We start from the raw sequence: 54,617 nt of genomic DNA, 5'->3' as shown, positions 1-54,617 counted from the left end.
GCTCTTCAGCGTCGATGGTAGTTGGGGGTTTCCCCCTGTGAGAGTAGAACGTCGCTAGGCACTAAGAAGTCGTTACCGAATCATCGGTAGCGGCTTTTTTGTATTTGAAAATAAAATGCCGAAGGCAAACCGTAAGAGGAGTAGCGAGAAAGTAGAGGAACAAAGAGTTCGAGGAAGCAAAGAAGAGAGACTAGGAGCGTATAACATACGCGAGAATCGAACAACTGCGGCTGACGAAGAAATCTGCCGTTCATCTGCTTTCGCAGCCCGAACACGGAAGTTAAGCTTGCGCGTCGATGGTAGTTGGGGGTTTCCCCCTGTATGAGTAGAACGTCGCTAGGCACTAAGAAGTCGTTACCGAGCAATCGGTAGCGGCTTTTTTCGTGTATGATCCAGAAATAAGATGCCGAAATCAAACTGTAAAAAGAGTAGCGAGAAAGGAGAGGAACAAAGAGTTCGAGGAAGCAAAGAAGAGAGACTCGGAGCGTATGGCATACGCCAGAATCGATCGACTGCGGCTGACGAAGAAATCTGCCGTTCATCTGCTTTCGCAGCCCGAACACGGAAGTTAAGCTCCTGCGTCGATGGTAGTAGGGGGGGGCCCCCTGTGAGAGTAGAACGTTGCTAGGCACTAAGAAGTCGTTACCGAGTCATCGGTAGCGGCTTTTTTTGTGTTTGATCCAGAAAATAAAGTGCCGAAGGCAAACTGTAAGATGAGTGGCGAGAAAGTAGAGGAACAAAGAGTTCGAGGAAGCAAAGAAGAGAGACTCGGAGTGTATAACATACGCGAGAATCGATCGACTGCGGCTGACGAAGAAATCTGCCGTTCCTCTGCTTTCGAAGCCTGAACACGGAAGTTAAGCTCGCGCGTCGATGTTGGGGGTTTCCCCCTGTGAGAGTAGAACGTCGCTAGGCACTAAGAAGTCGTTACCGAGCAATCGGTAGTGTAAATGATAATTTAAGCATGTACAAAAATGATTGTTTAACGATGTACATTTTTGACACTTGGCATTATTACTACTTTACTTGGAGTGGCGGGCATGATAGCCTCGAATGGCTAACCAGCCCTTGATACGGCTGGTTTTTTGGCGGGATAATCATACCCGCAGAGGCTCCATGTCAAGTTGTAATAATTTATCACGTTATGCTGTTGAGAGTAAAAAAATCAATAATGTACATCCTTATGCGAGCAAAAATGTACATTTTTATATTCACATTTACACGGTAGCGGCTTTTTTCGTGTATGATCCAGAAATAAGATGCCGAAAGCAAACTGTAAAAAGAGTAGCGAGAAAGGAGAGGAACAAAGAGTTCGAGGAAGCAAAGAAGAGAGACTCGGAGCGTATGGCATACGCGAGAATCGAACGTTAGACGGGCAGATGGAAGTTGAGGGTTTCTCTGTGATAGTAAAATCTCCTTTCTATTGTTATTAATCTCACTCTTGCCTTATTTGATCTCTTTCAGCAATTATCAAGGAAGTACAGCTTTTTAAATTAATGTTACTACTCACTTATAGAAGGACTTTTACTTTCTGCTTTATTTTTCCATTTATTTCAAATGAAACTAATCATTTATGCTTTAGTGTAGCAATATAAATGACACAAATTATTGCCTAGGAAATTATTCAACTTGCCCTTTGAAGATAAAGAAAATTAACTCAAAATAAGCTAGAAAATCTAGTATTTATCACGCTAAAATTATGAAAAAGATGCAGAAATAGACTTGAAATTATAAAAAGAGATGCTATAATTATATTTGTACTTTAGTTAAATGTATTGTTCCGAAGTAGCTCAGTGGTAGAGCAATCGGCTGTTAACCGATTGGTCGTAGGTTCGAGTCCTACCTTCGGAGCCATTTTTTTGTCTGTGCTTCCATAGCTCAGCAGGTAGAGTGCTTCCATGGTAAGGAAGAGGTCACCGGTTCAAATCCGGTTGGAAGCTTAATAGAAAACGTTGATATAAAGCGGTTCTTTGCAGTTGCGAAGAATGGTTTTTTTATTTTATGTTGGTTTGAAGTGACCGATGTGTGACCAATTTAGAAAAAAACACTATTTTTCCTCATTATTTTGGTCTGAAAACAACTTATCAAAAGTATTACTTGCATCTTTATCATCATCCTCATTTATATGAGAATACATGTTTAACGTCGTCTTGATATCCTTATGGCCAAGTCGTTTTTGGATGACCTTCATATTAACACCTTCACTCAAAAGATAGGATGCAGATGAGTGTCGAAGTCCGTGAAAAGATACTTCCTTTAATTTTTCCCTTTTGATGAATCTGTCCCAAAATTGTGTGACACTATCAGGTCGATAAGGCTTGCCATATTCGTTAGAGAAAATTAAAAAGATTTCTTTCCCCTTGCCATCTTTAAACCCTTCCCAAAGATTACCCATTTCCTCTCTAAGAGCAAGTTTATCTTCATAGTGATGCTTTAATCGATTCATTAGTGACTTTGGGTACGTTACATAACGATCATCATCAGTCTTTGTTGATTTAATGCGCAACCCATACTGTTTTGAACTCTGTAATGAGCTTTTAATATGAATTTGGTTTGTATCCCAGTTGATTACTTCAGGAGTCAAAGCTAATACTTCGCCTCTTCTTAATCCTCCTAAAAGAGCAAGTGCTGCAATCAAGTATTGGTGTTCAAGAAGGTTGTCCATTACGCTAATAAGATGAGGTATCTCATTTTTGTCGAAGAACTGATTTGCTTCAACTTTCATTTTTTTATGTTTTGGCTTCTGGACACCATACATCGGATTGTTTCTTTCATCAACGATTTTCCAAAGGACCGCATGCTTAAAAATTGACTTCAATAGATTATATTTTTTCTCTAGATTAGAATTTTGTACTTTTTCCTTCGTAAAGAATTGCACAATCTGAAACGTAGTAATATCCTTCAACCGCTTTTTGCCAAAATGCTTTTCTAAACTTTTCATAGCATAAGAATAATTTTCTTTCGTTGAAGCTTCCAGTTCATTTTCTGCATAGTTTTTAGTCCATCGTGAAGCGAAGTCTTTAAAAGTAGGGTTATCATCATCTAAGTGCAAACTTTCTTTAACTTCGTTTTCAAATACTCTTAATAGATCAGCAGCCTTCCGTTTACCTGAACACTCTACAATTTTTGTTTTACGAATCCTTGTTCCTGCCGCATCATAACCTAACTCAACATATAAACGATATTTTTTATTTGGTATTAATTCTTTAAATGATGACATATCATTCATCCTTTCTGTTTAAGCATAAGCAGTACTAAAGTATATTGAAAGATACTAAAAGATACATCGGTAGTTCTGTAAGTACTGATGTAACCTTTTTTTAGCAAAACGGTACTCCACTAGAAAGGTCTCTTGTATCATATAAATGGCTTTCGATTCATAATTATGTAGCCACAATATATTTAGTATATGACGAAGATAAATTCCATCTTTTCAAACATACGTTCTTATTATTGTAAAACAAAACCACCCCAAAAGAAAGGGTGGTTAATTAAAAAATTATTCTTTAAATGCTGGGTGTTCAAAATAGTTATTAGCTATTACAGCAAAGTTCTCTCCATTAAAGCTGTCCCATTTAATTTTATCTAGCTGTTCTCTTTCGAGATCAATTGTCATAACTTGACCATCTTTAGTATCACCATAAGCATCCGTTAATGGTAGTTGCCATTGTAAAACAATTTTTTTCGTACTTTCTAACTTAGAAATAGGCTCTAAAATTTCAATGGAATCTAACCAAATTGTTGTTTTTGTAAGGTTATTTGTAAAATTTTCGCTAGCGTTTAACTTAGCTATTACATAAGATCCGTCTTGTGCTTCTGATATATCTTCAATGCTAACGATTCTATCATTATCCATGTTAGTTTTTTTATCTATTTTATCAATAATGATGGATTCAATTTTCTGAACAGGAGTTTTTTTAGCTTCCTCTTCGGCTTTAACTTTTTCTTCAGCCTCTTTTTTTGCCTTTTCTTCAGCATCAGCCTTTTCTTTTGCTTTAGCTTCTTCCTCAGCTTTTTTTTCTTTATCTTCTTTTTTGACTTCACTAGAAGTTGCTATGCTTTTTTCTTTAGTAACTTCTTCTTCCTGAGGAGTTACTATAGCAATAATAAAAATAATAGCAATTAACCATACCCACCACTTCTTATAAAACGGTTTCTTAACTTTAATTTTCTCTGTCATGATAAATCCCTCCTACGTAATAATAGTTCAAATATACCACAAAAAATATTATTTCCCACTTATTTCAACCGCTTATTCTAACCATTCCATAAATCCTACTTTACCTCGAATAGCAAATATAGAATCTACTTTTCTATTAAATATTAACTCTAAACGATAATGTGCAAATTCTTCTGTTACTACAAAATAATCTGCAATATTGCTAATTAACACTGGTTGTTCTATCGCTGCGTTGTAAACATTCTGGATGAATTTATTAGGCATTAATATGTATGCTGACATTCGTTTCGCTTGATTTTCTAACTTATTAATAGAATGTATGTCTAACGATAGTTGAGATGAATGATGAGCATATATGTGACAAAATTCTTCGGCAAGCAAAAGCTTTCGTTCAATCGCATTAAGCCCAGGTTTTAAAAAAATCGTTCCTCTTCTGTCTACCTCACTCGGAAGAGCAAACGACTTTAAGAAATAAATATCTTCGCTGTCTAAGTAAGGTTCAGCGAAAGTGATATCCAAGGGTTTTATCTTAATCCCGTATTTCCAACAAATATCTTCAATATCGATTTCGTCTGGGTTGTTGTATTTGAAATTCGAGAGGACCTTTTCAGCTTTTTCTTCCCAGTAATCTGTAGTATCTAGTTGTTGTAGCATCTTTTCACTACCCATTCGTAATCAATATTTCCTCTTTGATTCTTTTATTTTTATTCTGATAAAGTTATAATAAGATGAAGTGGACTATTTAGTTTACCCATTGCACGCTGTTCAATTTCATTCCATTTAGTTAAATGATTTTCAATGCCTAATCCTTTAGTCATGCTTGCAGCAACACCTCCGATTGCGATTTCGCTTATTGGCGATTGGATGTTTGCAAAGGCGGTTTCTACAGCAGATAGAGAAGCGGTGTTCTCTGGGATAGACAAGCGCATATTCAATTTTGTTATCGCACAGGTTTTTTATCCTGTGCTTCTTTTTGTTTCCAAAAAGTTCAGCATATATCATCACCCTAATAACAGGGTGTCGGACGCTCGTGGGCAGTTTATTGGTAGCTCGTCCTCACTGCCTATGCGTTGCACCTTCCACATACCTTATACAGATAGCTTCCTGTGGCTTGGCTCATGATTGCCATATCTCTTCTTATACAAGACTTAGGGTTCCCATGAATTCATCCGATTTTCAGACACAAATTACTTTGTGTAGGGGCATAAGTTACCACTTCACTTATTCTTTAAGGCTTCCAAAACCATCACCAGGTTCCTCATCATCATCTTCTAAAAACATCTTCTTCATCGTATAGAGTTTAATCAGCTCTTTCACTTTCTTTTCTGGATTAGAAGCTAAATCATGAAAAAGATTTGGGTGTTTTCTTAGTTCCTTAAATACTTCTATTTCTTCAGAAGAAAGTTTAATTTCTTTTCCTGCTACATTAATATCATTCTTAGATTCTTCAATGTCCTCTAAATAGCCGGCTTCTCTCATTAATTCTTCATAATCATATTTATAAGCATTAGATATTAATCTTAGAGTTTCTGGAGTTGGTTTAACTTGTTTTCCAGATCTTTTATCAAAACCTTTTTCAATTGTATCAAGGTATGTATGACTTATACCTATTCGTTTGCTAGCTTCTCTTAGGGACTCTTTTCCTCTAAGTTTTCTAATTAACTGACTTAAGGCTTCCATTGTAATCACCCCGTAATACATACTTTACATGAATAAACTTTTAATATAAATAAATTTATTGTAAATCATTGTTGACACCAAAGTTATACATGTGTTACATTGTATTCAAGGAGGTGTTATACATGACTAACAATCTTCGCGAAGTAAGGATATCTATCGGTATGTCTCTAGCTGAACTTGCGAGGCGTTCAGGAGCGTCAAGACAAACAATTACTAACATCGAACTTCATGGACAAGAACCTGCTGTAGGTCTAGCTTTATCTATTGCATCAGCTCTAAGAACGGATCCATATCATATTTTTTTTGAAAACTATGTTATGCAAGGTTTACAAGATAAAAATAAAAGGGTTGTATAAAAAAATAGAACCTCGCACCCAGCAACAAGCTTTTAAACGAGCGGAGTACGCCATGACAGTCAAATGACTCGAGCGACGCCAATTGGTCAAGCCAAGACTTTAAAACCTTGCTGGTGGGTGTGAGAGAAGAAAAAGGTAGGTGAGAAGGATGGCAGGTTTAAAAGATTTGACAGTATCTATAGAAATTAAAAATTTAGATACCTTGGTAGATTTGCTCCAAAAGGCTACCGACCAAGTGGAGCAATTAGAAATAACTCTTAAAGAAATTGAAGAATGCGAACTTGTTGTAAACGGTATTTTAAAATTCTCAACAGCAGAAATAATCAATCAGGTAAAAAGTGAATTGGATAATTATTTCAATTCTTTATTAGATGTCTGATTAGATTCTTCTAAAACTCTTTTAACCAAAGTGTCTGTATATTTCATGGAAAAGGTCATAGAGAGTTTTACAGCATCAGCGATTATTGTACCTAATGCAGCCTTGTTATTCATATCAATGTCATTAAAAAGATCTGGTAGTTCTTCTTTCATTTTTAAAGAAATTTCACGTTTAACTTCTTTGGCTAATTCGTCAAAATTATGTTCGTTTATCAATAGTAACACCTCCTTCTCTTACACATTTCGACAGAGAAGGAAGAAACCCTACTAAAAGGAGGAAGAAAATTGAATCATTTACAACGTAGTATTTCAAGTTTAGAAATTGCCGAAATGGTAGGACGTCGACATGATCAAGTTTTACGAGATATTTCCACAGTCATTGAGCATTTGGGAGGTGACCACAAAATTGTGGGCACATATTTCATCAAAAGTGAGTATACAGATTCGCAAAACAAAAAGCGCCCTTGTTTCTCATTAACGAAAAAAGGTTGCGAATTATACGGAACTCGCATGACAGGGGAAAAAGGTACTCAATTTGCAGTCAAATATATCGAATGTTTTAACAAGATGGAGCAAGTATTACTTCAACCAAAAGTACTTTCTGAAAAAGAACAACTTAAAGCATCAATGAGATTGTCATTGGAAACTTCAGAAGAAGTAGAAGTTCTAAAAGGTGAAGTTATGGATCTAAAGGAAAAAGTAGAAAATCAAATCACGATTGATCATGGCGAACAACGTAGATTACAAAAAGCTGTTGCTATTAAAGTGTACGAACTGGAATGTGTTGCAGAATTACGTCCTAAGTTATTCCGCGAAATTTATAGAGAAATAAAAGACCGATTCGGTGTTGCTTCATACAAAGACGTTAAACGTAAAGATTTACAGCTTGCAGTTAGATATGTAGAAGCGTGGATACCTAGACGAGCTGCTTAATTGGAGAGGGCGTATTAAACGCCCTAATAGACAGGAGGGACATCATGAGAAAAGTGCGAGGAGCTAGAGCCTTATCGGATTATTTTAAATCAATCAATTGCGATATGTCGGAAACAACTATCTATCGTCTGCTAAAAACAAAAAGTATCCCTTGCAGACGTCCAAGCCCAGGTATTTTAATTTTTGACCTGGATTTGATTGATCGTTGGCTTTTGATGGAGGATGAGGAACAAAGTGTTTCTTTTTAACTTATCTTCATTCTATGAGATGTGACCGTATCAAAAAAGAACCATTCAGATACAAAAGGAGACATGGGGGAAATGACAATTAAAAATGCAGCAAATGTAGGACAAGCGGTTGCTAGATTAATGGATTCAGAGGAACTAAACGGAGATCAATTAGCTTTTGATTTAAATATTAGCCGGCAGTTAGGTAGTCATATGAAGAATGACAGAAGAAAGATGCAGCAAGACATTGCAAGGACATCCATGCAAACATATGACAATCCCGAATACATTACGGATGTTTTATATGAATTTAGCGAAGGTTATACCTCACCAGTATTCAGAGGGAAGCACATTGAACAACATCGATTATCTATCGAATCGTACACGATTCAAGAGTTACAAGAAGCTATAGCAAAGATGAAGGAAGTTAATCTTGCAAAACCGCCTGGAGTTATTTCTAAAGAAGAACGCATTGAAGTAAAGGCGCTTATGGAAGAGTTACTGGATGGAAAAGTGTTTATCGATAACATGCTAATCCAACTACAGAAGGATTATCGAATATCTATAAAAGATTGCATTAGAGGTTTAATGCCTCAATGGATGGCTAAGGGGTGGCTCGGATGAGACAGGAACTATTCAAAAAAGAAGATTATCGAAACGCATTAAGAGAACACGTAAGTATCTTAGATTGCTTAGAGGGAGCGAGAAATTGCTTACAAGAAGGAGAGTTTGAAAAAACATTACTTTTTATTAAAGACATTAACAAATCGTTAGATGTGTTGCTGAAATTAGCAGAAAAGCAAAAGCATGAAAAGGAAATGAAAGAGTTGTTAAATAGGTTAGTTCTTGCAGGAATAGACGTAATGGTGGTGAAGCGACATGTTCAATAGTCCAGAACAAGTAATGATTTATGTAGTTTCTATAGCGGTGGCAATGCTTGCAGGAAACATTTGGGGGAGTCTTAGCATAAAAAATAAAAAGGCTGACTAACTTGGCAGAGTTAATCAGCAGCTGAACTTATATGTAATTACATTATGACGGAGCTTTTGGCTCTCGTCAAGAAGTCCATAAGTATACCCTTTGCGCTTGTGGTCTTCTTGATGGGAATCAACCCTCAGAAAGCAGGTGAGAACATGTTAGAAAATCCGATGGTCTCGGGTTATGGATATGAAGAGCCTTTAAAAGTACCTAGAAAAGTTGGTCATTGCAAGTATAAACAATGTAGGGAAGAACTTTATGAAGGAGAAGGATATGAGTTTAATGGGAACTTATATTGTTCAACTGGGTGTATCGGAGATCATCTACTTGAAGAAAACGAAGTGATTGATTTAAGTGCATAAAAAAAGACCGCTATAGCAGTAGCGGACTTCAAGGATTCTCGAATCAAATCTATGAATCTATTATATCGAGAATCCTTGGAAATATCAAGAGGAGGAACAGACATGGTTGTTGATCTCGAAAAAAGGTATGAAAACACATGTAAATTTGTTCAACAAAGCAATATGAAGAAACTTGATATGGATGTTTTGAACCTTGCTTTTGCAATTGAAATACAAATATTAGTTTCATTTGGTGAACTTGAATTAATAAAAGAATTAACAAAGCAATATACGCAAATTGAAAATCAAATATTAGGCAGAAATGGAGTGAAAATAGCATGAGCGAATTATCAATGCAGTTCCAACAGAATCAACAAGGTGGTGTCCTTGGTCAAGCTACAGCTTCACGTGAAATGGAAGAAGTGAAGGGTGCTATCTTTCTAGCGAAACAATTCCCAAGAAATATTTTTCAAGCGGAGCAACGTATTTTGGATTCTTGCAAACGTTCATCACTTGCAGAAGTTGCTATGTATCAGTATCCACGAGGAGGAACAAAGGTAAGTGGTCCTTCAATACGGTTAGCTGAAGTGTTAGCTCAGAACTGGGGCAATCTTTCATTTGGTGTGAAAGAGCTTGAACAACGTGAAGGTGAATCAGTAGCTATGGCTTATGCGTGGGACCTTGAAACGAATGTAAGGCAAGAAAAAGTATTTACCGTTAAGCATAGCAGACAAGCAAAAGGTAATTTGCAGAAACTTACGGATCCTCGTGATATTTACGAATTGGTCGCAAGTAGTGGAGCTCGTCGAGTACGTGCTTGTGTGCTCGGCATCATTCCAGGTGACATTGTAGATAAAGCGGTAGCGGAGTGCGAGCAAACGCTAAAAGGAAACAATAAAGGTCCTTTAAAAGACCGTATCGCTAATGCTTTAAAAGCATTTAAAGAACAATATCGTGTTACTCAAGAAATGGTCGAGGCTAAGTTTGGTTATAATGCCGAATCATTTACAGAATACGATTACTTAGAACTTATTAAAATCTTTAATTCGGTTAAAGATGGCATGAGTAAAGTAGAGGATTGGTTCAATAAAGATGCTGGGAAAAATAAGTCTAGTGAACTAGGTGAAGCATTCACAAAGGATAGTAGTAAGGAGGCTACAGTAAATGGTGACGCAAATAAAGCAACAGAAACTCCTCCTGCTGAACAGCCAGAATTATCACTCGATTGAAGCAAATAAAGAGTATTTTTCCGTGTCACAGTTCAAAAATATGTTGGATTGTGAAGCTCGAACAATAGCAATCATTAATGGAGATCATCAAACGTCGTCTAGTACGGCTTTGATGGTTGGCAGTTACACTCATGCAGCATTTGAAAGTGAAGATGAATTTCAAAAGTTTCATGAAGAGAATCACGATTCAATTTTCAAAAGTCGTGGTGGAAAATACGCTGAATATCTTCAAGCAGATGCAATGATTGAAACCATAAAAAACGATCCTTTTGCAATGTTCGCTTTAGATGGTGAAAAGGAAATGATATTAACTGCCGAATTGTTTGGAGCCGAATGGAAAATCAAAGTGGATTCAATAAACTTCGCTCGTAAAACATTTAGCGATTTAAAGACTACACAGAGCCTTTCTAATCGTTATTGGTCGGATAAGTACCAAAAGTATGTATCTTTCGTTCAAGCCTATGATTATGTACTTCAAATGGCTATTTATCGCGAAGTTATTAAACAGAACATTGGAGAGTATTTCAATCCATACATTGTTGCGGTAACGAAAGAAAGTCCACCAGATAAGGCAGTTTTACATTTCGATAATACAAGATTCGACTTTGAAATAGAGTACACAAAATCCATGATGGACAGATTTATTCGTGTAAAAAACGGAATAGTAGAGCCTATACGTTGTGATAAATGTGCTTATTGCAGACAGACCAAGCAATTGAACAATACGTTCGAGATTGAATATTTACTAGATTAATAGAGGGGGTTTCCCCTCTACTACTTATAAGCAAAGGGAAGGAGGATAGGCAATGGCAGGTTGGATTAGTTTACACAGAAAAATAATGGACAACCCAATATACTCAAATGCCTTCATGCTGAAACTCTGGATCCATTGTCTAATGAAAGCATCACACAAAGAACACGAACAATTAGTCGGAAATCAAATGGTGAAATTAGAACCAGGACAATTTGTTACGGGAAGAAATGCACTTGCAGAAGAGTTTAATAAGGGTGCTAAAAAGGATGAAGTAATTTCAGCGATAACGCTATGGAGATGGTTGAAGAATTTCGAAGAATGGCAAATGTTGAACATCAAAACAACTACGAAATATAGCGTGGTTACAGTGATTAATTGGTCTGAACATCAACAACATGAACAGCAAGTGAACAACAAACGAACAGCAGATGAACAGCAAGTGAACACAAACAATAATGTTAATAATGTTAATAAAAAAGAAATTATTAATATTAATAGTCCTGAGCTTGCGAAAATCATTCAGTTCTACCAATCGAATATTGGACCACTTATTCCAAACATCGGTGAAGCAATTGTAAAAGACGTTGACACTTTTGGAGAAGAACTAGTACTCGAAGCGCTAACTAGAGCTACATTAGCGAACAAACGTAACTATGGATATGTGAATGGGATCTTAAGAAAATGGCGCGACACAAATATTAAGTCAGTTGATGATGTTAAAGCTGCAGACACAGAGTTTCAGCGGAACAGAACACCTAAACTCCAAATAGTGCCACCACCTGAAAAGAAAAAAGAAAAACCTGAATACAACTATGGATTCTAGGAGGTGCAGACTGTGAAAGGTATTCAAGAACTACTTACTAACTTTCCGACTCCAGTGATATTAAATACTTATCAATGTGAGGGTTGCTCGGAAGAAGTTAGTGTAACTGAAATGACAATAGCCGGTGGTCCTGATAAAGGAAAGATTGAACGCTTTTATCTTGGGTGTAAGTGTGAAGATATAGTACTTGCAGAAAAAGCACTGGAGAACGACAAGAAGGCTCGAATGAATCGCACAAAAGATATATTCGACCAAAATTCATTGGTTAATAAATCATTACTAAAAGCAACTCTTGAAAACTATTTACCTCCTAACCAGGAGCTACATGAAGCTAAACAAGAGTTATTGAATTTCGTGAATGAGTTTAATCCAAAAGAAGGGAAAAACCTGCTGTTAGTTGGTACATATGGAACAGGTAAAAGCCATCTATCCTATGCGGCAGCTAAGGAACTAATTGAAAAAGGATATTCTGCTTTATTCCTATCAGTTCCTAAACTATTAACGAAAATCAAAGACACATATAATCCCAACTCCAAGTTTTCAGAGAACGATTTACTGGAATTTGTAGCAATGGTTGATTTACTCGTATTGGATGACTTGGGAGCCGAATATACGAACGCGAAGAATGGTCCAGACAATTGGACGTGGACAAAACTCTTTGAAGTAATAGATAGCAGAGCCGGTAAGCATACGATCTACACCACAAACTTATCTAGCTCTGAATTGGAAAGTAAAGTGAATGCACGAAACTTTTCACGAATTATGGATGATACAGAGGTTGTTCCAATGAACGGTAAGGATTACAGAAAAAAATCATTTTAGGAGGAAACGAAATGACTGAAAAAGTGAAAGTACCACAAGAAGTAGCTCAAGCATTTAAAGATTTAGAAGTATCTTGGAATTTAACAGAAATTTTCAAGTCAGTTACAGCAGACTTCACAGTTGGAGATAATCGCATAAAAACTTTAGTTCAGTGGAATCAAGAAATAGATTTTGATGAAGGTGCAAGTCTTATGAAACTACTACTAGGACAATATGAAGTCGAACCGCAGTTCAAACCAGGTGAGAAGGTTATGGTTCGTTGGCTGAATAGAGATAAAGATGCACTTTACGAGATACTCAAAGTAAATATCGTTGAAGGTGTATCTTATGAAGTTGAAATTACAGGTAAAGACGGTTTCAATATTGCTCCAATAAGTATAATTCGTCATGCTACACCCGAAGAAATTAAAGTCGAAAAGGAACGTCAGTTGTGGAAGTCGATTGGTCGTGAGGTTGGGGAGTTTAGAGAAGGAGATACCGCAGTCACAAACGATGAATATCACTACACTGGTTTGGATTTAATTAAGAAACATTATGAAGAAGGCGAAATAAAAGGTTTCTATCCAGCAGAGTCATTCATAAACTTCGAAAGTGAGGTTGATTCCGAATGAAATGGATACCGGGGCAAGGATTTTATTACGTACAACCAAGTGGACCAATTGACCATGAAGAAAACAGAAAACGATTGATAGAAGTCGAATTAAAGCTTCAAGAAGCTGAGGTTAAGTTTGGGTTTATCAGAAGGGAGCAATCGGCATGAAACAAATCGTTGCTGTATGTGAAAACGAACAATGCGAGAAAACAATACACAAGGGTGACGAAGTTTGGCATAAGTGGCATGACTTATATTGCTCTAGCAAGTGTTTAATAGAGTCATTTGGAAGTCCTGTAAAACAACAGGTTGCTGAGGGTGTGAGATGAGCAGTATTCTTTTCGAAATACCAGGAGAACCAGTAGCTCAAGGTAGACCGAGGGCAGGTAAGACATGGACAGGTCAAACTGTCCTCTACGATCCTGCTAAGTCTCGAGACTTTAAACAATATGTGAAGTTGGTAGCTGGTCAACACGCACCAAAAGAACTCATAACAGGTCCAATAGACTTGAGTATTGATATTTACCGAGCAACTCCTAAGAAGTATCAGACGAAGCCAAAACAGGCTCTTATCGAAAAAGGTGAGCTAAGACCAACAACTAAGCCGGACGTGGACAATTACGTTAAGGGTGTAAAGGATGGACTTAACAAAGTGATATGGCAGGACGACAGCCAAGTGGTTACTTTGAATGTTCGTAAGTTTTATAGCATGCATCCTAGAGTTGTTGTGAGAGTTGCTTTTTGATAGGACGTACTAGACACAAATTGTGAAGGAGGAAATTAAAAGTGAAATATTATTATGAGTTTAATGAAAATGAGTATTATGCATTAGTTGTCGTGACGGTAGAAGGCATTGAGCCAGGTGTAAAACCGCCTTATAAACAAGCAACTGAAATTTACGTTGAAATTGTTGGGGGCGAAAGCGTTGAATCTGTATTAGAAGAAGCGCATCCAAACTTACGAACAAAAGAGTACGCTTTTACGAAAGTAATGCGTGATCCGACTATTGCCGAACAAACTTTGAAAGAAGCTATTAAAGAATTTGATTCAATCGACAATGGCGTTTTATTAATAGATGCATCATTGCTTTGATTCATAGTACGAACAAAATGTGAAGCACTGGACACAAAATGTGTCATAAGAAAGGATGATGGCAATGGAACTGAATAAAATCTATCAAGGACATTGCCTTGATGTCTTAAAAACACTCTCAGAACAGAGCGTAAATACAGTGATCACAAGTCCTCCTTATTGGGGGTTGAGAGATTACGGTGTAAAAGAACAAATAGGACTAGAAGAAACTCCTGAAAAGTATATCGAAAACATGGTCCAGGTATTTCGTGAAATCAAGAGGATACTTAAAGATGATGGAACAGTATGGCTCAATCTTGGCGATTGTTATTGGGCGAATCGAAGTAAAAATGGTTTAGAGTATATCGGCAATAAAGGAAAGAGCAAAGATTACATGTTAAGAGCTGGTGGTAGTTCTCATGAATATCTCAAACCAAAGGACTTAATCGGTTTACCTTGGAGAATTGCTTTCGCATTACAACAAGATGGATGGTATCTGAGACAAGACATTGTCTGGAGTAAACCAAATCCGATGCCTGAATCAGTAAAGGATCGGCCAACTAAATCACATGAATACATTTTTCTATTAAGTAAATCTCAAATCTATTATTACGATCATGAGAGTATCAAAGAACCTGCTATTTATGGAACACAGGATGTAAGGGGGTCTCGAGGGGCATTCGGTCAACCACAAAAGCAAAGAAGAGAAGATAAGGTTCGTGGTTCTTTCGATGGAAAGTATGGAAAAGAAGCATTCCGAGCTATTCGTGATAAAAGAAATAAACGATCAGTATGGACAGTTACGACTAAGCCATTAAGAGAAGCTCACTTTGCAACTTTTCCGGAAGATTTAATTGAGCCATGCGTATTAGCTGGTAGTCCAATTAATGGAGTTGTTTTGGATCCATTCTTTGGTTCAGGTACAACAGGATTAGTTTCCCTAAAACATGGCCGTAATTTTGTTGGTGTTGAACTTAATCCAGAGTATATAAAAATAGCTGAAAAACGATTAAGTGAAGTGCAGCTGGAGTTAATACATGAAATGTAAAACGACACAGTACGAACAAAATGCGACGTAAAGGATGGTTTACATGGCATCCACGAAAACGAGATTACGCAGCATCAGAAGAAAAGCAAATAAGCACATTAACAAGAAGAACAACACTATAACTGTATGTGCAGAAGACTTCTTTTGGGTGCTTACACAAATTCATATATCTAATAATCTTGAAATACTAGAAGAACAGAATCAGAAGTTAGTAGATGAAAATAATGCATTACGAAAGGCGTTGGAGGTAAATGAATGATTAACCGAGTCGTATTAGTCGGAAGGCTAACAAAGGATCCAGAGCTTCGGTACACTCCAAGTGGGGTTGCAATGGCCAGATTTACATTGGCAGTAAATAGAACGTTCAAGAGTGAAAATGGTGAGCAACAAGCCGACTTCATCAACTGTGTAGTTTGGAGAAAGCAAGCCGAAAATACGGCTAACTTCTTGAAAAAAGGAAGTTTAGCAGGTGTTGAAGGTAGAATCCAAACAGGTAGCTACGAAGGGCAAGACGGAAAGCGTGTATATACTACAGACGTTGTCGCAGATAGCGTTCAATTCTTAGAACCGAAGAATGGACAGGCTACAAAAAACAACAGTACTGGGAATCAACCTCAGCAGAATTACACAAGGGTAGATGAAGATCCTTTTGCGAATAGTGAAGGACCTGTTGGAGTGACAGATGATGATTTACCGTTTTAGCCAGTAAAAAAAGACAGGACTCCTCCTGTCTCGCACAACTCAATAATAACACATTGGAGGGGTCTTGGTGGATATGGAAAATTTAAAAATAGACATTAGAACAATGCAGCTAACTGTCGATTTAATGGATATAACTACCAGTTGTGTGATTGTGATCTGTGATGGAAAGGCAAAACTCAGAGAGCTTCCACCACATGGGGAATATAAGATTGTAACGCATCAAGGTAAGGTAAAGCGTATGCGGAAGGAAGAGGGTGAAGAGTTTTAAACCAAAAAAATGGTCTCAAAGTGCAATAGTTATGTATATTTAATGTTTTTTTGTGATACAATGACAGAAATATGGTTTCGGAGGAGAAACTTATGTTAATTGATTTCAAAATTGAAAATAACCTTTCTTTTAAAGAAAGTACAACATTTACGATGCAAACTGGTGCAAGGTTAGTAAAGTTTAATGATACCCATATATTAAAAAATGATAATGTGAACCTGTTAAAAAATGCTATGATTTTTGGAGCAAATGGAAGCGGAAAGACAAATTTATTTACTTCACTTGATCAATTTAAAAGATTATTGTTAACTTTGGGAGATGCAAAGCAGACCTCAAAAAACATTGTAACAAACCCGTTTAGAATGCAATATGAAAATAAAAACAAGCCTACTAAATTTGATATAACATTATTATTAAAAAAGAAAATCTATAATTACTGCATAGAGTTTAATGAAGAACAGATAATACTTGAAAAATTATTAGAAATTAAAAAGAATAAAGAAAGCATTTTATTTGAGCGTATATATCAACATGAAGATGAATACAAATATGAAATAAATTCAAATAGGATTGATAAAAAACTTCAAAATTTCACAAGGAAGAACAATTTATTCTTATCAGTTTTAGCAAGTTTTAATAATAAAATAGCATTAGAAATAATGGATTGGTTTCAAAATAAACTTGTATTAATACGTGATGATTCAATGGAATTTGAAAGGGATCCATTGGCGGCGAAACTATTGGATACTAAGTTTAAAGAAGAAGTTCTGAATATTTTGAAAATAGCAGACTTTAATATTGAAGATATAAAAGTGACAAAAAGAATCGTTAAAGCAGATCCACAATTTTTCAAATTAATGGAAGAGGTTAGTAAACAAATTGGAGGAAGTCTTCTAACAGAAGTTATAATACATGAAATAACACTAATTTATAACAATTATGATAACGAGGGAAGAGTAGTTGGAAGTTCAGAAATAGGACTGTTAGAGGATTCTAAGGGTACAATTAAAATGCTTTATATAGCGGCAATAATTGTTGATTCTTTTAATGAAGGAAGAACAATTTTACTAGATGAGTTTGATACTGCTTTTCACCTTGCGATATGTGAATTTTTAATTGCTTTATTTAACTCGAAAAGGAATATGAATAATCAGTTTATACTAATAACACATGAACTTGAACTTTTGGATTGCGAATTAAGAGTTGATCAGATCTGGTTTGCTCAAAAAAATTATAAGAACGAAACAGAATTATATTCATTGTTCGATTTTAATGATTTAAATAATCGCAAAAGAAGTGATGTTTCTTATGCCAAAAAGTATATCAAAGGTCAGTTTGGAGCAAAACCCGTAATTGATTTATTATCAGCAAAAAATTATTTTTTGAATACAGACTTGAATTTGAATCTTTTTGAAGGTAGTGAACTTAATGAGTAGATTTGGTCCAAGAACTTCTAAAGGTTTAAAGACAAGTAAAACTATCTATATTTTTTGTGAAGGTAAGACAGAAGAAGTCTACTTTTCAAAATTGAACCAAATGACAAAAAAAGCTAATGTAAAGGTTGTTCCTAAAGAAGTAAAAATGTCTGGATTAGAACTGGTTGAATTTGCAGTAAGAGCGGAGAAATCGAAACCTTCGGAAGTATATATAGTGTTTGATAAAGATTTAAATACCATTTCCAAAATACAAAAGGCATATGCATTAGCAAAAAAAAATGGATTCAAAGTGCACTTCACTAATATTTGTTTCGAATTATGGTTCCTTTTGCATTATGAAAGGGTTAATAACAATCCGATAACTGATAGTCAGCTATACAAAAAAATGAATAGACATATAAATATACAAGATTATAAGAATAGAAAAGCTGAACAAAAATTAGTACATCAGGTTGCAAAGAATTTTTCATTTGCGGTTGCAAACAATGATGAATTATTAAAAATAAATTCCTATTGGGGTAATAATCCTTATTCAGATATTTCTGTATTAGTTAAAGAGATATTTTTATAATAAGTTCTACTAGCCAACTAGAGGACAACATTTGATTACAGCAATCGCTGTGTCATTTGTTGTCCTCTTTTTTATTTCATCAAAGGGATAGATGGGAATGAGAACGATTCAAACAGAGCTTATCGAAAAAGGTTTAAAACAGCCTCTTATTCAAGAGATAGATGAAAAGAATACTAAGACAAGCAAACAAATAAAAGAACGTCTAACGCGTAGGGATATTGAAGATTTAATGGGGTGTAATCGTCAAACGTACCAACGTGTTGGTGGAGCGATTCGAAATAAAAGAGTTGGAGGGATTTAATATGAGAAATACAGAGTTTGATATAGCGCGTTTAGTTACAGATTACAGAATGATGAAGGCTGAAATAAAGAGATTGCAATCCATTATCTACGGCTTTTCAATTCCTATGACTAACTGGGGAGTAGCTCAATATGGTTTAGATGCTGCCATGCCGAAAGGGTCTTCAGGTAAAAGTGTAGCTGAAATGAAACAGATGGACATCCGAGAAAAGAAACAAAGAGAACGACTGGAACGAATGGAGTGTATAGTATTCGCTTTGGAAAGTGTATTTGATATTTTAGATGATGAAACTGCTAAGACTATATACGACTGTTTGTTAGATGGCATGACGCATAGAGATATTGCAGCACATTTAACAACCTCCAAGGATTTTGTACGTATTAAGAAGCAAGAGATTTTTCGCCAAATTAGCCAAAATAGCCAAATCCTAACCTATTTGCAAAAAGAAAAAATTGCGGTGTAAACTGGAAGGAGGGTCGGCTAGGTAGGTATCTCGCGCAGGAAAATATTAGCGTGTTTGCCATCTTCGACGGCAGTGTGAATATATTAGGTAATATGATGCAGGATTATTACCAACTATGGCGAATATTGTCTTGGGAGGTGAGACAAATGATGTTATCAGAAACTAGGGAATTTGATGGACAATTATTTGGTCTTGTAAAGTTTACGCAGTATATTGAAAGTCTTAAAGCTGGAAATTTGTACATGAATAATCTGAAATTTTACATTGATCAAGAGAAAGAATCAGGAATTAAGGGTGTTGGTGATAAATTAGAGGCTTCAAGAGTTTATTCAGATATGACGTTTAAAATGTTTGATTCTGAGACAGGAGAATTAGTTGCTGAAGGTTTAAGCGGAGGAATAAATTTTAGATTAAACCGCGACGAAAAACGACCTGTTTACTGCATGTATGCAGTTGATGCAGAAGTATTAGAAATAGTTCGTGAAGATGAAGACTTCTATTACACTAAATTCAATCTTCCTAAAGAGGAGGTAGATAATTTAGTTAACGATTTCGGAAATCAAATGTTATATATCAACCCAAAGCCGTTCCTTGAAAGAGTTGTCCCGGCTTTTGAGGAAAAATATTCTTTTAAAGCTGCAAAAGTTAATTATGATGATTATCGTATTAACAATTCGAAGAGAACGAATGTGTATACGGACCAAGAAAGTACAGAAATATACTTTTGGAAGGACGAGTTTTTCAAAAATCAGAATGAATATAGATTAGTTCTTACGGATGTTGAAAGTGATACTCCTCTAATCGAAAATATTGGTGATATTTCTGATATAAGTACAGAATTTAAAATTGATGAATTTTTTAGTGATAAATTTGAATTGCAAATAAGAAAGAAACAGGGCTAGCATCTCTTAGGAGGTGCTTTTTTCTATGTCATAAAAGCAAATAGCATAATGGGGTGATACGACCATGAATCTAATTAAAGGAGTGGTGGTGATATGAAATGCCACGTGCACGTGATCCAAATAGAGATAAGGCATTTGAGATTTGGAAAGAACATAAGAGTGACATAACTAATCGCAAGATAGCTGAGATGTTAGACGTACCAGAAAAGACAATCGGTAGTTGGAAATCAAAGGATAAATGGAGTCAAAAATTGAACGGAGTACTCCAAACAAATAAACGGAGTACTCCAAATAAAAAGAGTATTAAAACACCAAAAAAAGAAGTCGTTGAATCAGTGGAAGCCTTCGAATTAGAGGATGATGGTTTCACTGATAAACAACGGCTTTTTATTAGTTATTATGTGAAGTACTGGAATGCAACAAAGGCTTATCAGAAAGTTTATGGGTGTAGTAGAGAAGTTGCTTTAACTAATGGTCCACGGTTGCTCAGAGATGCTCGGATTCGCGAAGAAGTTGTTAGAGTACGTGACAGCTTAACAGAAGATGCACTTTTAGATGAGAGAACACTCATTCAAAAATGGATTGACATTGCCTTTGCAGACATTACTGATTATTTGAAGTTTGGTAGACAAGAAGAAATTGAATACCAAGAAGACGGACAACCAGCAATAGATATGCATGGAAATATCAAAACTTATGCTTTCAACTTTGTTCATTTGAATGAATCCACTGAAATTGATGGCACCCTTATTACTGAGGTGAAGCAAGGTAAAGATGGAATAACAGTTAAGTTGGCTGACAAGATGAAGGCACTTGAGTTTTTATCGAAGCATAAGGATCTACTTAACGAAAATGAATTGAAACGATTGCGTGAAGAGAAAACCAAAGCTGATATCGCAAAAACTCGTTCTGAAACAAAAGGAACTGGCAATGCAAATATAAGCGTAGTAGACTTCAGTAATTTAAGCACAGAGGAGTTGAGGGCAATTGCCAACTCTAAGCGATGAACAACTTGAAGCGTTATCGTACGAAGCTCATAAAGAGCTTGCTCGTCGTAACTATCGTGATTATGTGGAATATGTACACCACGGTCATTACACTCATTTTAGACATACAGAATTGATCTGTAGCGTATTGCAGAGGATTGCTGATGGTGAACAACTATCCGTATTAGTTGAATTGCCACCACGACATGGTAAGTCGATGACGGTAACTGAATCATTCCCAAGCTACTATCTTGGTCGCAATCCAGATAAGCGAGTTATAGCAGCTGCTTATAGTGATGGACTTGCTACTAAGTTCGGACGATTGAACCGTAATAAATTTAATGAGTTTTCCCATGAATTATTTAAGGTCCAGTTATCCGATTCAAACGCAGCTACTAAAGACTGGGGTGTACAGGATAGACGTGGGGGAATGATTGCAACTGGTATTGGCGGTTCAATCACTGGTCAAGGTGCTGACTTAATGATTATTGATGACCCTATTAAAAACATGAAGGAAGCCAGTTCACAAACTATCCGAGATAACATATGGGACGAATGGGAAGCGACACTTTCAACTCGTTTGCATGATGGTGCTTCAGTAATTGTCATCATGACACGATGGCATGAAGATGATTTAATTGGTCGGCTACTTGCTAGAAGTCCACGACAATGGGTTCGTTTACGCTTACCTGCTATTGCAGAAGATGAAGACGATCTATTAGAACGTGAAATCGGAGAACCATTATGTCCTGAACTCGGATTCGATGAACAGTGGGCAACAGATAAAAAAGCGGAAGTTGGATCGCGTACATGGGCATCTCTTTATCAACAAAGGCCGTCTCCTGCTGGAGGTTCTATCTTCAAGCGTGAATGGATTCGTTATTATGTACGTACTCGAGAGCAACATCGAGAATGGGGATTATCAGATGATGTGGTTATTTTACCTACCCATTTTGATAAGATGGCTCAATCGTGGGATTGTACTTTTAAGGGTAATGATACTAGCGACTTTGTAGCCGGTGGCGTGTGGGGTCGTAAAAAATCGCAATACTTCTTGTTTGATATTGACCACAGGAGAATGGGCTTTGCTGATACGATGAAAGCGATTCGTGCTATGTCCGATAAGTGGCCAAACGCACGAAGTAAATATATTGAGGATAAAGCAAACGGTTCAGCTATCATCGAAATGTTAAAAGATGAGATTAGTGGTATTGTTCCAGTTGATCCTGATGGAGGAAAGGAGGCACGCGCTAATGCGGTGTCTCCTCTTTTTGAAGCTGGAAATGTTTATTTGCCCCATCCGAATATGTGTCCTTGGGTAGAAGATTTGATTGAGGAATTAGTCAGTTTCCCGAATGCAGCACATGATGACTTGGTGGATATGACCACTCAAGCTTTGAATCAACTATTTACAAACAATTCAAATCCGCTTGAGCGTTATAAAAATCTATTAGGAAAGTAGGTGATGCCCATGAAGACAATTGAACAGGCAAAACAGTTTAAAGAAGATTTTATGCAAGGGAATGGCAAAGCAAATAATCGTGACAAACTTACCCGTCAGGTAGCTGGTATAAATCGTAAATTATCGCATGATGAAATTACTAATCTTTATTCTGATAGTCGTATTGTACAAAATATCATTGATATTCCTGCAGAGGATATGACGCGTAATTGGTTCACTTTACGAATGGAAGATGAACAATTAGCACGAGATATAATGTCAAAACTAGCTGATTTAAAAGCTAAAAAAGCCTTTAAAGACATGTTCACTTATGAGCGTTTACGTGGAGATGGCTTTATATCATTAGGGGTAACTCAGGCAACAAAATTTGATTTAAAAGATGAGCTAGATATGAATAAACTTTACTCAGTTGATTATTTGCATGCATTTAGTTCTTTGAAAGTAAATGAGTTCCTTATCAACGAAGATGTGTTTGATATTAAATACGGCCAACTTGAAGAATTACGTATCAATCGTGCTTCACGTCATGGGTTACAAACCAAAATTACGGAATCATCTGTACACATATCACGCTTACTTCACAGTCAAACAAGACGAATGGAGGGGGAAATTCAAGGACCTTCATTATTAGAGCCGTTATATGATATTCTCACGGTTTTTGATACGTCTGTATGGTCCGTTGGTCAAATACTTCATGATTTTACGTTTAAGGTGTACAAGTCGAAGGATATTGAAAATTTAGATACAAAGGACAAGCAACAGCTATCTATGATTATGGATTTCATGTTCCGAACAGAAGCATTAGCCATGATTGCAGCTGATGAAGATTTAACTAAGCAAAGCACATCTGTTTCAGGTATCAAGGATTTACTAGATTTCGTTTGGGATTTATTAGCCAGTGCTGCACGAATGCCAAAAACGGTTATTAAAGGGCAAGAATCCGGAACTATTACAGGTGCTCAATATGATGTGATGAACTATTACTCTCGTATTGTTGCGGAACAAGAAAACGAGATGAAACCACATTTAGAAAAGCTTATTAGGATGTTATTAATGTCTGAAAAAGAATTAGGTGGCCGTGTTGATCCTGAGTCGCTAGAGTGGGAGATTCAATTCAATCCATTATGGAATGTTGATGCTAAGACAGATGCTGAAATAAGAAAGATTGTCGCGGAAACAGACCAGATTTATTTGGTGAATGGCATTATAACAACAGATGAAATTCGTGAGGCTCGTTTTGGGCAGTTTGGTTTATCCAGTGAAGTAAAATTTAGTGGTGATGAAGCTGATTTTAAGCGTCTAGCAGAAGAAGTTTATCGTGGTTGGCGTGATTCCAATGGCTAAAAAAATACCTGTAACACGTTTTCCTGATGCTGCAGCTGTCACATATAGTCGTGCGTTGCAGAAAATGATTAGAGAGTTAGGTAAAGAGACCATTATTTTATTTGAAAAGTACTTGGAGCCAGATCTAGCAATGAGGAAAGACGGTCAAGAGTTTATAAACGATGATTTATTCGATAGTTTGAAGAAAATGTTCCAATCCTTAAAAAATACTGCGGCTAAAATATTTGCTTCGACTAAAAAGGAACGCGCAGTTAAAACTTTTATTAATAGTGTTAATCGTTTTAATAAACACAATATGGAACAACAACTGAAGGTGAATGGGATTGACCCTGTTGAAAATGAGTCTTGGTTAGAAGAGTTCATTAAATCGAAAATAGAAGATAATGTTAATTACATCGTAACAATTGAGGAAGATTACTTTAGAGATATTGAATTAATCATCAATGAAGGTGTGAAAAAAGGTTCGTCTATCAAAGAAATACGCCAACAATTAATAGGTCGTGTAGAAATTACAGAGAATCGTGCGAAATTTATTGCAATAGATCAAGCAGGATCAATACTAGGACAAATAACGGCACAAAGACATCAAAACATAGGAGTTAATCGTTTTAAATGGTTAACATCAGCAGATGAACGTGTGCGAGAATCACATAAAGAATTGAATAATAAAGTTTTTTTATATAGTGATCCACCTGAAGTAAATGGACGAGTTGTAATACCAGGTCAGGATTATCGCTGTAGATGTGTGGCTATTCCTGTATTTGATGATTAGAGGCGATATATTGAGTGTTTTGTTGAATTTAGCGATAGGTATGATTATTGGATTTATTAGTAGCATACTTATCACTATTTTATGGTATCGAATAGTTAAATACTAGTTTGAGAGGGGGTGAAATTAATTGAAACTACAGCGCTATGATACATCATATATAAAAGACTATGGAGAAACGTCAGAAGGTTATTTAACGGTCCAAGTACCAATAACCCGTCCTGGCGTTTTTCCGTATCAAAGACAAGATGGAACCGTCCAAATGGAAGCCAAGTTGCCGGATGAAATTTTTAATGATAGAACGATTCGTTCTGCACGTTCTAAGCCAGTCACAGACGAGCACCCGAATGAGCCAGTAACAGTAGATAATTACCAGAACTACGCAAAAGGTATGAGTCATACTGATGCGCGTGTTGAGGATTTGAAGCTTTACGTGTCCTTAACGATTACGGACAAGGACCTTATCCAAAAAGTTTATGACGGCAAACGTGAGATTTCCATTGGGTTTATGTCTGATGTTGTTGCAGAGAGTGGTACTTATCAGGGGCAACAATATGAATTTGTACAACGAAACATCGAAATTAATCATATTGCCATAGTAGATCAAGGACGTGCTGGTCCGGAAGTGGCCATTCGTTCTGATAGTGATGCATGGCAAATTAAAGAAGAAAAAAAGGGAGGGCATAAGATGCCAACATACAAAATTGATGGAAAAGAGTATGAAGTAGACTCAGCTGTTAAATCATTTTTAGAAGCACAAGCAGCTAAATTAGAAACTGCTGAAACAAAAGTGGCTGGATTAGATTCCTTACAAGGACGTTATGATGCTCTAGAAGTGAAACTGCAAAACACTGAAAAGGATTTAAAAGAAGCAAAAGAAAAGCAAATATCAGCTGATGAAATGGATAAAAAAGTCGAGGAACGCGTTGCATTAATCAGCACAGCTAAACCACTTTTAGGTGACTCTTTCGACTTCATTGGTAAAACAGAACGTGAAATCAAAGAAGCTGTTATTTCTACAACCAAAGAAGAATTTAAAGGTGATGGTAAGTCAGACGACTATATCAACGCCTTTTTTGATGCAACGGTTGAACAGGTGAAAAATGATGGTTTTTCTAGTACAGGAGCAAATAATGCTTTCACAGGTGATGCAGCAAGTACTGAAAAAGAACTTGAAGAAATGAAAAACAAGCGCCTCAATATGCGCGAAAAAGGAGGAAAATAAATGCCTATTACAAACTATCCAGATTATATGTCGGCGGCTGGTAAGCCAGGTCAATTATCCAATTTCCAAGATCACATGGCAGATACGTATGCTGTAGAGGCTATTGTTCCTTTTGGTGCTGCAGTACAACTTAATGCAACAGGAACGGCCATTAAACCAATTGCTACCGGGGGTGCAGTAATTGGTATTGCATTAGCACAAAATATCCATGACTGGGTGGAAAATAAAGATGATCAAAATTATCCAGTAGGTGAACCTGCAGCAATTGTTAAACGCGGTCGTATTTTCGTTGTAGCCGGAGGAGATGTTGTTAACGGTCAATCCGTTAAAGTAGATCCAGCATCTCAAAAGTTTGTGGCTTCAGGTGCAGCAGTTATAGACGTATTAAGTGCAGTATTTAAAAGCAATGCTTCAGCAGATCAATTAGTAGAAATCGAAATTAACTTACCTTAGGAGGAAAACACATGTCAACACAATCATACCGAGCGGACGCATTAATCCGTCCACAAGATTTAAATGCAATTGATAAGCGAGTATATGAGCCACATGCTTCCGAATTAAAAGCGCGCTCTATTTTCTCATTAAAAACGGATATTCCAGCAGGAGCAAAAACATACAGCTATGATGTATTAACTCGTTCAGGAGTTGCTAAAATTTTAGCTCCAGGAGCAACAGATGTGCCATTAGTAGATGCAGATTTAACGGAAGAAACAGTGAAGATCTACTCAATTGCTGCCGCTTTTAATATTTCTGTGCAAGAGGTACGTGAAGCGCAAATGGCAAATCGTCCAATCGAAGTAACAAAAGCTGATACTGTACGTAAAGCGATCGCTGAGAAAGAAAATCAAATTGCTTTCTCTGGAGATTCTACACACAAAATTAAAGGCCTAACAGATGCAGTAGGGATTCAAGTTTATGCTGTGCCACAAAATGAGGGTGGGACCTCGACTAAATGGAGTGATAAAACAGGGAAAGAAATCGTCGCTGACATTCGTAAAGCTAAAAACAAGATTAACAAACTAAATGGACATGAGGCAGATACTTTACTTCTTACCCCTGATTCTTCTGAGGAACTTGAAAAACCATTTAACGACTTTACTCAACAAACGGTACTGGAGTATATCCGTTCTCAGAATTGGTTTAAACGTATAGAGACAATCAATGACTTAAAGGGTAAAGGGGTAGCTGGTGCTAACTGTTTCGTAGTATTAGATTCTTCTCCTGATGTTGTAGAACTTGGGATTCCATTAGATATTACACGTCATCCTCAAGAGTACGCATTTCCAAACACGAAAGTACCATTTGAAGAACGCACAACAGGCTTAATTATTCGCTATCCGATGGCAATTTGCCGCGCTGATGGGATTTAAGGAGGAAATTACATGTTAGTACAAAATAAAGGTAATCACTCATATCAAGCAAACGGTCTTACGCTAGTCCCAGGTACAAATAATGTAGGAGACCAAGAATTTGAACAATTTCTTGCTCATCCTTTAATGGCTCATTTAGAAGAAACGGGTGAATTTGTTTACGAAAAAGAAAAAACGAAAACAAATGCTAAAGAAGCGATTGCCATGATTGAAGATGCTTTCGACATAGATATGTTGAATGCATTGAAAGTGGATGAGGACCGTAAAACAGTTCTGGATGCTATCGACAAGCGTATTGAAGAACTTTCTAATCCCGAAAATTAAGGGAGTGAACTAAATGTTAACTACATTAGAGCGTGTTCGTATGTTGAGTGATGAGTTTACGTCTGTTTCAGATGAACGACTAACAATGTACATTGAGGATGCTTCACTTGAAGTGTCCTCTTTAAATGTACCTGTGTTATACCAAGAGCGATTAGCTCGTTATTTAACAGCTCACTTAGCTACTTTAAGTATAACGACAGCACGTGCAGTTATTCGAGAGAAAGTAGATGTAATCGAACGTCAATACAGTGAACCAAATAAAAATATGGGCTTATTAGCATCGAAGTACGGACAAGAATATCAACGTATTTTAGAAGAACTTGAAGAACAGTTAAAGCCTAAAAAGACAATTAATTTGGTGGTGATTTGATGGCAGGAATCAATATACGAATTACTGACAGGAATAATATCCCAAAATTAATAACTACTTTAAGAGATTTGAAAAAGTATTCTGTAGAAGTTGGTGTGTTTGGGGATGATGATTCTTTTTACGCTATGATTGCAAGCGTTCATGAATTTGGGGTGACAATTCAAAAAGAAAGCGGATCTATTGTTATTCCCGAACGTTCTTTCATGAGAACAACTTTTGACGAAAAAGAAGTTGAGTGGATTCAATTTGCAGAAAAGCAACTTAAAAATGTTATTGACTTTAAAATAGCCCCCCGGACGCTATACGAACGGTTAGGTGCTCTTATGGTTGGCGATATTCAAGAAAAAATAACTGATTTAGATGCTCCTCCAAATGCAACATCTACCATTCAGAAAAAGGGTTCTAGTAATCCTCTAATTGATTCTGGAGGCTTGCGAAAGAGGATAACCTTTAGGGTGGTGGAGAAATAATGCCTGAAATCATTAGTTTTAAAGAAATGATTGAAGTAAATGGCGTTCCTTTCAACGCTTTAATTGCTATTGATGGGCAATATATTAACGGTAAATGGGTTCAAGGTGGACACGATAACGTTCAAATGAAAGGTGTCATCCTACCGTTAAGTAATGATGATCTTAAATATGTCGAAAGCGGTACTTATACAGTCAAAGAAAAGAAATTGCTTACGACAGAACCTATCGATATTGGAACGCAGATAGACTATAAAAACGATGTATATACCCTACAGGCTTTTAAGGACTACACAGAATATACCGATGTTCATATTTACCTGATGAGATGGCGCGAAGGAGTGGATGGTTCTTGATTAATTATGATGACATATGGATTCCTTTACAAAATGGATTATCTTCTTATACAGGCATCCATGTAATTCAAGCAGAAGGTACAGGAAAACAACCATCATACCCTTTTTTCTCAATTAAAAAAACTACTAATGGTGCAAGTGTAGGACAAATCACCGAATCGATCACAGACAACATTAAAACAATTGAGCAAGATACTGAAATGATATTTTCTATTACTTGCAATGCAGCAACAATAGAAGATGCTGATAATTATGCTAATAAAGCCCGAGCTTATTTTCTAGGTAAAGGTCATATTGATTTGTCAGATGAAAACATCACAGTAGTTGACGTGTTAAACGCAACGAATCGTGATGTTTTTTTAACGATTGACTATGAACGTCGATGTGGCTTTGATTTACGATTGCGCGTACGAGGTCGAGAGTCGTTCGAGATAGATGTTATAGAAAAAGTCACAATCAATCCATAAGGAGGAAATATAATGCCATTAAAAGATGTCAAAGTCATTATCAACATAAAAAAGCCGTCTGCTTTAACTGGACTTGGCACGCCGTTAATTTTAGCGGATAAAGCAGGTCCACAAACGTTTAAAATTTATGGTGATATTGAAGGTGTAGAAACTGATTTTGCCCAATCGACTGATGCATATAAAGCGGCAAAAATAGCATTTAAACAGGGAGATACAAGTACATCAAAAGTAGCTATTGCTACGTTTGATTCATCGGCATCGACAACAGCAGGCCAAACACTTGAAAAATATTATAACGAAGATTGGTACTTCGTATCATTGGCAACTGGTACTGTAGCAGACTTTATTGCTATTTCAGATGTTGTAGAAGGTGAGGGTTTCAAAATCGCAGCTCATACAGTTGATAGCATTCAAGATTTAACTACGTTATCAGCTAAAAAGTATGACCGTACCTTTGTAATGATGCACGACAAGTTAGAACAATACCCTCACTTAGCGTTAATAGGTGGCCACGGTTCTAAACTTGTCGGTTCTATCACTTACAAGTTTAAAAAGTTAATTGGGGTAGATCCTGCGCCATATGATGCTACTACATTACTAGAAATTCATGAATTAAATGGTTTTGCGTATGTAGCGAAAAACGGCAACTACCAAACATCAGAGGGTACGGTTCTTTCAGGTGAATACATTGACGTAATTCACGGAAAAGATTGGGTAAAAGTCAATATGGAGCAAGCTATCTCCACATTATTTGTAAATAATGACAAAGTCTCATTTGATGATGTTGGTATCCCGCAAATTGAAGGAGAAGCACGAACAATTCTCGAAATTGCTGGTCAACAAGGTATTATCGCGCTTGATGATGCAAAACAACCACTATACACAATTACAGCGAAAAATCGTGCTCAAACAAACGCAGCTGATCGTGTAGCGCGTCATTATAAAGGATTATCATTTAGCCTAGAACTTGCAGGTGCTATTCATGAAGCAACTGTTACAGGCGAAATGGTAGCTTAAAGGAGGGGTAATTAATGACAGGACATATTGGAACGTATGATGCTCGCAAAGTTGTAACGACGGTCGGGGGCATTTTTATTACAGGTTATGCTGATGGTACGATGGTAAAAGCATCTAAAGACAATGATAACTTTGAGGCATCTAGCTCAGCGCAAGGTGATGCAGTAGTGTCGATTAACGGCGACGGAATGGGAACGATTGAAATCACGTTGAATCAAACATCACCTTCTATTTCTGTGCTTGATGGTTTTGCTAATGCCCGTTCAATGGTGCCTATTTGGGTAAACTCTAATAATGAAGTAAAAGAGGTTGTTGGTGGGACTAAATCAATGATCACAAAACCCGCAGACAAAGAATTTGGTAAATCGGCTTCAAATCGTGTGTATACAATTAAAGTATTTGACTACGCAGTTAAATAAAACGAAAGGAGAGTGGGCAATGTGCTCACTCTTTTTAATTTGCCATGAAAAAAAGACATATAACCAATCACTTAAAACGAAAAGAATGGGAGAGAAAGCAAATGGCTAAAAAAGGTGAACAACAAACATTTGAAACTAAAAACAAGGAAAAATACACTTTCCAACATCCGGGGTTACGTGAAGCTATTCGTATGCGCGACCAGTCAAAGAATGAGCATGGCGTTCAACAGGGTGAAAAACTTTATGAATCAATGATGGAACACGTGATCTTTAAAGAAGATGGAAGTAAAGTAACGTTCGAGCATTTTGAGGAAGTAGGAGGATTTTCAGAAGTAATGTCCGCGGCTGTTAAATTTACCTTTCAAGAGAGCTAAACCTATCCATGTTCATCGGCAAACAGTTGATGAAAACTGGGTTTTTTGGCGTCCGATTATGGAAGGGAAACTTAGCTTTGAACGTGCTGAAACGATGACATTAGATGAATTATTAGAATTCAATGCAGCTATAGATAGCTATGCCGATCGATTAAAAGAAGCGAGGGGAGGTTGATTGAATGTCCTTACGTGACGTAGTCGTAGAGATTGGCATGGACATAGCTGATGGCCCCCTTACTGCGCTCGATAGAAAAATAGATGATGTAATAAATAGTTTAAGAAGAATAGATCCATCTCTCATCGTTGATGTCATAGATGAAACTAGTGACTTAGCTAATGAATTCAATGACCTCGAAAATGTTGTTAATAATACTGCAGATGAAGTCGAAAGATTAGATGATACTGATTTAAATAAACTTGATAAAGAAGTCAAAAAAGCTGATAAGGGCATGGGTGGTTTGAAAAAGGCTGTATTAGGAATAGGTTCAGCTTTGCTGGCACTCGGTATAGGCACTGCACTTAAAGATTTCGCAACAGGTGCGATTGAAGCCGCAGCTGGAGCACAAGCAATAGAAGCCCAGTTTGATCAAGTGTTCCAAAAACTCGATAAAGATGCACAAGGCGTTGTTGATAATCTTGGAGAATCCTTCGGTATGGTACCAAATAGGATAAAGCCTGCCTACACGACAATGACTTCAATGTTTAAAGGTCTTGGATTGGAAACTCAAGATGCTATGGTTGCTTCAGAACGAGCAGTAAGTGCTGTTGCGGATGCGGCAGCTTTCTATGACAAATCGTTTGAGGATGCAAATAGTTCACTAAATTCCTTTATCAAAGGGAATTATGAGGGTGGAGAATCCATTGGACTCTTTGCAAATGAAACACAAATAGCTGCATTTGCTTCAAAGGAGCTCGGCAAGGATTGGAAAAAACTTGGCGAAGCTGACAAGCAACTTGCTCGTTTAACTTACGCAGAAAAGATGATGGAAGCCGCTGGTGCTACAGGACAAGCGTTACGAGAATCAGAGTCCTATGAAAACCAAATGGGGAACTTGAAGCAAGCTTGGCAAGATTTCTTAGCTAAAGCCGGTGCACCGATTCTTGAGCAAGCAGTAGGAGTGTTATCCAAATTAAGCGATGTGGTTTCTAATGTAGATCCGGGTCCTTTTATGGAATTTTTATCTAATGGAATTGATAAACTTTCAATATTTAAGGATATTACAATGGCTTATTATGACACTTATAAAGCATTGTTTTCTGGAGACGTTAGTGGAGTATCTAATATTTGGGAGAAAATAGGGGTTCCTCCAGGAGTAGCAGAGCAAATTGAAAATTTAACACAAAAATATGTAGATGGTTTTAACTATGCTAAAGAAGTTGTAAGTCAATTTGTAACTGATGTTATTGTTCCTCTAATGCCAGTTGCCCAAGAATTTATCGGCAATGCGATGGGATTTATCTCAAATGTTGTTGCTGGGGCAATGAATGTGTTTGACATCTTAAAAAGTGTTATTGGTGGATTGATTGAGGGTGTAATCATTCCATTGATGCCAGTTGCTAGGTCTGTAATTGAAACAGTCTTTAATGTCATTTCTCCAATCTTACGTATAGCAGGTAGCTTATTTGAAGGTGTGACAGGTGCAGTTAAATTTCTTGTTTCAGAAATAATCGTGCCATTATTACCTCTTGCATCTGCAGCTCTTTCGGGCGCATGGGTAATAATGAAACCTATTCTTGATGGTATTACATGGGCGTTTAATGGGATCGCTGATGCAGTTGAATGGGTAATCAACAAATTCAGTTTAGTTGGCGATGTAATGAAAAAATTTGATGTTGGCGAGAAAATTAGCGGAGTAGTATCGAAAATCACTGGGAAAATACCAGGATTTGAAGTAGGTCTAGGGCGTGTTCCTTACGATGAAATGCCAGCTCTCTTGCATAAAGACGAAGCTGTTTTACCTGCTGATGAGGCAGATGCTTTGCGTAATGCAGGAATCCTAAAAGGTGATGGTACTGATCCAACACTGGATTTTGATGGAGCTAGTTATAACAATGCAGCACCTATTACTAATAGGACAACAAGCTCTACTGTGCAAGCACCGGTTCAAATAATTGTACAGGGTTCCGATAAACCTCAAGAAACTGCAAGAAGTATTAAAGAAGAATTAGAAGGTTGGTATAGTGATTTAAGTGCTATATTCCCAGTCGTTATGGAGGGTTAGAGATGGCAAAAATAAACGGAATACAAATACATGTTGAAAAAGAAAGTCTGCAAAATGATGTTGAATTGCCATCTCATCCTGTAGAGAAGGGAATCAACCTCACTGATCATGTTGAAAGGGAACCTGTTGTTCTATCTATAAGTGGTAAATTGATAAGGCCAGATAATACATCATTAGAAACATTGATAGGGCGATTATCAACGATTGAAACAAAAGGTACAGCTATAGTTTATGAAGGCCGTAGAATCTATCATAATTTGATGATTGCGGCCTTTTCATATGACGCAGATTCCAAAATAATGAACGGGTTTAACTTTAGCATGAAGCTAAAAGAAGTGCGATTTGCAGCACCTTCTTATGTATCACTTCCAGCTAAAGCGAAAAGTGCAGTTGCAGGAGTATCTAGTGTTGGTCGTAAGCAAACAGTAAATAAGAAACAATCTCCTATTTATCATGTGACTAAGAAAGGTGACACTTACTATGGTGTCGCAATTAAATACGGCGTTAATTGGCAAGATGTCCAAAAAAACAACAAGTATCCAGCTACTCAAATTCCTATTGGAGTAAAAATTAAAGTGGGGTGATAGGGAATGAACTTTGAATACATCGAAATTGAAAAAGAGCTCATTCCTTATCGGTTTGAAATAGAGTTAGGTGCAGAGCTGTTTGAAATGGAAATAAATTATAACTTGCAGCACGACTTTTTCACTGTAGATTTATACAAAGATGACAAAGTATTGATCTATGGTGAAAGAGTTACGTATGGAGTGCCACTATTCGAAGAGGTTTTCGATTCACGTTTTCCTGGCCCTACAATCAAACCTATTGATGAATCAGGACAAGAGCAACGTGTAACCTTTGAAAATCTTAACGAGACAGTGTTTTTAAGGTTGGTGAATGATTTATGAGTACTATTCAATTTGGACGTGTCACTGAGATAATAATCGGTGAATTGAAGATGTCTAGTCAATCATTGGAAATAGAATTTGAGATTCCATTCGATGATGATCCAGATCCAAACATAAGTGAAATAGTTGTATATAACTTATCAGACACTACACTCAGCAAACTAAAAAAAGGTGTAAAGGTTACCATGAATGCTGGATACAATGATGATAAAGGAGTAATACTCTCGGGTTATGTATCCAAGGTAGCATCTGAAAAGGGCGGTTCGGATCGCGCAACTAAAATATCTGTCATAGATAGTCAGCCAATCGATAATAAGAAAACGCTAAAAAAGTCATTCAAAAAAGGTATCAAAGGTGAGCAAATATTAAAAGAACTCGCAAAAGTACTTAAGTTAAAGATAGCTGTAATCAAATTACCTAAGAACGTTGTTTATAAGAAGGGTTTCTCAGTGAATGGATCCGTAGTAGATGCTATGAAAAAAATAGCAAAGGATTGTGAAGCAAGCTTCTATATCAGTCGTTCTAGTGTTTATATTCGCTCCATAAAAGAAGGAGACAACACTAAATTTATCCTTAAATCAGACACTGGCTTGATTGGATCACCTGAGTATTTCGAAGAAGAAAAAGATGGTAGAGTAGTCAAAGGTTATAAAGTGAAGTCCTTGCTTCAATACCGAATGAATACAGCTTCTATCATCGAACTGCAGTCAGTATTCGTAAAAGGGAAATTTAGAGTACGAAAAGGTAAGCATTACAGGCGTGGAGATGCTTATTATTCAGAGGTTGAGGTGATTGTATGAGTAATTCATCCGAGTTTTATTCTAATTTTAAGAATCAGATCCTTCTATCAATCAATACTTGTATGCCTTGCGAAGTAATTTCCTACAATGAAGATTCTCGGACAGCAAAAGTTCAACCATTATTCATGGTAAAAGAAGTGAATCGTGCACCTGAGAAACTTTCAGTATTAGAAGATGTTCCTGTTCTATTTGAAAGAGTAAAGTTAAAAAATAATACGGCCATTTCTATCTCAATTCCAAATAGCGATCATACTCAAATTACATTTAATGAACCAGTAGAGTTGGTCCCGTCCATTAACAGTGGTGATATTGTATTAGCAGTTTTTGCACAACGTAGTATCGATGATGCAGTAGATGGAAAGCTTGTTTATCCTGGAGCATCCCGTTTATTTGATATACACGATGCAATCATTGTAGGGCTATTGTAAAGAGGTGAGCAAATGAAAACTATAGAGTTAACAGATGATGGAGATTTACTCTTTGAAAATGGTGATTTTAAGCTCATAGATGGCGTTCTAGAGGTAAAGCAAGTGTTAACTATTTCCCTTTCAACTAACCTAAAAGAATGGTTCCTAAACTTAGATTTTGGACTAGACTTTATGAAGCTATTAGAAAAGGCAACAGATGAGGAAATTCGCTCGGAAATAATCCGAGTTATTGGGCAAGAGGAACGAGTGGACATTATTAATGATGTCGAAATCGTCCAAGATCGTAAGCTAAGAAAATTAAGTGTGAAATACAATGTTCAACTAATAGATGGACAAACAATAAACGAGGAGGTGGTTCTAGGTGGCGCTTGACTCCAAAGGCTATAAACGAAAGACTTATGATGATTTGCTGACAGATATGTCCGCGAAGGCAAAGCAATACTTCGGAGAAAACGCAAATGTATCTGAACGATCCATCCTTGGAATTTTACTTCGAATCATGGCATGGTTTCTGTCTCTTGCATGGCAAGACAATGAAAATGTCTATTACTCAGCTTATCGAAAGACTGCCGAGGGTGCTCAACTAGATATGCTTCTACCTTATGCAGGTATTACAAGAAATCTAGATCAATATTCGTTTGGACCATTAGAAATAACCGGCACGCCAAATCATTTGGTGAGTGCTGGTTTTTTAGTGTCTAACAAAACAGATGTGTTCTTTGAAACAACAGAAAATGTGACGCTAGATTCGTTTGGAAAAGGGATAGTGGAAATTAAAGCTGTTGAATTGGGGAGTGTAGGTAACGTTGCAGCTAATACCATTACAGAAATAGTTAATCCTGATGCAGATGTTATTAGCGTAACAAACATTTCAGAAACAAAGGGCGGCCGTGAAAAAGAAACGGACTTAGAAGCACGTGAAAGAGCATCTATTACTGTGGAAGGAATGGGTTCAGCTACTACCAACGCTATTAGGACAAATCTATTGAAAATTCCTTCCATTCGTGCTGCCACTGTCATAGAAAACTATGGAGATGTACCAGATGCATATGGAACTCCTAAGAGATCCATACAAGCATTTGTCTTAGGGGGAACAAATGAAGACATTGCGAGAGCTGTATTTGAAAAGAAAGCAGGAGGTATTCAACCTTACGGGACCACCTATGTAGATGTTATAGACGATAGCGGAAATCCACAACAAGTTGGATTTACACGTGCGGTAGAAATACCGATTTTCATTAAAGTAGCTCTTAATACTAACTCCTCGTTTCCTAGTGACGGAACGGAAAAGACCAAATCTGTTCTGATTCGATACATCGGAGGTACAGACATAGATTCAACTGTCTTTGCAGGTCTTAATATGGGTGAAGATGTTATTGAATCACGTTTAATTGCTCGCACTTATCAAGTGGAAGGTATTGAAGATGTATCGATTCAATTATCTACAGATGGAATTAATTATAGTGAATCAAATATTTCTATAGGTTTGCAGGAGGTTGCACAAGTAGAAGCAAACAACATTGAGGTGACAATCAATGTTTAGTGCAAAATTGATCATGAAACGTTTTGCGGACTATTTTGCTAAGCAACCTAGCTCTAATCTATCGAAGTTAATCAGTATATTTTCAGACGAATTATTAGAGTTACAAAAGACGAATGAAACGATTTTAGAGTGGCGAGATATTGACAAATCAAAAGGTAAGGCTCTTGACTTGATCGGTGAAAACGTCAATCAGTCAAGAGGTAAAGCTACTGATGAGGTCTACAGAATCTTATTAAAGTCCAAAATTGCTAGAAATCTTTCTGATGGCTCTATTAATACAATCATTCAAGTTATTTCAATCGCTTTATCCACAGAACCATCCACAATTAAGATAGTTGAAAAGTGGAATGATATTGACGATCCAGAACCTGCAGCAATTAAGCTGATTGAATTACCTTTGACTAAAATAAATGAAGCTGGACTTGATCCAATTAACTTTATTCGTATTATTCAAAGAACGGTAGCTGCTGGAGTCAAGGTTGGTGTTATTGAATTGGCTGGAACATTTGAATTCGGAACAACAGCAATGGAAATAGACAATTTAAAAGGCTTTGGAAATATAGATGGAACCATAGGTGGATACTTTGGAGCTGTCTTTATACCATCTTCAGACCAAGAATTACCGATATAGGAGGGATAATTAATGCCATTTTTAAAACCACTTCCACATTGGGAAGCACCAGGTATAGAACCACCTTTATCACTCAGACAAGGTGGTTGGAAAGCAGGAGTTAAACCTCCTGATGAGTATTTCAATTACTTACAAAATACATCATATGAAGCATTAAAAGAATTACAAGAAAATGCAGTTCATAAGGACGATGTAGGTAGTGGAGTAACAAATTTAGGTTTTAGAGGATTACTAGCCGATCCAGTGTCTGGAATAGGTGGACCAGATCATATAGACAAATATCCAGAGGGTTTGAGCGTTATGTATACCGACCGAACAGACTGGGCAGTGTTCTTGAATATGACGGATTTCATTTCAGCTACTGAATTTTTATTTGTTGAGACAAACAAAACTATCCAAGATGGTAAAGTAAATGCAACTCAGCAGATTACTAGATACAAAAAAGAAAGTCCAGCGATACCTGTTAAATTAATATCACAATATACAAGGGTGTGGTATTCAGATGCTTCTTACACTGGTTGGAGTAATGCTGAAAAGGTAGTTTTTACGACAGAGTTTGAGACGCACTTGGCCGATAATGAGAAGCATGTAACCGCAGCTGAACGAACTAATTGGAATGGAAAAGCACCTGCAAGTCACTCACATACAATTGCTCAAGTGACTGGACTGCAAACAGCTCTTGACTCTAAAATAGCTTCAAGTTTAATTAATAAACCTAACGGGGTTGCAGGATTAGATGGAAACGGGAGGGTAATAAATGCAGACGGGTCTAATGCGGGAGTTAAAACTCTTTATGATAGATTGGTATTCGTCGGAATAAAAGTGCCCGCAAATGGTAGTTATACAAAAAAGATTCCTATCCCTGGGGACTTAGTTCATTTTAAGTTTGACTATAATCGGACGGGTGCGGAACATTATCTTGTAGACGCTACTTTGGAATCGGCAAAAAATAATGTATTATCTACTACGAACTTTTTAAATACCACAACCTCTAAAAATTGGATTCCAAACGCCGTAGACAACACAAACTTTACTTTTTATAGCGTAAATGGCCCAGGTGCGAGCAAACTTAGTTTATCCACCGTTAGATATAATTCCGCTACAAAAGAAATCGAAATAATAATTAAAAATACGGATGCTACTTTAGAAGCTACACTCAATAGCGGAGAGTATCGTTTGGAGGTTATGTACAATTGAATACATTTATTTATCATAAAGACACTCTTAATATTGTGGGGATGCTTAATGCCCATACATCATATGAAAAAGAATTGGAGTTAAATGTATTCCCTAATTTCGGAGGGAATACAAATGACTATGACATTATTGAAACTGAATTTGATTATATTACACTTGAAAAAGTTGATGAAATCGTGAAGGCGAAGGAGTATGTAATACCAGTAGAACCACAAGAGCCAACTGAAACAGAGCTATTAAATGATTACATTATAGATGTTGACTACCGAGTAACAATGATTGAATTAGGACTATAAATTATAACAATTGGAGGAATTTAAAATGAACTTAACTTACCGTGCATGCAAATCACAAATTGAACGTCAATCGTATACTTCTAAAGAGGATATGCAACAAAAACTAGATATTTTTCTAGTCGGTGACCGTATTACTCATCCCCAATACGAAGAGTTAACAGCCCAATTAAACGTAGCATAAGCAAGCTGTTTTTTATGTCATTTTTCTAATGAGGAACATAATAGTGAGAGAGAGGCAAATATTCACTGTGATCATTTGCCTCAAGATATTAAGGTCTTGTACAAGAATTCACAAATTTTTCACCAAATTCAGTTCTTGAAAAAGTATATTTTTGATACTTAACTTTTCTTGGCATACTCAGTATTTGCGGAGTTAATAATTGAATTTCTGGTTGATTAATCAATTCATCGTAATAAGAGTTTTCAGCTATAGTAGTTTGAGTATCAATGGAAATGAGTCCTAACCGATTAAGATTTTCAATGTATGATGACACCATTTCTGGATAAGAACAACCTACAATGCGAGACAAGTTAGTAAAATTTTTCTTAATTTCTAAGAAACCATTGCTTTCATTGACAGCTTGAACTCCTATTAAAGGATTTAGGCCATTATCTTTAATTGAACAAATTATTTTTGCCTCGTCTGGAGTAAGTTGCTTTATTATTTCAACAAAAGATGGGTGAGCTTTTATTGCAACATCTTTATCCATTGCTGTAGCAATTAGATTAGAAAACAATTCACGGAGTTCTTCCTTATGAGCAGTATATCTCAGTGCTTCAATAGTCGGAACAGCAACCGATGGGTCGGGTGTTATAATTCTTTCCTCAGGAACGTCTTTGAGTTTACCTGCCATACTGTTTTCTAAGTATGAGGATATTTTTTCATAACCCCAAACTAATCCAGCCAAGGGAGCAAGGGCTATGTTTACCGTTTTTGAGATCGTTAGTAATCCTTTGCCTAATTCTTTTGAAGCAGGTTGCAACATATCTTCATAAACAGGTACTGCGTCCATAATTCCTTGAACAGTTTCTAGTGTATCTTTTACATTACTCATGAATTCACCTCCTTTAATTATGATTCTACTAATCTTTGGGAATGATTTCTAGAGTATATAAAATAAATTGGAGGGATTCAAGATGGGACTAATAAAATTATTTTGGCATTATGTTTGGTTTAATTTTCATCTAAGAAAAGCTAAAAAATTTAAAGGAGGTTCAACATCTTCTAATTATCATTATGATGTGGCAGAATATCATCATACTTTAAGTTCAAAATAGAATAAGTCATAAGATATATTGGGAACATAATGCGTCGTAATAAAACATTTAAAAAAAGAGCTTACAGAGGTTAATCTGTTGGCTCTTTTTCTAATATTAATATATCGCTTATTTGACATTCTAAGACTTCACAAATTCTAGCTAGTCGATCCAAAGGGAACCTAACGGATTTATTTTTGCACATTAAATTAATAGCTGGCTGTGGAATATCAGTCAGTTTAGCAAGCTGGTGTTGTGATATTTTTTTCTTGTCTAATACATCTTGCAATGCGATGCGTACAATCATTCTAACAACTCCTTTTAGGTGATATGTTTAATATATCTCTTTTTACTTGATATGTAAAACGTATTAGTATATGATATGTTTAACATATCAAAAGGAGGAGTTTTAGATGTCAAACGATACTATTCGTCTTGCTAATGATTTGCACACCGTAATCAGCACTCTATGTCCGGAAGTAGATATGATGAAGTTAGAAATGAGAGTAGAAGAAGTGTTAAGTAATTACGAGAATCATAGAAAAACTTTTTTAGAATTAGAAAAAGATATTCCTGAAAAAGTTGAGTTATATCTCTCTTCTATGAGAATAGAAGGTTTAAGTAGCAAAACGTTATCAGGTTATAGAACAGAGTTAAGACTGTTTTCAGTGAAATACCAAAAGGCGGTTGTACAAATAACAACAAATGACATTCGTGAATATTTAGCTTCTTTTCCAAAAGCAAAAATGAGCACCATAAGTACAAAATTGTCAGTTCTGAAAAGTTTCTTTGGTTGGTTGGTGAATGAAGAAGTAATTCTTCGTAATCCAACAGCTAAAATAAGGCCTCCAAAGAAGGAAAAAAGATTACCTAAAGGATTGTCCATTGAAGAACTCGAAAAAGTACGAGAATCATGCGAAACATTGAGACAACGTGCGCTAATAGAAGTCTTTTATAGCACTGGATGCAGACTGGCAGAATTAGCTGCAATGAATAAATCGGATATTAATATTCAATCGATGTCAATGAAAGTAATCGGAAAGGGTGATAAGGAAAGAATTGTTTATTTATCTTTTAAAGCTCTTTACCATTTAAAGAAGTACTTAAATAGTAGAAGCGATGATGTTGATGCTTTATTTGTCACTACCAGAAAACCGTATCGTCGTATGGGGCATAGAGCTATTCAGCGAGAAATAGACAAAATTGAGACTGCATCGAATATCTCAAAAAAATTGCATCCGCACATTATGAGACATACCTTTGCTACGCTCTCTACTGATGCAGGAATAGAATTAGCGGATCTACAACATCTTATGGGACATAGTAATCCAGGAACTACGCTAATTTATGCAAATGTTTCTGAAGAACGTAAACAACAAGCATTTAAAAAATATCATGTACAGTAAGAGCGTCCAAACTTGGGCGTTCTTTTTATTTTGTAAATAGGGGTGAGAGGATGACAGCAAGTAGTAACTCATTGTTCGAGACTGTAATGGATCATGGAGAACGCATCACAAATTTAGAAGAAGCAGACAAAAAACATGACGATCGTTTGAAATTATTAGAGGACAGATCAATAAAATTAGAGAACACGGTCATGGTAGAAAATCGGGAAACTCGGCAAACAATTGTAGAGCAAAATAGTAAACTCTTTACCCTAGTGGAAGGGGCTATGACAATTCAAACTACAAGAAACACACAAACCCATGAATTACGTATGGCTAAATGGAATCATATTTCTAATATCCTGCTGAAACTAGGCGGAGGCATAACAGGATTATTAGCTTCTGGAACTGGTGTTTATATGTTGATAGAACATTTTTTGAAAAAATAATTAGGAGGAATGGAAAATGACAGAAGTATTAATATTTGCAACAGTAATCGCTCCAATCATTTTGGGGGTAGTGGAGTTAATCAAACGAACGGGACCAATTAAAAAGAATTACATTCCGCTCATCGCATTTGTGGTGGGTATTTTTATTGGATTTGCTGCACAACCGTTTACTGATTTGGATTTAGTACTACGATTGTGGGCAGGAGGATTAGCTGGACTTTCAGCTACTGGGTTGTTTGAATTAGGTAATGATAGAAGTGGAATTACGAAAGTAGGTGAGTAGATGGCTACTTTAAATTACGAGGTAAAACATATCAAAAAGCATCCTACCACTCGAACCGGAAGGAAACTATTGAGAGTATCTGCAGAAGTCCTTCATTATACTGCGAACAATGGAGGAACTGCAGATAATCATTTCACTTACTTTAATACTACGTTACCCAATGCTAATGACAAACTGCCAGTAGAAAAAAAGCGTTTTGCTAGTGCTCATATATTTGTTGACCGTCACAAAGCTCTTGAATTAATTCCGTTGGATGAAGTAGCATTCCATGCTAATGAAAGAAAAGAAGGGCCTCTAATTCCTTCTCTTGTGGCAACTGCACCTTTCTATAAAGGAGGAAATGCTAATCTAATTTCTATAGGGATTGAAATGTGTATGGAGAAAGACGGATCAATTCATCAAGATACTATTGAGCGAACTATCTTAGTGGTTCAGATGCTAGAAAAGAAATTTGGAAAGCAACCAATCTATCGTCATTTCGATGTGACTGGAAAGAACTGTCCTGCACCATTTGTCAAAGATAAATCATTGTGGATTGAATTCTTAAATGATGTAAATAAGGATTTGGCAGGTGTTACGAACATTGAAAAAATCATGTGGGGAAAAACAGAATTAAAACTAGGGCAAAAAGGGAAAATAACTGTTTTAAAAGATATTAATGTTTGGGAAGACTCACCCCATGCCAGTGGTGAAATAATCCATACTAGAACGTTGAAAAAGGGTGGAGAGTTTAGGGTATACAATTATAGACCTGAACATGGTGGACAATACTATTTAGGTGCTGGTGAGTGGGTTACTAATATGCCTGAACACATTAAATACGAAACACCTTCCAAAGCAATGCTTGAAAAATTAAATAATCAATAATCTAAAGCCTTATTCACTGTAATGTGGGTAGGGCTTTTTTATTTTTATAAAAATACAAACAAACGTTCTTGAAAAGGTTGAAATAGAATATTTGTTCGTATAATATATAAGAAACTAATAAAATGAGGTGTTGTTATTATGACTTTTAAACCTGTGCCAAAACCGCCAAAAAGAGAAAAGGGTACAAGAAGTACAAATAAGTTAGAAAGAGTTCCAAGCTCTAAAAAGCCACCAAAACATTTAGACAGAGATGAGTTCGAACTAGAAGAACTTGCAGCTATTTTAAATGAAGCCAAAGAAGATAATAAGATAAGGACATTCGTTATTTATAGAGGAGAAGAACCAGTTACAGGAGTAGTCACAAAACTTGATCCAAACACTAAATTAATTCATATCGTAGATAAAATGAGGATAGTTAACAAAGTACACTTTTTAGATATTTTGAAAGTAAGCAGTATGGAATAATGTCTTCGATTTCTACAGATGAATATATCTACTTCGAGAACAAACTATACTTACCGATACTTATCAAAATACTAGAAAAAGACCTAGAAACAATAATAAAACATCCTTTCAAACTAACAAGACCTTATATAGCTAAAGTTGAGAGTGCTTTGAGCAATATAAGAACAGAATTGAAAAAGACAGATGTTTACATAACTAGGTATAATATGCGATTAGTAAAAGGTAAGACAAACGAGGATTATACAGAATACACTTTCATCAAATCTGGACACGAAGAATATCGAAAGTATACTAGAAACCAATTACGAGAAAAAACAGAGGAACTAATGTGTACATATATTACTATGTGAAACCACCAACCAATTAATAATGGAAGGTGGTTTTTCCAATTAGAAAGAAGCCACTATCCCAATAAAGAAGAGGAATGATTAACTAATGTTATTTATATAGAAGAAACTCAGAGAAAAGTGACCGACGTGTGACCAAACACAGACAATGTGTGACCGACAAAGATAAAAGTTGATAAAAATTAAAAGTTTATTCATAAATAACCCTTGTCAAATATACAGGTTGCAAGTAGAATAAATTAAGTGAAATGGAAGTCCTTAACTATGGTAAGGAAGAGGTCACCAGTTCGAACCTGGTTGGAAGCTTACATTTTAAGTAGAAAAACTTATAAAACTACTTGTCCAAGTACGATAAATATGTTATTATTATTTTTGTCCAGTTTTGACGCAGAGATGCGAAACTTATTGTAATTATAAAACCCAGGAGGATTAGCTCAGCTGGGAGAGCATCTGCCTTACAAGCAGAGGGTCGGCGGTTCGAGCCCGTCATCCTCCACCATTCATTTTTTATACTTAGCTTTGGAGGGGTAGCGAAGTGGCTAAACGCGGCGGACTGTAAATCCGCTCCTTAGGGTTCGGCGGTTCGAATCCGTCCCCCTCCACCAGTTTATTGGGGTATAGCCAAGCGGTAAGGCAACGGATTTTGATTCCGTCATGCCCTGGTTCGAATCCAGGTACCCCAGCCATAGACCGTTGTAAATAATTTTGAGGGGCCTTAGCTCAGCTGGGAGAGCGCCTGCCTTGCACGCAGGAGGTCAGCGGTTCGATCCCGCTAGGCTCCATAATTTAAAGATATAAAAAAAGGTATTCCGATTCTTTCGGAATACCTTTTTTTATACAAATTAATCATGCCAAATCCGTTGGATAGTGAATTCATTGTTAGAAAAAATTAAAAGGAAAACATCTGGATTACTTAACTCTTTCCATTGTTCGAATCCAAAATCATTATTGAAATTATTTAATAGTAAGGACATGATGTTCCCATGTGTCACGATCATACTATTTTCTACCTTGCTATTTAAAATGTCATTTAGTACTTCTAATATTCGTTTTTGCGCTTCATTGCTAGATTCTCCACCTTCTAGTTTTAGTTCTTTATCATTAAAGGTTTCTTTAAGTTTATCAAGCCAATTTGTTATAGGGGTGGAACTCAGAATTCGCTCAGATAATCGATTATCGATTTGTACGTCTAAATGGCTACTTTTTGCAAATGGATCAATTGTTTGGATAGCACGTAAAAAAGGGCTTGAAATTATCTGGTCGACTTTAGTATTTTCTAGAAAATTTGCGAGCTGTACTGCCTGATTGTAGCCCTTTTCAGTTAGTGGTGCCTGGTCTTCCTGCCCTTCAGCTTGGCAATGTCTAATTATATAAACTTTCTTCAATATTGATTCACCTCTTTTTAATCTTCTAACTAAAATAGTACCGAGAAATCTTTTCGATAAATTCCTTTTCCAAATCCCCCATAGACTGAAGTAATAAAAATGTTTTTACTTTAGGGAGAGGGAATAAATTAAAAGGTACATGCATGACGCGGCCTTCTGTTAGCTCTCGTTTTACGATAGATTGTGGGAGGAATGATGCGCCGAGGCCTTCTTGTATGAACCGCTTTACTATATGCGCTTGTGTAACTTTCATAGTTCTCATCGTAATTACTTGCTGGCGTAGTTGCAAAAGTAGGGTATCCCAAACAACTGGATGGTGATGGGTAAATAAATAATACTTCTTTATATACTCTTCAGTGTCCAAAACAGGTCCTGATTCATCATCATACCCATCTGTAGGAACAATGAATAAGAGCGGGTCTTCATAAAGTTCGATAGATTGAATGTTCTTTCTTGTTGCTTCTAAAGCAGAAATTCCCATATGTACTTCACCGTTCCATACTAAATCTTCAATATTGTTCGACTCTTCTACTCTAATAGATAGTTCTAAATCTGGATATTTGTTCATGAATGAACGTAGTATGTAAGGTAAAATGGTTTCGGCCATTAGAGGAGAGATAGCAATATTCCACTTTCGCTTATAACCTTCTGTAAATGCGTGTAAACGCTCCACACTTACCTCCAAGCCTTTCGTAAGCTGGATAGCTTCATCATAAAACATCTTTCCAGCTTCTGTTAGACTCACACGTTTTTTAGAGCGATTAAATAGAGGAGTTCCCAAATATTCTTCTAATAACTTTATATGAACAGTGACACCTGGCTGCGAAATCATTAATTTTTCTGATGCTTTTCTAAAATTACTTGTTTCCGCTGCGACAATAAAAGTTTTTAACCATTGGTACTCCACAATACTTCCCCTTTCATAATTAATTAATAATCTTAATCAACATCATACATAATATTTAATTTTCATAATTATATATGTTTCTTATACTAAAAGAAATAAGGAGGGGTTAAAATGTTTCAAAAAGGCTTAAAAGGTGTTGTGGCAGTTCATACAAAAATTAGTTTGGTTGACGGAGATCAAGGTACATTAAGATATCGTGGTCTGAATGTGAAAGAATTAGCAAATTATTCATTCGAACAGGTGGCGTATTTTTTATCTTATGATAAAGTGCCATCAAAAGAAGAGTTAGAGAAATTTAGTGTGAAACTAAAAAAAGGAAGAAATCTCCCATCCCACGTTCATAAAATTGTCGACGCGCTTCTACCTACTATTTCTATTATGGATGCGATGAGAACTGGTATTTCTGCATTTGCTACCCCAGAATTTTTGGAAATGGAAATGACAGAACAAGCAACTCATCTAACAGGTGCATTACCAGTAATTATTTCTCGACACTATAGAAAACAGCAAGGTCTACCTTTTGTCGAACCAAACGAAAATTTTACTCATACAGAAAATTATTTGTGGATGTTAAATGGTGTATCTCCGACTTCAACGCAAGTAAAAGCTCTTGAGACATATTTAAAGCTTACGATGGAGCATGGATTAAATGCCTCTACTTTCGCGGCAAGAGTAACCGTTTCAACAGATTCCGACTTACCAGCAGCAATTACTTCTGCCATTGGAACGATGAAGGGTCCATTACACGGAGGAGCTCCTTCAGGAGTATTAGCTCTGTTAGAGGAAATCCGAGAAGAGTCAAGAATTCGAACTGTTGTGGAAGAAAAGATTCAAAATGGAGAAAAAATCATGGGATTTGGTCACCGTATCTATAAAACAGAAGATCCAAGATCGATATTATTACGAGAAGCGTGTTTACAATTACATGGTTCGGATGCTTGGTTAGATTTGGCCACAGCAGCTGAAAAAGAGATTACTGCACTTTTAGAACAATTTAAGCCAGGTAGAAAACTTTATACGAATGTGGAGTTTTATGCGGCAGCTATTATGCGATCCATTGAAATGCCGGCGTCTTTATTCACACCAACTTTTAGTGTAGCGCGTATTGTTGGTTGGAGTGCACATGTGATAGAGCAAGTAGATGATCAGGCTATGTTCCGACCACAGTCACTTTATGTTGGGGAATGTCGTTAAAAATTTCTTTTCAATACCTATATGTTTCTATTATGATATTAGAAAAGCGAGGTGTTGGGATTTGGCAGAGACAATTGTGTATGGAGACGTTTCGTTACGTCCAATGGAACAATCGGATATTCAACTTTTATGGGAGCTTTATAATCCAGAGATTTTTGAATTTATGCTGAATAAAATAGAAAACTTTGAACAGCTTGAGCAGTGGCTACAAGTGGGTATTCAACAAACGAATGTCGCCAAAACCGCTCTCGCATATGTGGTCGAACATACAGAGACAAAAGAAATTATGGGTACAACACGTATTTATGGTATTGATCAAGTAAATCATGCATGTGAAATCGGATCTACTTTCTATGGAAAAAAATTTCAACGAACACATGTGAATACGACATGCAAATATTTGTTATTAAAACATTGTTTTGAAAGCCTTGGAATGATTCGAGTCCAATTTAAAACGGATGAATTAAATGTAAGCTCACAACGAGCAATAGAAAGAATTGGTGGAATAAAAGAAGGTGTTCTAAGAAATGAACGCTTACGTTCAAATGGAACGGTTCGCAACGCGGTCGTTTATTCAATCATTAACAGTGAATGGGAAGAAGTAAAAAAAATGCTCGTACAATTAATGAATAAATATTCGTAATTTTGTCGAGTTGAGCCAACTGCCCTTTAGGAATTACAATAGATGTATGAACAGAAGGGGGTATGAAATAATGAATAAATTAAGCATTTCTCTTATAGGTGTACCAATGGACCTTGGTCAAAATAGACGTGGTGTCGATATGGGGCCAAGTGCCATTCGTTATGCAGGGGTAATCGAACGTTTAGAAGCATTAGGTCATTCTGTAAAAGATGAAGGCGATATACCTATAAGTCATACAAGAAAAGAACAATCTCCGAATACGCATTTGCGTAATTTAGAAGATGTAATCGATGGGAACACAAAGCTTGCAAACAAAGTACATGAGGTATTAACGGAAGGACATTATCCATTAGTGCTTGGTGGAGATCATAGCATAGCTATTGGAACACTTGCAGGTTTAGCTGATCGTTATCAAAACCTTGGAGTTATTTGGTACGATGCACATGCAGATTTAAATACAGCGGAAACTTCTCCATCCGGGAACATCCATGGAATGCCGTTAGCTGTTAGTATCGGATTAGGCCATGATGATTTAGTAAATATCCGTTCCTATGCACCAAAGATTAAACCGGAAAACGTAGTTATTATTGGCGCTCGTTCAGTAGATCCTGGAGAACGTGAACTAATTAAAGAAAAAGGGATTAAAGTTTTCTCCATGCACGAAATTGACAAACTAGGCATGACAGAAGTGATGAACCAAACGATTGAGTATTTTGCTGAACGTAAAGTAGATGGCGTACACTTATCATTAGATTTAGATGGAATAGATCCACTTTATACACCGGGAGTTGGTACTCCTGTTCCAGGTGGAATTAGTTATCGTGAAAGCCATCTAGCAATGGAAATGTTATATTCATCCAACATTATCACTTCAGCAGAATTCGTTGAAGTAAACCCAATATTAGATGAAGAAAATAAAACAGCAGACGTAGCAGTTGCTCTTATGGGCTCATTGTTTGGGGAAAGTTTAGTTTAAAGCAGACGCTTCGTCTGCTTTTTGTTTTTCAATAAACAACACAAACTATGAATTATTTGGTAAACTTAAAATGATGTAAAAAAAAATGAAACCTGTTGCCACCTTTATACGTATAGGTTAGACAGCCGCATAGAGCGGAGGGGAATCACGATGGATGCGTTAGTGAACAAACGAATAAAACAAGTGTTAAAAGGTGACAAAGACGCATTCGCGGAGATTGTTGACCTGTATCAACATAAACTTTTTCAAGTATGCTTCCGCATGCTAGGAAATCGTCATGAAGCAGAAGACATTGCACAAGAGGCGTTTGTGCGAGCCTTTATTAACATTCACACGTTTGATCAAAAAAGAAAATTTTCCACTTGGCTGTACCGAATTGCGACGAATTTATGTATTGACCGGATTCGTAAAAAAAAGCCAGATTATTATTTAGATGCGGAAGTTGCAGGCACAGAAGGACTTAATATGTATTCACAAATTGCTGCTGCGGAAGAACTTCCAGAAGAAGAACTAATGAAATTGGAGTTGCAAGATCGCATTCAATATGAAATAAGTCGTCTTCCGGACAAATATCGATCAGCAATTGTACTTAAATATATGGAAGAGTTATCTTTACAAGAAATAAGTGAGATATTAGAATTACCACTTGGAACTGTAAAAACAAGAATTCATAGAGGCCGAGAAGCACTTAGAAAACAATTAAGTAAACAGCCCAACTTTTTATAGGAGGTAATCACGATGAATGCGTGTCCAGAGCGAATTGTTCACTATATGCATGAATATTTAGATGGCGAAATTACCCGTGAACATGAGCTTGAACTTAAAACTCATTTGCAGTCATGCGTGGATTGTCAAGCACATATGCATGAGCTAAGCAATGTAGTTGCTTTCGTAAAAGGAGCAGCCCATGTAAAGGCACCAGCTGATTTTGCCAACTCTGTTATGGCAAGGCTTCCAAAAGAAAAATCACATGCAGGTGTTAGTAGATGGTTGAGACGTCATCCAATTCTAACCGCAGCGGCTTTATTCTTCCTATTTATGAGTAGCGCATTGTTCACTAATTTCAACGAAGAACAGCAATTCTCTTTTACAAAACAAGAAAATGTCATCGTGGAAGGGGAAACAGTTATTATCCCTGAAGGACAAGTCGTTACAGGTGATCTTGTTGTAAAAAATGGTGATGTTCGAATCGATGGTGAATTGGACGGAAATTTAACCATTATCAACGGTACTAAGTATATGGCTTCTACAGCAAACATTACAGGTACTTCTGAAGAGATTAACGAAGTATTTGACTGGCTTTGGTTCCATATAAAAGACGGTGCTAAAGATTTTATATCGTTTTTTGAAAAAGAAGAAACGAAGAAATAATAAAAAGTCTATCCGAAATTTTGGATAGACTTTTTTAGGGTCATAAAGGCGGAAAATTCCTTTTCTATGTTATACTTACATTGTATGGATTTGTGATGAAAAGTGGGGGATGCCACATGTCGTTTATGGAGCAATTTACAAATTTAATGCCAGTAAACGTTATTGTAAACATATTAGATGTTTTATTCGTTTGGTTTGTTATATATAAAGTAATAACTCTTATAAAAGGAACGAAAGCGGTCCAATTATTAAAAGGGATCTTCGTTATAGTTATCGCAAGTGTTGTCACAAACTTTTTAGGTTTGGATACGCTCGGATGGATGCTGGAACAAGTCATTGATTTTGGGTTTGTAGCAATTATTATAATATTCCAGCCAGAAATAAGAAGAGCGCTTGAACAAATAGGTAGAGGTAGACTTTTCGCGAGAGGCTCGATGCAGGAACAAGAGGAGCAGAGCCGTTTAATTGCGGCTATGACCAAATCAGTAAGCTATATGGCAAAACGTCGTATAGGGGCTTTAATATCGATTGAGAGGGAAACGGGTTTATCAGATTATATTGAAACAGGAATTCCGTTAAATGCAAATATTACATCTGAGCTAATGATTAATATTTTCATTCCAAATACACCATTGCATGATGGGGCAGTGATTGTCCAAAAAAATAAAATAGCTTCCGCAGCTTGTTATTTGCCATTGTCCGAAAGTCCATTCATTTCGAAAGAGCTTGGAACGAGGCATCGGGCTGCAATTGGATTGAGTGAAGTAACAGATGCCATTACAATTGTTGTATCCGAAGAGACGGGAGCTGTAAGTTTAACCTCTAATGGGGATCTCCATCGAAATTTATCCATGGAAGAGTTTGAAGCTCACTTGAAGCGACTATGGTTTGGACCCACGGAAGAGCTATTAACTTCTTCTAAATGGTTGTGGAGGGGGAAACAGAATGGATAAAATGATGGATAATCCATGGTTCTTGCGAATTATAGCTTTAGCATTAGCGATTTTACTATTCGTTTCTGTGAAATCTGATGAGAATAATACGAATTCTATTTCTAGCGGAACACAAATAGACGTTCTCCGTGACGTACCAGTAGAAGTCTATTATGATGACGACAATTCAGTTGTAACAGGAGTTCCTCAAACTGTAACAGTAACTATAGAGGGTCCATCACAAGTTGTATTATCTGCTAAAATGATAAAAGACTATAAATTATTTGTGGATTTAAGTAAGCTAACATATGGAGAGCATCGAGTGGAAATTCAACACGAAAACTTTTCCGACAAATTAAAGGTCCGAATAGATCCGGTCTACGTAAATGTGGAGATTGAAGAAAAAATATCGAAGCAATTTCGAGTGGACCCTGATATGAATGAAGGCTTGTTAGCAGAAAATTACATCGTTAAGTCCTATGACGTTGAACCAAAAATGGTTACAATTACAGGTGCAAAAAGTGTCATAAATAGCATAGGCTATGTAAAAGCGACACTTGATGGTAATCCCGGTATTACTAAATCATTTGATCAAAAGGCAAGTGTAAGAGTTCTTGACAGGGATCTAAATAAATTAGATGTGATAGTCGAGCCTAAACAGGTACAGGTAAAAGTTAGGGTGGAAGAGTACAGCAAGGATATACCAGTTGTATTAAAGCAAAAAGGTACACCAAAACAAGGCGTGACGATCAATAATTTATCTACGAATATGGAATCGATTCGCTTATATGGTCCTCCAACGGTGCTTGATAAATTGGACCAGTTAACTGTAGATGTAGATGTAAGTAAGCTTGAAGCATCTGGAGACTTTGACGTGAAGCTAGCAGTTCCACCAGGAGTGACGCGGATGTCTCACGACAAGATTAAGGTAGTCGGAGATGTAACACCTGCTCCGGTAACAGAACCTCCAGTGGAAGAAGAGGATACTGTTTCAGGCGTTAGCGAAAAGACCTTTGATAATGTAGCAGTTGAGGTACGAGGACTTCCAAATCAACTAGTGAGTGTTTTTCAAACTCCTACAGACGGTTTAGTTTCCGTGAAGGCTAGAGGAACACCAGAAGCTTTGGATAAATTAAATAGTAGTAATATCGCTCTATATGTAGATGCACAAAATGCGGTAATAGGGGATAATACATTTCCGATAAAAACAGATGCCTCTACAGAGGTTGAATGGGAAATGTCTGCGTCCGAGGTAAAGTTAACAGTAAAAGAAGCCTAATACGCAGGACTACAGGTTTTTAAGGAGAGAAGATTAATGGGAAAATACTTTGGAACTGATGGTGTAAGAGGAGTAGCAAACTCTGAACTAACACCGGAACTTGCTTTTAAATTAGGCCGCTTTGGTGGATATGTATTAACAAAAGAATCGGAAAATCGCGCGAAAGTTCTAATAGGTCGTGATACTCGTGTTTCTGGTCATATGTTAGAAGGTGCGCTAGTAGCAGGACTCTTATCTGTAGGAGTAGAGGTAATGCGTCTGGGTGTTATTAGTACACCAGGCGTTGCTTACTTAACTAGAGTAATGAGTGCAGATGCTGGAGTAATGATTTCAGCATCCCATAACCCTGTTGCTGATAATGGAATTAAATTCTTTGGTTCTGACGGCTTTAAGCTTACGGATGAACAAGAAGAGGAAATTGAGCAATTAATTGATGCAGAAATTGACGAGCTTCCACGTCCGACAGGAGCAGGTGTAGGATCTGTATCTGATTATTTTGAAGGCGGTCAAAAATACATTCAATATTTGAAGCAATCTATTGATGAAGAGTTTGTTGGGCTTCATGTAGCGTTAGATTGTGCAAACGGTGCGACATCATCACTTGCTACGCATGTATTTGCAGATTTGGAAGCTGATTTATCTACTATGGGTGCATCTCCAAATGGCTTGAATATTAACGATGGAGTAGGTTCTACACATCCAGAAGAATTGGCGAAATTTGTGTTAGAAAAAGGAGCACATGTTGGACTTGCTTTTGATGGAGATGGAGATAGATTAATTGCTGTAGATGAAAAAGGGAATATTGTAGACGGCGATCAAATTATGTATATTTGTGCGAAGCATTTAAATGCAAATGGTCGTTTAAATAAAAATACGGTTGTTTCTACTGTAATGAGTAATATGGGCTTCTATAAAGCTTTAGAAACACATGACATGTCAAGTGTGAAAACTGCTGTTGGAGATCGATACGTTGTGGAAGAAATGAAAAAGAACGGCTATAACTTAGGTGGAGAACAGTCAGGTCATATTGTATTCTTAGATTTCAATACAACAGGAGACGGATTGCTAACTGGTTTACAACTAGTAAATATTATGAAGGTTACTGGGAAAAAGCTTTCCGAGCTTGCATCTGAAATGACAATCTATCCTCAAAAACTAGTAAATGTTCGTGTAACTGACAAACATGCGGTTACTCAAAATGATAAAGTTGCTGCAATCATTAGTGAAGTAGAAGCTGAAATGGCAGGCAATGGGCGTGTTCTTGTACGACCATCTGGTACAGAGCCGCTTGTACGTGTCATGGTAGAAGCTGCATCAGAAGACGAATGTGAAAACTACGTAAACCGAATTTCGGAAGTTGTAAAAGCAGAAATGGGTTTAGCTGAATAATAATAGATACAAAAAATCCAGCCTTGTGCTGGATTTTTTAGTCTAAAAAGACGGATGCATTGTCATATAAATTTTAATAGCAGAGGAGTTACAAAATGAAAGCACTTATATTTGAATCGTTTGGTGGTCCGGAAGTACTGCAATATAAAGAAATCGATAATCCAGTCATTAAAGAAAATGAATTACTCGTGCGTACTTCGGCGATTGGATTAAACTTTGCTGATATTTATAGAAGAAAAGGGAATTATCATCTAGCTGGTAAACCACCATACATTTTAGGATATGAAGGCTCTGGGATAGTAGAGCAAGTAGGTGTTGACATAACTAGTGTGAAAGTAGGAGATCGTATTGCTTTTGCGGATGTCCCATTTGCTAATGCAGAATTAGTAGCGGTTCCTATTGAAAAAGCAATTCCACTACCAGATGACATTTCTTTTGAAACAGCTGCATCTGTTTTA

Annotated in this window: 76 protein-coding genes, 6 tRNA genes and 1 rRNA gene (2 of these 83 running past the window's edge); 73 read left to right on the top strand and 10 right to left on the bottom strand. The window is 36.6% G+C overall.

The window, feature by feature from the left end; translation table 11 throughout:
* The 3 genes from rrf to FG384_RS02515 all read left to right on the top strand — a co-directional run.
* Positions 1–60, top strand: a 5S ribosomal RNA gene (rrf, locus tag FG384_RS02525) (it extends 56 nt beyond the left edge of the window).
* Positions 61–1,779: 1,719 nt separating this feature from the next.
* Positions 1,780–1,854: transfer RNA gene (locus tag FG384_RS02520), tRNA-Asn, on the top strand.
* 13 nt (positions 1,855–1,867) lie between these two features.
* Positions 1,868–1,940, top strand: a tRNA-Thr gene (locus tag FG384_RS02515).
* A gap of 107 nt (positions 1,941–2,047) precedes the next feature.
* Here the strand turns inward: FG384_RS02515 and FG384_RS02510 are convergent.
* From FG384_RS02510 to FG384_RS02490, 5 genes are all read right to left on the bottom strand, one after another.
* A complete protein-coding gene (locus FG384_RS02510; RefSeq protein ID WP_166462357.1) occupies positions 2,048–3,220 on the bottom strand; it encodes a tyrosine-type recombinase/integrase in 1,173 nt (390 codons plus the stop codon).
* Positions 3,221–3,499: 279 nt separating this feature from the next.
* Positions 3,500–4,180, bottom strand: coding sequence for a hypothetical protein (locus FG384_RS02505; protein ID WP_142640959.1), 681 nt, complete (start codon positions 4,178–4,180; stop codon positions 3,500–3,502).
* A gap of 72 nt (positions 4,181–4,252) precedes the next feature.
* The gene (locus FG384_RS02500; RefSeq protein WP_166462356.1) at positions 4,253–4,834 is read right to left on the bottom strand and encodes an ImmA/IrrE family metallo-endopeptidase; all 582 of its coding nucleotides are present in this window, start codon (positions 4,832–4,834) and stop codon (positions 4,253–4,255) included.
* Between the two features lie 50 nt (positions 4,835–4,884).
* Positions 4,885–5,115 (bottom strand): hypothetical protein, encoded by a 231-nt coding sequence (locus FG384_RS02495; protein WP_142640957.1) that lies wholly within the window; start codon positions 5,113–5,115, stop codon positions 4,885–4,887.
* Between the two features lie 286 nt (positions 5,116–5,401).
* A complete protein-coding gene (locus tag FG384_RS02490; protein ID WP_142640956.1) occupies positions 5,402–5,860 on the bottom strand; it encodes a helix-turn-helix domain-containing protein in 459 nt (152 codons plus the stop codon).
* A 122-nt stretch (positions 5,861–5,982) separates the two neighbouring features.
* Here FG384_RS02490 and FG384_RS02485 point away from each other — a divergent pair, with 122 nt between their 5' ends.
* Positions 5,983–6,216: a helix-turn-helix transcriptional regulator gene (locus FG384_RS02485; protein WP_240793325.1), complete on the top strand. Its 234-nt coding sequence runs from the start codon at positions 5,983–5,985 to the stop codon at positions 6,214–6,216.
* A gap of 148 nt (positions 6,217–6,364) precedes the next feature.
* Positions 6,365–6,595 carry a hypothetical protein gene (locus tag FG384_RS02480; RefSeq protein WP_142640955.1) on the top strand — a complete coding sequence of 77 codons (231 nt, stop codon included), beginning with the start codon at positions 6,365–6,367 and terminating at the stop codon, positions 6,593–6,595.
* Here FG384_RS02480 and FG384_RS02475 read toward each other — a convergent pair.
* Positions 6,568–6,810 (bottom strand): hypothetical protein, encoded by a 243-nt coding sequence (locus FG384_RS02475; protein ID WP_142640954.1) that lies wholly within the window; start codon positions 6,808–6,810, stop codon positions 6,568–6,570. The two genes, FG384_RS02480 and FG384_RS02475, sit on opposite strands and share 28 nt — an antisense overlap.
* 69 nt (positions 6,811–6,879) lie before the next feature.
* Here FG384_RS02475 and FG384_RS02470 point away from each other — a divergent pair, with 69 nt between their 5' ends.
* The 49 genes from FG384_RS02470 (at position 6,880) to FG384_RS19685 (ending at position 39,211) form a co-directional block, all read left to right on the top strand.
* Positions 6,880–7,527 carry a Rha family transcriptional regulator gene (locus FG384_RS02470; protein WP_240793324.1) on the top strand — a complete coding sequence of 216 codons (648 nt, stop codon included), beginning with the start codon at positions 6,880–6,882 and terminating at the stop codon, positions 7,525–7,527.
* Positions 7,528–7,571: 44 nt separating this feature from the next.
* Positions 7,572–7,775, top strand: a complete 204-nt coding sequence (locus FG384_RS02465; RefSeq protein ID WP_142640953.1) for a hypothetical protein — start codon at positions 7,572–7,574, stop codon at positions 7,773–7,775.
* Between the two features lie 72 nt (positions 7,776–7,847).
* Entirely contained in the window at positions 7,848–8,378 is a 531-nt protein-coding gene (locus FG384_RS02460; RefSeq protein ID WP_142640952.1) for a hypothetical protein, read from the top strand.
* A complete protein-coding gene (locus FG384_RS02455; RefSeq protein WP_142640951.1) occupies positions 8,375–8,644 on the top strand; it encodes a hypothetical protein in 270 nt (89 codons plus the stop codon). The genes FG384_RS02460 and FG384_RS02455 overlap by 4 nt, the downstream gene beginning before the upstream one ends.
* Positions 8,645–8,887: 243 nt before the next feature.
* Positions 8,888–9,094, top strand: a complete 207-nt coding sequence (locus FG384_RS02450; RefSeq protein WP_142640950.1) for a hypothetical protein — start codon at positions 8,888–8,890, stop codon at positions 9,092–9,094.
* Between the two features lie 102 nt (positions 9,095–9,196).
* On the top strand, positions 9,197–9,415 hold the full coding sequence (locus tag FG384_RS02445; protein WP_142640949.1) for a hypothetical protein: 219 nt from the start codon (positions 9,197–9,199) through the stop codon (positions 9,413–9,415).
* The gene (locus FG384_RS02440) at positions 9,412–10,302 is read left to right on the top strand and encodes a hypothetical protein (RefSeq protein ID WP_240793323.1); all 891 of its coding nucleotides are present in this window, start codon (positions 9,412–9,414) and stop codon (positions 10,300–10,302) included. The genes FG384_RS02445 and FG384_RS02440 overlap by 4 nt, the downstream gene beginning before the upstream one ends.
* Positions 10,238–11,056, top strand: coding sequence for a PD-(D/E)XK nuclease-like domain-containing protein (locus FG384_RS02435; protein ID WP_142640948.1), 819 nt, complete (start codon positions 10,238–10,240; stop codon positions 11,054–11,056). Before FG384_RS02440 ends, FG384_RS02435 begins: the two co-directional genes overlap by 65 nt.
* A gap of 52 nt (positions 11,057–11,108) precedes the next feature.
* Entirely contained in the window at positions 11,109–11,879 is a 771-nt protein-coding gene (locus FG384_RS02430) for a DnaD domain-containing protein (protein ID WP_142640947.1), read from the top strand.
* A 12-nt stretch (positions 11,880–11,891) separates the two neighbouring features.
* Positions 11,892–12,701 carry an ATP-binding protein gene (locus FG384_RS02425; RefSeq protein ID WP_240793322.1) on the top strand — a complete coding sequence of 270 codons (810 nt, stop codon included), beginning with the start codon at positions 11,892–11,894 and terminating at the stop codon, positions 12,699–12,701.
* A gap of 11 nt (positions 12,702–12,712) precedes the next feature.
* Positions 12,713–13,312 (top strand): hypothetical protein, encoded by a 600-nt coding sequence (locus tag FG384_RS02420; RefSeq protein ID WP_142640946.1) that lies wholly within the window; start codon positions 12,713–12,715, stop codon positions 13,310–13,312.
* On the top strand, positions 13,309–13,461 hold the full coding sequence (locus FG384_RS19690) for a hypothetical protein (RefSeq protein ID WP_166462355.1): 153 nt from the start codon (positions 13,309–13,311) through the stop codon (positions 13,459–13,461). The genes FG384_RS02420 and FG384_RS19690 overlap by 4 nt, the downstream gene beginning before the upstream one ends.
* 157 nt (positions 13,462–13,618) lie before the next feature.
* On the top strand, positions 13,619–14,038 hold the full coding sequence (locus tag FG384_RS02415; protein WP_142640945.1) for a RusA family crossover junction endodeoxyribonuclease: 420 nt from the start codon (positions 13,619–13,621) through the stop codon (positions 14,036–14,038).
* A gap of 41 nt (positions 14,039–14,079) precedes the next feature.
* Positions 14,080–14,385, top strand: a complete 306-nt coding sequence (locus tag FG384_RS02410; RefSeq protein ID WP_142640944.1) for a hypothetical protein — start codon at positions 14,080–14,082, stop codon at positions 14,383–14,385.
* Positions 14,386–14,449: 64 nt separating this feature from the next.
* On the top strand, positions 14,450–15,412 hold the full coding sequence (locus FG384_RS02405; protein ID WP_142640943.1) for a DNA-methyltransferase: 963 nt from the start codon (positions 14,450–14,452) through the stop codon (positions 15,410–15,412).
* A 43-nt stretch (positions 15,413–15,455) separates the two neighbouring features.
* Complete coding sequence (locus tag FG384_RS02400) at positions 15,456–15,671, top strand: hypothetical protein (RefSeq protein WP_142640942.1); 216 nt, start codon at positions 15,456–15,458, stop codon at positions 15,669–15,671.
* Positions 15,668–16,114 (top strand): single-stranded DNA-binding protein, encoded by a 447-nt coding sequence (gene ssb / locus FG384_RS02395; RefSeq protein WP_142640941.1) that lies wholly within the window; start codon positions 15,668–15,670, stop codon positions 16,112–16,114. Before FG384_RS02400 ends, ssb begins: the two co-directional genes overlap by 4 nt.
* Before the next feature lie 73 nt (positions 16,115–16,187).
* Positions 16,188–16,382 (top strand): XtrA/YqaO family protein, encoded by a 195-nt coding sequence (locus tag FG384_RS02390; protein WP_420849935.1) that lies wholly within the window; start codon positions 16,188–16,190, stop codon positions 16,380–16,382.
* Positions 16,383–16,474: 92 nt separating this feature from the next.
* A complete protein-coding gene (locus tag FG384_RS02385) occupies positions 16,475–17,818 on the top strand; it encodes an AAA family ATPase (RefSeq protein WP_166462354.1) in 1,344 nt (447 codons plus the stop codon).
* A complete protein-coding gene (locus tag FG384_RS02380; RefSeq protein WP_142640938.1) occupies positions 17,811–18,389 on the top strand; it encodes an RloB family protein in 579 nt (192 codons plus the stop codon). Before FG384_RS02385 ends, FG384_RS02380 begins: the two co-directional genes overlap by 8 nt.
* A 97-nt stretch (positions 18,390–18,486) precedes the next feature.
* Complete coding sequence (locus tag FG384_RS02375; RefSeq protein ID WP_142640937.1) at positions 18,487–18,690, top strand: hypothetical protein; 204 nt, start codon at positions 18,487–18,489, stop codon at positions 18,688–18,690.
* Position 18,691: 1 nt separating this feature from the next.
* Positions 18,692–19,153 (top strand): sigma-70 family RNA polymerase sigma factor, encoded by a 462-nt coding sequence (locus tag FG384_RS02370; RefSeq protein WP_142640936.1) that lies wholly within the window; start codon positions 18,692–18,694, stop codon positions 19,151–19,153.
* A 146-nt stretch (positions 19,154–19,299) separates the two neighbouring features.
* Positions 19,300–20,055, top strand: a complete 756-nt coding sequence (locus tag FG384_RS02365; protein ID WP_142640935.1) for a hypothetical protein — start codon at positions 19,300–19,302, stop codon at positions 20,053–20,055.
* 98 nt (positions 20,056–20,153) lie between these two features.
* Positions 20,154–21,062: a terminase small subunit gene (locus FG384_RS02360; protein ID WP_142640934.1), complete on the top strand. Its 909-nt coding sequence runs from the start codon at positions 20,154–20,156 to the stop codon at positions 21,060–21,062.
* Positions 21,043–22,503 (top strand): phage terminase large subunit, encoded by a 1,461-nt coding sequence (gene terL, locus FG384_RS02355; protein WP_142640933.1) that lies wholly within the window; start codon positions 21,043–21,045, stop codon positions 22,501–22,503. The genes FG384_RS02360 and terL overlap by 20 nt, the downstream gene beginning before the upstream one ends.
* Positions 22,504–22,506: 3 nt before the next feature.
* Positions 22,507–23,847, top strand: a complete 1,341-nt coding sequence (locus FG384_RS02350) for an anti-CBASS protein Acb1 family protein (RefSeq protein ID WP_240793321.1) — start codon at positions 22,507–22,509, stop codon at positions 23,845–23,847.
* Entirely contained in the window at positions 23,822–24,619 is a 798-nt protein-coding gene (locus FG384_RS02345) for a phage head morphogenesis protein (RefSeq protein ID WP_205961728.1), read from the top strand. The genes FG384_RS02350 and FG384_RS02345 overlap by 26 nt, the downstream gene beginning before the upstream one ends.
* A gap of 127 nt (positions 24,620–24,746) precedes the next feature.
* The gene (locus FG384_RS02340; protein ID WP_142640931.1) at positions 24,747–25,841 is read left to right on the top strand and encodes a DUF2213 domain-containing protein; all 1,095 of its coding nucleotides are present in this window, start codon (positions 24,747–24,749) and stop codon (positions 25,839–25,841) included.
* The gene (locus tag FG384_RS02335; protein ID WP_142640930.1) at positions 25,842–26,294 is read left to right on the top strand and encodes a structural cement protein Gp24; all 453 of its coding nucleotides are present in this window, start codon (positions 25,842–25,844) and stop codon (positions 26,292–26,294) included. It abuts the gene before it with no gap.
* 11 nt (positions 26,295–26,305) lie between these two features.
* Complete coding sequence (locus FG384_RS02330) at positions 26,306–27,211, top strand: DUF2184 domain-containing protein (RefSeq protein ID WP_142640929.1); 906 nt, start codon at positions 26,306–26,308, stop codon at positions 27,209–27,211.
* A gap of 12 nt (positions 27,212–27,223) precedes the next feature.
* Positions 27,224–27,535 carry a hypothetical protein gene (locus tag FG384_RS02325; RefSeq protein ID WP_142640928.1) on the top strand — a complete coding sequence of 104 codons (312 nt, stop codon included), beginning with the start codon at positions 27,224–27,226 and terminating at the stop codon, positions 27,533–27,535.
* A gap of 13 nt (positions 27,536–27,548) precedes the next feature.
* Positions 27,549–27,905: a DUF4054 domain-containing protein gene (locus FG384_RS02320; protein WP_142640927.1), complete on the top strand. Its 357-nt coding sequence runs from the start codon at positions 27,549–27,551 to the stop codon at positions 27,903–27,905.
* Positions 27,905–28,375, top strand: coding sequence for a hypothetical protein (locus FG384_RS02315; RefSeq protein ID WP_205961727.1), 471 nt, complete (start codon positions 27,905–27,907; stop codon positions 28,373–28,375). The genes FG384_RS02320 and FG384_RS02315 overlap by 1 nt, the downstream gene beginning before the upstream one ends.
* Complete coding sequence (locus FG384_RS02310; protein WP_142640926.1) at positions 28,375–28,728, top strand: hypothetical protein; 354 nt, start codon at positions 28,375–28,377, stop codon at positions 28,726–28,728. The genes FG384_RS02315 and FG384_RS02310 overlap by 1 nt, the downstream gene beginning before the upstream one ends.
* Positions 28,725–29,195 carry a phage neck terminator protein gene (locus FG384_RS02305; protein ID WP_142640925.1) on the top strand — a complete coding sequence of 157 codons (471 nt, stop codon included), beginning with the start codon at positions 28,725–28,727 and terminating at the stop codon, positions 29,193–29,195. The genes FG384_RS02310 and FG384_RS02305 overlap by 4 nt, the downstream gene beginning before the upstream one ends.
* A 12-nt stretch (positions 29,196–29,207) precedes the next feature.
* Complete coding sequence (locus tag FG384_RS02300; protein WP_142640924.1) at positions 29,208–30,212, top strand: DUF3383 family protein; 1,005 nt, start codon at positions 29,208–29,210, stop codon at positions 30,210–30,212.
* Between the two features lie 14 nt (positions 30,213–30,226).
* Entirely contained in the window at positions 30,227–30,631 is a 405-nt protein-coding gene (locus FG384_RS02295; RefSeq protein ID WP_142640923.1) for a phage structural protein, read from the top strand.
* Positions 30,632–30,732: 101 nt separating this feature from the next.
* Positions 30,733–31,005 (top strand): hypothetical protein, encoded by a 273-nt coding sequence (locus tag FG384_RS02290; RefSeq protein ID WP_142640922.1) that lies wholly within the window; start codon positions 30,733–30,735, stop codon positions 31,003–31,005.
* Positions 31,006–31,184: 179 nt separating this feature from the next.
* The gene (locus tag FG384_RS19975) at positions 31,185–33,227 is read left to right on the top strand and encodes a phage tail protein (protein ID WP_205961726.1); all 2,043 of its coding nucleotides are present in this window, start codon (positions 31,185–31,187) and stop codon (positions 33,225–33,227) included.
* A gap of 2 nt (positions 33,228–33,229) precedes the next feature.
* Entirely contained in the window at positions 33,230–33,811 is a 582-nt protein-coding gene (locus FG384_RS02280; protein WP_142640921.1) for a LysM peptidoglycan-binding domain-containing protein, read from the top strand.
* 6 nt (positions 33,812–33,817) lie between these two features.
* On the top strand, positions 33,818–34,135 hold the full coding sequence (locus tag FG384_RS02275; protein WP_142640920.1) for a phage baseplate plug family protein: 318 nt from the start codon (positions 33,818–33,820) through the stop codon (positions 34,133–34,135).
* Positions 34,132–34,935: a phage protein gene (locus tag FG384_RS02270; RefSeq protein ID WP_142640919.1), complete on the top strand. Its 804-nt coding sequence runs from the start codon at positions 34,132–34,134 to the stop codon at positions 34,933–34,935. The genes FG384_RS02275 and FG384_RS02270 overlap by 4 nt, the downstream gene beginning before the upstream one ends.
* The gene (locus FG384_RS02265) at positions 34,932–35,363 is read left to right on the top strand and encodes a Gp138 family membrane-puncturing spike protein (protein ID WP_142640918.1); all 432 of its coding nucleotides are present in this window, start codon (positions 34,932–34,934) and stop codon (positions 35,361–35,363) included. The genes FG384_RS02270 and FG384_RS02265 overlap by 4 nt, the downstream gene beginning before the upstream one ends.
* 12 nt (positions 35,364–35,375) lie before the next feature.
* The gene (locus FG384_RS02260; RefSeq protein ID WP_142640917.1) at positions 35,376–35,735 is read left to right on the top strand and encodes a contractile injection system sheath initiator; all 360 of its coding nucleotides are present in this window, start codon (positions 35,376–35,378) and stop codon (positions 35,733–35,735) included.
* The gene (locus tag FG384_RS02255) at positions 35,725–36,906 is read left to right on the top strand and encodes a baseplate J/gp47 family protein (RefSeq protein ID WP_142640916.1); all 1,182 of its coding nucleotides are present in this window, start codon (positions 35,725–35,727) and stop codon (positions 36,904–36,906) included. Before FG384_RS02260 ends, FG384_RS02255 begins: the two co-directional genes overlap by 11 nt.
* Positions 36,899–37,537 (top strand): DUF2612 domain-containing protein, encoded by a 639-nt coding sequence (locus FG384_RS02250; protein WP_142640915.1) that lies wholly within the window; start codon positions 36,899–36,901, stop codon positions 37,535–37,537. Before FG384_RS02255 ends, FG384_RS02250 begins: the two co-directional genes overlap by 8 nt.
* A 12-nt stretch (positions 37,538–37,549) precedes the next feature.
* Positions 37,550–38,734: a hypothetical protein gene (locus tag FG384_RS02245; RefSeq protein ID WP_142640914.1), complete on the top strand. Its 1,185-nt coding sequence runs from the start codon at positions 37,550–37,552 to the stop codon at positions 38,732–38,734.
* Positions 38,731–39,030, top strand: coding sequence for a hypothetical protein (locus FG384_RS02240; protein WP_142640913.1), 300 nt, complete (start codon positions 38,731–38,733; stop codon positions 39,028–39,030). The genes FG384_RS02245 and FG384_RS02240 overlap by 4 nt, the downstream gene beginning before the upstream one ends.
* 25 nt (positions 39,031–39,055) lie before the next feature.
* The gene (locus FG384_RS19685; protein ID WP_166462353.1) at positions 39,056–39,211 is read left to right on the top strand and encodes a hypothetical protein; all 156 of its coding nucleotides are present in this window, start codon (positions 39,056–39,058) and stop codon (positions 39,209–39,211) included.
* A gap of 88 nt (positions 39,212–39,299) precedes the next feature.
* Here FG384_RS19685 and FG384_RS02235 read toward each other — a convergent pair whose 3' ends face one another.
* Both FG384_RS02235 and FG384_RS02230 read right to left on the bottom strand, forming a co-directional pair.
* Positions 39,300–40,085 carry a DUF4393 domain-containing protein gene (locus FG384_RS02235; protein ID WP_142640912.1) on the bottom strand — a complete coding sequence of 262 codons (786 nt, stop codon included), beginning with the start codon at positions 40,083–40,085 and terminating at the stop codon, positions 39,300–39,302.
* Between the two features lie 293 nt (positions 40,086–40,378).
* Entirely contained in the window at positions 40,379–40,594 is a 216-nt protein-coding gene (locus tag FG384_RS02230; RefSeq protein WP_142640911.1) for a helix-turn-helix domain-containing protein, read from the bottom strand.
* A gap of 106 nt (positions 40,595–40,700) precedes the next feature.
* Between FG384_RS02230 and FG384_RS02225 the strand changes: the two genes are divergently transcribed.
* The 10 genes from FG384_RS02225 to FG384_RS02180 all read left to right on the top strand — a co-directional run bounded on the left by FG384_RS02225 (position 40,701) and on the right by FG384_RS02180 (position 44,865).
* Positions 40,701–41,693, top strand: a complete 993-nt coding sequence (locus FG384_RS02225; protein WP_142640910.1) for a tyrosine-type recombinase/integrase — start codon at positions 40,701–40,703, stop codon at positions 41,691–41,693.
* 50 nt (positions 41,694–41,743) lie between these two features.
* Positions 41,744–42,121 (top strand): hypothetical protein, encoded by a 378-nt coding sequence (locus tag FG384_RS02220; RefSeq protein WP_142640909.1) that lies wholly within the window; start codon positions 41,744–41,746, stop codon positions 42,119–42,121.
* A gap of 16 nt (positions 42,122–42,137) precedes the next feature.
* The gene (locus FG384_RS02215; RefSeq protein WP_142640908.1) at positions 42,138–42,404 is read left to right on the top strand and encodes a holin; all 267 of its coding nucleotides are present in this window, start codon (positions 42,138–42,140) and stop codon (positions 42,402–42,404) included.
* Positions 42,405–43,271 carry a peptidoglycan recognition protein family protein gene (locus FG384_RS02210; protein WP_142640907.1) on the top strand — a complete coding sequence of 289 codons (867 nt, stop codon included), beginning with the start codon at positions 42,405–42,407 and terminating at the stop codon, positions 43,269–43,271.
* Between the two features lie 138 nt (positions 43,272–43,409).
* On the top strand, positions 43,410–43,736 hold the full coding sequence (locus tag FG384_RS02205; protein WP_142640906.1) for a YolD-like family protein: 327 nt from the start codon (positions 43,410–43,412) through the stop codon (positions 43,734–43,736).
* On the top strand, positions 43,736–44,086 hold the full coding sequence (locus FG384_RS02200; protein ID WP_142640905.1) for a YhjD family protein: 351 nt from the start codon (positions 43,736–43,738) through the stop codon (positions 44,084–44,086). The genes FG384_RS02205 and FG384_RS02200 overlap by 1 nt, the downstream gene beginning before the upstream one ends.
* A gap of 420 nt (positions 44,087–44,506) precedes the next feature.
* Positions 44,507–44,582: transfer RNA gene (locus FG384_RS02195), tRNA-Val, on the top strand.
* Between the two features lie 22 nt (positions 44,583–44,604).
* Positions 44,605–44,688: transfer RNA gene (locus tag FG384_RS02190), tRNA-Tyr, on the top strand.
* 6 nt (positions 44,689–44,694) lie between these two features.
* Positions 44,695–44,769, top strand: a tRNA-Gln gene (locus FG384_RS02185).
* A gap of 23 nt (positions 44,770–44,792) precedes the next feature.
* Positions 44,793–44,865, top strand: a tRNA-Ala gene (locus tag FG384_RS02180).
* Between the two features lie 60 nt (positions 44,866–44,925).
* Here the strand turns inward: FG384_RS02180 and FG384_RS02175 are convergent.
* Both FG384_RS02175 and FG384_RS02170 read right to left on the bottom strand, forming a co-directional pair.
* Entirely contained in the window at positions 44,926–45,468 is a 543-nt protein-coding gene (locus FG384_RS02175) for a histidine phosphatase family protein (protein WP_142640904.1), read from the bottom strand.
* Between the two features lie 25 nt (positions 45,469–45,493).
* Positions 45,494–46,375: a LysR family transcriptional regulator gene (locus FG384_RS02170; protein ID WP_142640903.1), complete on the bottom strand. Its 882-nt coding sequence runs from the start codon at positions 46,373–46,375 to the stop codon at positions 45,494–45,496.
* A 111-nt stretch (positions 46,376–46,486) separates the two neighbouring features.
* Between FG384_RS02170 and FG384_RS02165 the strand changes: the two genes are divergently transcribed.
* The 9 genes from FG384_RS02165 to FG384_RS02125 form a co-directional block, all read left to right on the top strand.
* Positions 46,487–47,569, top strand: a complete 1,083-nt coding sequence (locus FG384_RS02165) for a citrate/2-methylcitrate synthase (RefSeq protein ID WP_142640902.1) — start codon at positions 46,487–46,489, stop codon at positions 47,567–47,569.
* A 61-nt stretch (positions 47,570–47,630) separates the two neighbouring features.
* Positions 47,631–48,212: a GNAT family N-acetyltransferase gene (locus FG384_RS02160; RefSeq protein ID WP_240793320.1), complete on the top strand. Its 582-nt coding sequence runs from the start codon at positions 47,631–47,633 to the stop codon at positions 48,210–48,212.
* Between the two features lie 70 nt (positions 48,213–48,282).
* Positions 48,283–49,188 (top strand): arginase, encoded by a 906-nt coding sequence (gene rocF / locus FG384_RS02155; RefSeq protein ID WP_142640901.1) that lies wholly within the window; start codon positions 48,283–48,285, stop codon positions 49,186–49,188.
* A 150-nt stretch (positions 49,189–49,338) separates the two neighbouring features.
* Positions 49,339–49,914 carry an RNA polymerase sigma factor SigW gene (gene sigW / locus FG384_RS02150; RefSeq protein WP_142640900.1) on the top strand — a complete coding sequence of 192 codons (576 nt, stop codon included), beginning with the start codon at positions 49,339–49,341 and terminating at the stop codon, positions 49,912–49,914.
* A gap of 12 nt (positions 49,915–49,926) precedes the next feature.
* Positions 49,927–50,559: a zf-HC2 domain-containing protein gene (locus FG384_RS02145; protein WP_142640899.1), complete on the top strand. Its 633-nt coding sequence runs from the start codon at positions 49,927–49,929 to the stop codon at positions 50,557–50,559.
* Between the two features lie 116 nt (positions 50,560–50,675).
* On the top strand, positions 50,676–51,512 hold the full coding sequence (gene cdaA, locus FG384_RS02140; RefSeq protein WP_142640898.1) for a diadenylate cyclase CdaA: 837 nt from the start codon (positions 50,676–50,678) through the stop codon (positions 51,510–51,512).
* Entirely contained in the window at positions 51,505–52,770 is a 1,266-nt protein-coding gene (locus tag FG384_RS02135; RefSeq protein ID WP_142640897.1) for a CdaR family protein, read from the top strand. Before cdaA ends, FG384_RS02135 begins: the two co-directional genes overlap by 8 nt.
* A 36-nt stretch (positions 52,771–52,806) precedes the next feature.
* On the top strand, positions 52,807–54,159 hold the full coding sequence (gene glmM / locus FG384_RS02130; protein ID WP_142640896.1) for a phosphoglucosamine mutase: 1,353 nt from the start codon (positions 52,807–52,809) through the stop codon (positions 54,157–54,159).
* A gap of 95 nt (positions 54,160–54,254) precedes the next feature.
* Positions 54,255–54,617, top strand: the beginning of a protein-coding gene (locus tag FG384_RS02125; RefSeq protein ID WP_142640895.1) for a quinone oxidoreductase family protein. 603 nt of this gene lie beyond the right edge of the window; only the first 363 of its 966 coding nucleotides appear in the window; it begins with the start codon at positions 54,255–54,257; its stop codon lies beyond the right edge, outside the window.

It is taken from the genome of Psychrobacillus vulpis (assembly GCF_006861825.1).
GTDB classification, from domain to species: Bacteria; Bacillota; Bacilli; order Bacillales_A; family Planococcaceae; genus Psychrobacillus; species Psychrobacillus vulpis.
This window is presented reverse-complemented; position numbering and strand designations above follow the sequence as displayed.

What these genes read in the sequence shown, in the direction of transcription:
- FG384_RS02405 (WP_142640943.1), top strand. Translation starts at nt 14,450, where the DNA reads ATGGAACTGAATAAAATCTATCAAGGACATTGCCTTGATGTCTTAAAA.
- FG384_RS02210 (WP_142640907.1), top strand. Translation starts at nt 42,405, where the DNA reads ATGGCTACTTTAAATTACGAGGTAAAACATATCAAAAAGCATCCTACC.
- FG384_RS02135 (WP_142640897.1), top strand. Translation starts at nt 51,505, where the DNA reads ATGGATAAAATGATGGATAATCCATGGTTCTTGCGAATTATAGCTTTA.
- FG384_RS02365 (WP_142640935.1), top strand. Translation starts at nt 19,300, where the DNA reads ATGATGTTATCAGAAACTAGGGAATTTGATGGACAATTATTTGGTCTT.
- FG384_RS02415 (WP_142640945.1), top strand. Translation starts at nt 13,619, where the DNA reads ATGAGCAGTATTCTTTTCGAAATACCAGGAGAACCAGTAGCTCAAGGT.
- FG384_RS02460 (WP_142640952.1), top strand. Translation starts at nt 7,848, where the DNA reads ATGACAATTAAAAATGCAGCAAATGTAGGACAAGCGGTTGCTAGATTA.
- FG384_RS02270 (WP_142640919.1), top strand. Translation starts at nt 34,132, where the DNA reads ATGAGTACTATTCAATTTGGACGTGTCACTGAGATAATAATCGGTGAA.
- FG384_RS02450 (WP_142640950.1), top strand. Translation starts at nt 8,888, where the DNA reads ATGTTAGAAAATCCGATGGTCTCGGGTTATGGATATGAAGAGCCTTTA.
- FG384_RS02485 (WP_240793325.1), top strand. Translation starts at nt 5,983, where the DNA reads ATGACTAACAATCTTCGCGAAGTAAGGATATCTATCGGTATGTCTCTA.
- FG384_RS02275 (WP_142640920.1), top strand. Translation starts at nt 33,818, where the DNA reads ATGAACTTTGAATACATCGAAATTGAAAAAGAGCTCATTCCTTATCGG.
- FG384_RS02330 (WP_142640929.1), top strand. Translation starts at nt 26,306, where the DNA reads ATGTCAACACAATCATACCGAGCGGACGCATTAATCCGTCCACAAGAT.
- FG384_RS02250 (WP_142640915.1), top strand. Translation starts at nt 36,899, where the DNA reads ATGTTTAGTGCAAAATTGATCATGAAACGTTTTGCGGACTATTTTGCT.
- FG384_RS02480 (WP_142640955.1), top strand. Translation starts at nt 6,365, where the DNA reads ATGGCAGGTTTAAAAGATTTGACAGTATCTATAGAAATTAAAAATTTA.
- FG384_RS02320 (WP_142640927.1), top strand. Translation starts at nt 27,549, where the DNA reads ATGTTAACTACATTAGAGCGTGTTCGTATGTTGAGTGATGAGTTTACG.
- FG384_RS02295 (WP_142640923.1), top strand. Translation starts at nt 30,227, where the DNA reads ATGACAGGACATATTGGAACGTATGATGCTCGCAAAGTTGTAACGACG.
- FG384_RS02300 (WP_142640924.1), top strand. Translation starts at nt 29,208, where the DNA reads ATGCCATTAAAAGATGTCAAAGTCATTATCAACATAAAAAAGCCGTCT.
- FG384_RS02350 (WP_240793321.1), top strand. Translation starts at nt 22,507, where the DNA reads ATGCCCATGAAGACAATTGAACAGGCAAAACAGTTTAAAGAAGATTTT.
- FG384_RS02375 (WP_142640937.1), top strand. Translation starts at nt 18,487, where the DNA reads ATGAGAACGATTCAAACAGAGCTTATCGAAAAAGGTTTAAAACAGCCT.
- FG384_RS02265 (WP_142640918.1), top strand. Translation starts at nt 34,932, where the DNA reads ATGAGTAATTCATCCGAGTTTTATTCTAATTTTAAGAATCAGATCCTT.
- FG384_RS02490 (WP_142640956.1), bottom strand. Translation starts at nt 5,860, where the DNA reads ATGGAAGCCTTAAGTCAGTTAATTAGAAAACTTAGAGGAAAAGAGTCC.
- FG384_RS02505 (WP_142640959.1), bottom strand. Translation starts at nt 4,180, where the DNA reads ATGACAGAGAAAATTAAAGTTAAGAAACCGTTTTATAAGAAGTGGTGG.
- FG384_RS02315 (WP_205961727.1), top strand. Translation starts at nt 27,905, where the DNA reads ATGGCAGGAATCAATATACGAATTACTGACAGGAATAATATCCCAAAA.
- FG384_RS02465 (WP_142640953.1), top strand. Translation starts at nt 7,572, where the DNA reads ATGAGAAAAGTGCGAGGAGCTAGAGCCTTATCGGATTATTTTAAATCA.
- rocF (WP_142640901.1), top strand. Translation starts at nt 48,283, where the DNA reads ATGAATAAATTAAGCATTTCTCTTATAGGTGTACCAATGGACCTTGGT.
- FG384_RS02225 (WP_142640910.1), top strand. Translation starts at nt 40,701, where the DNA reads ATGTCAAACGATACTATTCGTCTTGCTAATGATTTGCACACCGTAATC.
- FG384_RS02400 (WP_142640942.1), top strand. Translation starts at nt 15,456, where the DNA reads ATGGCATCCACGAAAACGAGATTACGCAGCATCAGAAGAAAAGCAAAT.
- FG384_RS02310 (WP_142640926.1), top strand. Translation starts at nt 28,375, where the DNA reads ATGCCTGAAATCATTAGTTTTAAAGAAATGATTGAAGTAAATGGCGTT.
- cdaA (WP_142640898.1), top strand. Translation starts at nt 50,676, where the DNA reads ATGTCGTTTATGGAGCAATTTACAAATTTAATGCCAGTAAACGTTATT.
- FG384_RS19975 (WP_205961726.1), top strand. Translation starts at nt 31,185, where the DNA reads ATGTCCTTACGTGACGTAGTCGTAGAGATTGGCATGGACATAGCTGAT.
- FG384_RS02230 (WP_142640911.1), bottom strand. Translation starts at nt 40,594, where the DNA reads ATGATTGTACGCATCGCATTGCAAGATGTATTAGACAAGAAAAAAATA.
- FG384_RS02440 (WP_240793323.1), top strand. Translation starts at nt 9,412, where the DNA reads ATGAGCGAATTATCAATGCAGTTCCAACAGAATCAACAAGGTGGTGTC.
- FG384_RS02455 (WP_142640951.1), top strand. Translation starts at nt 8,375, where the DNA reads ATGAGACAGGAACTATTCAAAAAAGAAGATTATCGAAACGCATTAAGA.
- FG384_RS02500 (WP_166462356.1), bottom strand. Translation starts at nt 4,834, where the DNA reads ATGCTACAACAACTAGATACTACAGATTACTGGGAAGAAAAAGCTGAA.
- FG384_RS19690 (WP_166462355.1), top strand. Translation starts at nt 13,309, where the DNA reads ATGAAATGGATACCGGGGCAAGGATTTTATTACGTACAACCAAGTGGA.
- FG384_RS02420 (WP_142640946.1), top strand. Translation starts at nt 12,713, where the DNA reads ATGACTGAAAAAGTGAAAGTACCACAAGAAGTAGCTCAAGCATTTAAA.
- FG384_RS02205 (WP_142640906.1), top strand. Translation starts at nt 43,410, where the DNA reads ATGACTTTTAAACCTGTGCCAAAACCGCCAAAAAGAGAAAAGGGTACA.
- FG384_RS02165 (WP_142640902.1), top strand. Translation starts at nt 46,487, where the DNA reads ATGTTTCAAAAAGGCTTAAAAGGTGTTGTGGCAGTTCATACAAAAATT.
- FG384_RS02510 (WP_166462357.1), bottom strand. Translation starts at nt 3,220, where the DNA reads ATGTCATCATTTAAAGAATTAATACCAAATAAAAAATATCGTTTATAT.
- sigW (WP_142640900.1), top strand. Translation starts at nt 49,339, where the DNA reads ATGGATGCGTTAGTGAACAAACGAATAAAACAAGTGTTAAAAGGTGAC.
- FG384_RS02235 (WP_142640912.1), bottom strand. Translation starts at nt 40,085, where the DNA reads ATGAGTAATGTAAAAGATACACTAGAAACTGTTCAAGGAATTATGGAC.
- FG384_RS02360 (WP_142640934.1), top strand. Translation starts at nt 20,154, where the DNA reads ATGCCACGTGCACGTGATCCAAATAGAGATAAGGCATTTGAGATTTGG.
- FG384_RS02215 (WP_142640908.1), top strand. Translation starts at nt 42,138, where the DNA reads ATGACAGAAGTATTAATATTTGCAACAGTAATCGCTCCAATCATTTTG.
- FG384_RS02245 (WP_142640914.1), top strand. Translation starts at nt 37,550, where the DNA reads ATGCCATTTTTAAAACCACTTCCACATTGGGAAGCACCAGGTATAGAA.
- FG384_RS02200 (WP_142640905.1), top strand. Translation starts at nt 43,736, where the DNA reads ATGTCTTCGATTTCTACAGATGAATATATCTACTTCGAGAACAAACTA.
- glmM (WP_142640896.1), top strand. Translation starts at nt 52,807, where the DNA reads ATGGGAAAATACTTTGGAACTGATGGTGTAAGAGGAGTAGCAAACTCT.
- FG384_RS02335 (WP_142640930.1), top strand. Translation starts at nt 25,842, where the DNA reads ATGCCTATTACAAACTATCCAGATTATATGTCGGCGGCTGGTAAGCCA.
- FG384_RS02445 (WP_142640949.1), top strand. Translation starts at nt 9,197, where the DNA reads ATGGTTGTTGATCTCGAAAAAAGGTATGAAAACACATGTAAATTTGTT.
- FG384_RS02430 (WP_142640947.1), top strand. Translation starts at nt 11,109, where the DNA reads ATGGCAGGTTGGATTAGTTTACACAGAAAAATAATGGACAACCCAATA.
- FG384_RS02325 (WP_142640928.1), top strand. Translation starts at nt 27,224, where the DNA reads ATGTTAGTACAAAATAAAGGTAATCACTCATATCAAGCAAACGGTCTT.
- FG384_RS02435 (WP_142640948.1), top strand. Translation starts at nt 10,238, where the DNA reads ATGGTGACGCAAATAAAGCAACAGAAACTCCTCCTGCTGAACAGCCAG.
- FG384_RS02385 (WP_166462354.1), top strand. Translation starts at nt 16,475, where the DNA reads ATGTTAATTGATTTCAAAATTGAAAATAACCTTTCTTTTAAAGAAAGT.
- FG384_RS19685 (WP_166462353.1), top strand. Translation starts at nt 39,056, where the DNA reads ATGAACTTAACTTACCGTGCATGCAAATCACAAATTGAACGTCAATCG.
- FG384_RS02280 (WP_142640921.1), top strand. Translation starts at nt 33,230, where the DNA reads ATGGCAAAAATAAACGGAATACAAATACATGTTGAAAAAGAAAGTCTG.
- FG384_RS02370 (WP_142640936.1), top strand. Translation starts at nt 18,692, where the DNA reads ATGAGAAATACAGAGTTTGATATAGCGCGTTTAGTTACAGATTACAGA.
- FG384_RS02290 (WP_142640922.1), top strand. Translation starts at nt 30,733, where the DNA reads ATGGCTAAAAAAGGTGAACAACAAACATTTGAAACTAAAAACAAGGAA.
- FG384_RS02380 (WP_142640938.1), top strand. Translation starts at nt 17,811, where the DNA reads ATGAGTAGATTTGGTCCAAGAACTTCTAAAGGTTTAAAGACAAGTAAA.
- FG384_RS02260 (WP_142640917.1), top strand. Translation starts at nt 35,376, where the DNA reads ATGAAAACTATAGAGTTAACAGATGATGGAGATTTACTCTTTGAAAAT.
- FG384_RS02390 (WP_420849935.1), top strand. Translation starts at nt 16,188, where the DNA reads ATGGAAAATTTAAAAATAGACATTAGAACAATGCAGCTAACTGTCGAT.
- FG384_RS02145 (WP_142640899.1), top strand. Translation starts at nt 49,927, where the DNA reads ATGAATGCGTGTCCAGAGCGAATTGTTCACTATATGCATGAATATTTA.
- FG384_RS02220 (WP_142640909.1), top strand. Translation starts at nt 41,744, where the DNA reads ATGACAGCAAGTAGTAACTCATTGTTCGAGACTGTAATGGATCATGGA.
- ssb (WP_142640941.1), top strand. Translation starts at nt 15,668, where the DNA reads ATGATTAACCGAGTCGTATTAGTCGGAAGGCTAACAAAGGATCCAGAG.